General features: G+C 36.9%; 47 protein-coding genes, 2 pseudogenes and 1 riboswitch (1 of these 50 only partly in view). Of the genes and pseudogenes, 43 read left to right on the plus strand and 6 right to left on the minus strand.

From position 1 onward, the window contains the following. Positions 1–355, minus strand: the 5' end (the start) of a protein-coding gene (locus ACMZ42_RS17005) for an MFS transporter (protein ID WP_370079863.1). It extends 815 nt beyond the left edge of the window; 355 of the gene's 1170 nt are visible here — the first part of the coding sequence; its start codon is at positions 353–355; its stop codon lies off the left edge, out of view. 592 nt (positions 356–947) lie between these two features. Here ACMZ42_RS17005 and nusB point away from each other — a divergent pair. From nusB to ACMZ42_RS17020, 3 genes are all read left to right on the plus strand, one after another. After that, positions 948–1328, plus strand: coding sequence for a transcription antitermination factor NusB (gene nusB, locus ACMZ42_RS17010; protein ID WP_415732125.1), 381 nt, complete (start codon positions 948–950; stop codon positions 1326–1328). A 33-nt stretch (positions 1329–1361) separates the two neighbouring features. Next, positions 1362–2228, plus strand: coding sequence for a bifunctional methylenetetrahydrofolate dehydrogenase/methenyltetrahydrofolate cyclohydrolase FolD (folD, locus tag ACMZ42_RS17015; protein ID WP_415732126.1), 867 nt, complete (start codon positions 1362–1364; stop codon positions 2226–2228). 167 nt (positions 2229–2395) lie between these two features. Beyond that, a complete protein-coding gene (locus tag ACMZ42_RS17020; protein ID WP_415732127.1) occupies positions 2396–3211 on the plus strand; it encodes an undecaprenyl-diphosphate phosphatase in 816 nt (271 codons plus the stop codon). A gap of 72 nt (positions 3212–3283) precedes the next feature. Here the strand turns inward: ACMZ42_RS17020 and ACMZ42_RS17025 are convergent, their stop codons facing one another. Both ACMZ42_RS17025 and ACMZ42_RS17030 read right to left on the minus strand, forming a co-directional pair. Beyond that, a complete protein-coding gene (locus ACMZ42_RS17025) occupies positions 3284–3823 on the minus strand; it encodes a GNAT family N-acetyltransferase (RefSeq protein WP_415732128.1) in 540 nt (179 codons plus the stop codon). Positions 3824–3961: 138 nt separating this feature from the next. After that, positions 3962–4079, minus strand: a pseudogene (locus ACMZ42_RS17030) (IS1595 family transposase); the annotation flags it as partial. 565 nt (positions 4080–4644) lie between these two features. Between ACMZ42_RS17030 and xseA the strand changes: the two are divergent. The 21 genes and pseudogenes from xseA to ACMZ42_RS17135 all read left to right on the plus strand — a co-directional run bounded on the left by xseA (position 4645) and on the right by ACMZ42_RS17135 (position 27860). Next, positions 4645–5997, plus strand: a complete 1353-nt coding sequence (gene xseA / locus ACMZ42_RS17035; RefSeq protein ID WP_415732129.1) for an exodeoxyribonuclease VII large subunit — start codon at positions 4645–4647, stop codon at positions 5995–5997. A gap of 2 nt (positions 5998–5999) precedes the next feature. Continuing rightward, positions 6000–6233, plus strand: coding sequence for an exodeoxyribonuclease VII small subunit (gene xseB, locus ACMZ42_RS17040; RefSeq protein WP_370079873.1), 234 nt, complete (start codon positions 6000–6002; stop codon positions 6231–6233). A 3-nt stretch (positions 6234–6236) separates the two neighbouring features. Further along, positions 6237–7118 carry a polyprenyl synthetase family protein gene (locus ACMZ42_RS17045; RefSeq protein ID WP_415732131.1) on the plus strand — a complete coding sequence of 294 codons (882 nt, stop codon included), beginning with the start codon at positions 6237–6239 and terminating at the stop codon, positions 7116–7118. Positions 7119–7283: 165 nt separating this feature from the next. Next, a complete protein-coding gene (gene dxs, locus ACMZ42_RS17050; protein ID WP_402874100.1) occupies positions 7284–9185 on the plus strand; it encodes a 1-deoxy-D-xylulose-5-phosphate synthase in 1902 nt (633 codons plus the stop codon). Beyond that, positions 9185–10003 carry a TlyA family RNA methyltransferase gene (locus ACMZ42_RS17055; RefSeq protein WP_370079879.1) on the plus strand — a complete coding sequence of 273 codons (819 nt, stop codon included), beginning with the start codon at positions 9185–9187 and terminating at the stop codon, positions 10001–10003. Before dxs ends, ACMZ42_RS17055 begins: the two co-directional genes overlap by 1 nt. Positions 10004–10103: 100 nt before the next feature. Then, on the plus strand, positions 10104–10553 hold the full coding sequence (gene ahrC / locus ACMZ42_RS17060; RefSeq protein ID WP_079561797.1) for a transcriptional regulator AhrC/ArgR: 450 nt from the start codon (positions 10104–10106) through the stop codon (positions 10551–10553). A 35-nt stretch (positions 10554–10588) separates the two neighbouring features. Beyond that, positions 10589–12280: a DNA repair protein RecN gene (gene recN / locus ACMZ42_RS17065; RefSeq protein WP_370079881.1), complete on the plus strand. Its 1692-nt coding sequence runs from the start codon at positions 10589–10591 to the stop codon at positions 12278–12280. Between the two features lie 121 nt (positions 12281–12401). Further along, the gene (locus tag ACMZ42_RS17070; RefSeq protein ID WP_370079883.1) at positions 12402–13349 is read left to right on the plus strand and encodes a SpoIVB peptidase S55 domain-containing protein; all 948 of its coding nucleotides are present in this window, start codon (positions 12402–12404) and stop codon (positions 13347–13349) included. A 339-nt stretch (positions 13350–13688) separates the two neighbouring features. Further along, the gene (spo0A, locus tag ACMZ42_RS17075) at positions 13689–14480 is read left to right on the plus strand and encodes a sporulation transcription factor Spo0A (protein ID WP_370079885.1); all 792 of its coding nucleotides are present in this window, start codon (positions 13689–13691) and stop codon (positions 14478–14480) included. A 728-nt stretch (positions 14481–15208) separates the two neighbouring features. Next, entirely contained in the window at positions 15209–15973 is a 765-nt protein-coding gene (locus ACMZ42_RS17080) for a response regulator transcription factor (protein WP_415732132.1), read from the plus strand. A gap of 3 nt (positions 15974–15976) precedes the next feature. Then, positions 15977–17395, plus strand: a complete 1419-nt coding sequence (locus ACMZ42_RS17085; RefSeq protein ID WP_415732134.1) for a sensor histidine kinase — start codon at positions 15977–15979, stop codon at positions 17393–17395. A 210-nt stretch (positions 17396–17605) separates the two neighbouring features. After that, entirely contained in the window at positions 17606–18358 is a 753-nt protein-coding gene (locus ACMZ42_RS17090) for an ABC transporter ATP-binding protein (protein WP_370079891.1), read from the plus strand. Continuing rightward, positions 18355–20874 carry an FtsX-like permease family protein gene (locus tag ACMZ42_RS17095; protein ID WP_415732135.1) on the plus strand — a complete coding sequence of 840 codons (2520 nt, stop codon included), beginning with the start codon at positions 18355–18357 and terminating at the stop codon, positions 20872–20874. Before ACMZ42_RS17090 ends, ACMZ42_RS17095 begins: the two co-directional genes overlap by 4 nt. Positions 20875–21123: 249 nt before the next feature. Further along, positions 21124–21975, plus strand: a complete 852-nt coding sequence (locus ACMZ42_RS17100; RefSeq protein ID WP_415732136.1) for a phosphotransferase enzyme family protein — start codon at positions 21124–21126, stop codon at positions 21973–21975. A gap of 120 nt (positions 21976–22095) precedes the next feature. Continuing rightward, positions 22096–22560 (plus strand): hypothetical protein, encoded by a 465-nt coding sequence (locus ACMZ42_RS17105; RefSeq protein WP_415732137.1) that lies wholly within the window; start codon positions 22096–22098, stop codon positions 22558–22560. Positions 22561–22909: 349 nt separating this feature from the next. Then, positions 22910–23248, plus strand: a pseudogene (locus ACMZ42_RS17110) (DnaA N-terminal domain-containing protein); the annotation flags it as partial. Between the two features lie 471 nt (positions 23249–23719). Then, entirely contained in the window at positions 23720–24103 is a 384-nt protein-coding gene (locus ACMZ42_RS17115; protein WP_415732138.1) for a PH domain-containing protein, read from the plus strand. A gap of 350 nt (positions 24104–24453) precedes the next feature. Continuing rightward, a complete protein-coding gene (locus ACMZ42_RS17120) occupies positions 24454–24648 on the plus strand; it encodes a hypothetical protein (protein ID WP_415732139.1) in 195 nt (64 codons plus the stop codon). Positions 24649–24761: 113 nt separating this feature from the next. Further along, positions 24762–25043: a hypothetical protein gene (locus ACMZ42_RS17125; RefSeq protein WP_415732140.1), complete on the plus strand. Its 282-nt coding sequence runs from the start codon at positions 24762–24764 to the stop codon at positions 25041–25043. A 527-nt stretch (positions 25044–25570) separates the two neighbouring features. Next, the gene (locus ACMZ42_RS17130) at positions 25571–27142 is read left to right on the plus strand and encodes a DUF342 domain-containing protein (protein WP_415732141.1); all 1572 of its coding nucleotides are present in this window, start codon (positions 25571–25573) and stop codon (positions 27140–27142) included. Continuing rightward, positions 27135–27860, plus strand: coding sequence for a glycerophosphodiester phosphodiesterase (locus ACMZ42_RS17135; protein ID WP_415732142.1), 726 nt, complete (start codon positions 27135–27137; stop codon positions 27858–27860). The genes ACMZ42_RS17130 and ACMZ42_RS17135 overlap by 8 nt, the downstream gene beginning before the upstream one ends. Before the next feature lie 68 nt (positions 27861–27928). Here ACMZ42_RS17135 and ACMZ42_RS17140 read toward each other — a convergent pair whose 3' ends face one another. Continuing rightward, the gene (locus ACMZ42_RS17140; protein WP_132356638.1) at positions 27929–28165 is read right to left on the minus strand and encodes a DUF2627 domain-containing protein; all 237 of its coding nucleotides are present in this window, start codon (positions 28163–28165) and stop codon (positions 27929–27931) included. A gap of 301 nt (positions 28166–28466) precedes the next feature. Between ACMZ42_RS17140 and ACMZ42_RS17145 the strand changes: the two genes are divergently transcribed. From ACMZ42_RS17145 to ACMZ42_RS17190, 10 genes are all read left to right on the plus strand, one after another. Continuing rightward, positions 28467–29561, plus strand: coding sequence for a Leu/Phe/Val dehydrogenase (locus tag ACMZ42_RS17145; protein WP_370081748.1), 1095 nt, complete (start codon positions 28467–28469; stop codon positions 29559–29561). A 167-nt stretch (positions 29562–29728) separates the two neighbouring features. Beyond that, positions 29729–31156, plus strand: coding sequence for a dihydrolipoyl dehydrogenase (lpdA, locus tag ACMZ42_RS17150; protein WP_415732143.1), 1428 nt, complete (start codon positions 29729–29731; stop codon positions 31154–31156). A 46-nt stretch (positions 31157–31202) separates the two neighbouring features. Continuing rightward, a complete protein-coding gene (locus ACMZ42_RS17155) occupies positions 31203–32219 on the plus strand; it encodes a thiamine pyrophosphate-dependent dehydrogenase E1 component subunit alpha (protein ID WP_370081636.1) in 1017 nt (338 codons plus the stop codon). Continuing rightward, a complete protein-coding gene (locus ACMZ42_RS17160; protein ID WP_142507157.1) occupies positions 32219–33202 on the plus strand; it encodes an alpha-ketoacid dehydrogenase subunit beta in 984 nt (327 codons plus the stop codon). The genes ACMZ42_RS17155 and ACMZ42_RS17160 overlap by 1 nt, the downstream gene beginning before the upstream one ends. 377 nt (positions 33203–33579) lie before the next feature. Further along, the gene (locus ACMZ42_RS17165) at positions 33580–34923 is read left to right on the plus strand and encodes a dihydrolipoamide acetyltransferase family protein (RefSeq protein ID WP_415732144.1); all 1344 of its coding nucleotides are present in this window, start codon (positions 33580–33582) and stop codon (positions 34921–34923) included. Positions 34924–35055: 132 nt separating this feature from the next. Further along, the gene (locus ACMZ42_RS17170) at positions 35056–36753 is read left to right on the plus strand and encodes a methylmalonyl-CoA mutase family protein (protein ID WP_415732145.1); all 1698 of its coding nucleotides are present in this window, start codon (positions 35056–35058) and stop codon (positions 36751–36753) included. After that, positions 36750–38903 (plus strand): methylmalonyl-CoA mutase, encoded by a 2154-nt coding sequence (scpA, locus tag ACMZ42_RS17175; RefSeq protein WP_415732146.1) that lies wholly within the window; start codon positions 36750–36752, stop codon positions 38901–38903. The genes ACMZ42_RS17170 and scpA overlap by 4 nt, the downstream gene beginning before the upstream one ends. Beyond that, positions 38903–40000, plus strand: a complete 1098-nt coding sequence (gene meaB / locus ACMZ42_RS17180) for a methylmalonyl Co-A mutase-associated GTPase MeaB (RefSeq protein ID WP_415732147.1) — start codon at positions 38903–38905, stop codon at positions 39998–40000. Before scpA ends, meaB begins: the two co-directional genes overlap by 1 nt. Positions 40001–40190: 190 nt before the next feature. Further along, positions 40191–40631: a BrxA/BrxB family bacilliredoxin gene (locus ACMZ42_RS17185; protein WP_370081645.1), complete on the plus strand. Its 441-nt coding sequence runs from the start codon at positions 40191–40193 to the stop codon at positions 40629–40631. 568 nt (positions 40632–41199) lie between these two features. Beyond that, a complete protein-coding gene (locus ACMZ42_RS17190; RefSeq protein ID WP_370081647.1) occupies positions 41200–42177 on the plus strand; it encodes an aromatic acid exporter family protein in 978 nt (325 codons plus the stop codon). A gap of 20 nt (positions 42178–42197) precedes the next feature. On the opposite strand, the gene prli42 is transcribed toward ACMZ42_RS17190, so the two are convergent. Beyond that, complete coding sequence (gene prli42, locus ACMZ42_RS17195) at positions 42198–42293, minus strand: stressosome-associated protein Prli42 (protein ID WP_370081649.1); 96 nt, start codon at positions 42291–42293, stop codon at positions 42198–42200. A gap of 125 nt (positions 42294–42418) precedes the next feature. On the opposite strand from prli42, the gene mce reads away from it, so the two are divergent. The 3 genes from mce to ACMZ42_RS17210 all read left to right on the plus strand — a co-directional run bounded on the left by mce (position 42419) and on the right by ACMZ42_RS17210 (position 45501). Continuing rightward, on the plus strand, positions 42419–42832 hold the full coding sequence (gene mce, locus ACMZ42_RS17200; protein WP_337989624.1) for a methylmalonyl-CoA epimerase: 414 nt from the start codon (positions 42419–42421) through the stop codon (positions 42830–42832). Positions 42833–42837: 5 nt separating this feature from the next. Next, positions 42838–44385 (plus strand): acyl-CoA carboxylase subunit beta, encoded by a 1548-nt coding sequence (locus tag ACMZ42_RS17205; protein WP_415732148.1) that lies wholly within the window; start codon positions 42838–42840, stop codon positions 44383–44385. 150 nt (positions 44386–44535) lie between these two features. Beyond that, entirely contained in the window at positions 44536–45501 is a 966-nt protein-coding gene (locus ACMZ42_RS17210) for a hypothetical protein (protein ID WP_415732149.1), read from the plus strand. 112 nt (positions 45502–45613) lie between these two features. Here ACMZ42_RS17210 and ACMZ42_RS17215 read toward each other — a convergent pair whose 3' ends face one another. Next, the gene (locus tag ACMZ42_RS17215; RefSeq protein WP_370081655.1) at positions 45614–45919 is read right to left on the minus strand and encodes a hypothetical protein; all 306 of its coding nucleotides are present in this window, start codon (positions 45917–45919) and stop codon (positions 45614–45616) included. 257 nt (positions 45920–46176) lie between these two features. Between ACMZ42_RS17215 and ACMZ42_RS17220 the strand changes: the two genes are divergently transcribed. From ACMZ42_RS17220 to ACMZ42_RS17245, 6 genes are all read left to right on the plus strand, one after another. Beyond that, a complete protein-coding gene (locus ACMZ42_RS17220; RefSeq protein ID WP_415732150.1) occupies positions 46177–47292 on the plus strand; it encodes a M20/M25/M40 family metallo-hydrolase in 1116 nt (371 codons plus the stop codon). Positions 47293–47317: 25 nt separating this feature from the next. Continuing rightward, positions 47318–47806 carry a chemotaxis protein CheW gene (locus tag ACMZ42_RS17225; protein ID WP_053483746.1) on the plus strand — a complete coding sequence of 163 codons (489 nt, stop codon included), beginning with the start codon at positions 47318–47320 and terminating at the stop codon, positions 47804–47806. Between the two features lie 266 nt (positions 47807–48072). After that, complete coding sequence (locus ACMZ42_RS17230; protein ID WP_370081667.1) at positions 48073–48279, plus strand: DUF6366 family protein; 207 nt, start codon at positions 48073–48075, stop codon at positions 48277–48279. 195 nt (positions 48280–48474) lie between these two features. Next, positions 48475–48563: riboswitch (cyclic di-GMP riboswitch) on the plus strand. A 43-nt stretch (positions 48564–48606) separates the two neighbouring features. After that, positions 48607–49491 carry an amidase gene (locus tag ACMZ42_RS17235; protein WP_415732152.1) on the plus strand — a complete coding sequence of 295 codons (885 nt, stop codon included), beginning with the start codon at positions 48607–48609 and terminating at the stop codon, positions 49489–49491. A 459-nt stretch (positions 49492–49950) separates the two neighbouring features. Then, a complete protein-coding gene (locus tag ACMZ42_RS17240) occupies positions 49951–50478 on the plus strand; it encodes a sigma-70 family RNA polymerase sigma factor (RefSeq protein ID WP_402874161.1) in 528 nt (175 codons plus the stop codon). Next, on the plus strand, positions 50468–51478 hold the full coding sequence (locus ACMZ42_RS17245; protein ID WP_415732153.1) for an LCP family protein: 1011 nt from the start codon (positions 50468–50470) through the stop codon (positions 51476–51478). The genes ACMZ42_RS17240 and ACMZ42_RS17245 overlap by 11 nt, the downstream gene beginning before the upstream one ends. The last annotated feature ends 289 nt before the right edge of the window (positions 51479–51767 follow it).

The raw sequence follows: 51767 nt of genomic DNA on the forward strand, positions 1-51767 counted from the left end.
ATGCAGTTACCGCAGGCATGATGAAAGCAGCACTGATACCACCTAACATACGTGAGATAAAGAGTATTTCAACTGTGCGTCCAAGCCCGAATAATAGCTCTGAAAAACCGAATATAAAAAGACCCGCAACGATCATAATTTTACGGCCAATGTTATCCACCATTTTACCAGAAATCGGCGAGACGATAAGTTGAGTGATAGCAAATGCGGCCACCATATAACCAACGACAGAGCCTGAAATTTTCAGCTCATTCATAAGTGTTGGTAGCACAGGTATAACTAAACCAATACCTAAAAAGGCAATGAATAAATTCGATAATAAAATACTTAAAGTTAAAAGTTGTTGCTTATTCATATTGTTCTCCTTCAATCTTTCACGATACATGAATCAAAGTCTACTAGAATATTTCCAAGTAATACAATAAACCCTATAGTAACTATAGAGTCAAAAGATTTGTTTTAACTTTTTATAAGTGTGGAAGTATTCGTTCGCGGTTATACAAAGTGTTATATATTTCTTTCATACGATGTCAATGGAGCAGGCATATTTATTTCTCTACGTTCATTCATAAAATGCCCTTACTGGTAAGAGCTAAAGAAGTTTTATATCGCATCAAAATGAATTTTATATTTACAAATATCGCAGTAAAATAGGCGGGATTTGCGTTCGTTCTTTTACGGCTTGTACATATAACTTCATAATGCGTAATGAACACCTGAAAAATGATGTTTAATTTCCTTAATTATAACATTCTTGGTATTTAAACAATAAAGGTTGATTTTTAATTTCAATATATTTCTTAGAAAAGTTAATTGCAGGGTGTTAAAATAAGCAAAAACTTGCTTGAAAAAGGTATCAGATTATTTAAAACTTGCTTGAATTCGTGTTTCTCTCACGAATTTATGCTATTATAAACCTTAATGCCACTTAAGAAGGAGAGCTTTACATGAAACGACATGAAGCACGCGAAAAAGCGTTGCAAGTTTTGTTTCAGCTAGACAATACCGATCTAACAGTTGAAGAAGCAATGGGTCATATCAAAGGCCAACCAACAAATGTCTTCTACGAAAAGATTGTTACTGGAACAGTTGAACATTTAGAGGAAATCGATGCTACTATAGAGCAGCATCTTGAAAAGTGGTCACTTGCCCGTTTACCTAAAATTGAAAGAACGGTTTTACGTCTAGCTGTATACGAGATTTTATACATGCCAGAAACACCAAAAAGAGTAGTACTTAATGAAGCAATCGAGTTATGCAAAACATTTGGCGACGATGGCTCGTCGAAATTTGTTAATGGCGTACTTTCTAAATTTACAGAACAATAAAATGTGTTGAATTGGAAGGAGTAACTAAGGTCTATGTCAAGTGCAATTATTAATGGTAAAGAAATTGGTCAAGAAATTCGTAATTCAGTAGCAGAGCGAGTAATGCGTTTAAAAGAGCAAGGATTAACACCAGGCTTAGCGGTTGTTTTAGTAGGAGACAACCAAGCCTCGGCTACATATGTGAGAAATAAGCAAAAATCTTGTGAAGCGATTGGTATGTTTTCTGAGTTAATCAAACTGCCAGAAGAAACTACACAGGATTCATTATTAGCACAAATCGAATTATTAAATAATCGTGAAGATATTCATGGTATTTTAGTACAATTACCACTCCCAAAACATATTGATGAGGATACTGTTATTGCCACAATTGCTGTGGAAAAAGACGTTGATGGCTTCTCACCAGTAAGCGTTGGGAAAATGATGCTTGGCCAAGAAACATTTTTGCCTTGTACACCGTTTGGCGTAATGAAACTTCTTGAATATTCAGGAATTGAAGTAGCAGGAAAGCACGCGGTCATCGTGGGGCGTAGTCATATCGTGGGTAAACCAATGGGACAACTACTACTACAAAAAGATGCAACCGTTACATATACGCATTCCAAAACACCGAATCTACCTTCATTCACTAAACAAGCAGATATATTAATTGCGGCAGTTGGACGTGCAAACTTTATTACGAAGGAACACGTTAAAGAAGGCGCAGTTGTTATAGATGTTGGCATTAATCGTGATGAAAATAACAAGCTTTGCGGTGACGTAAACTTTAGTGAGGTCGATGGTATTGCTTCTCACATTACACCTGTACCAGGCGGTGTAGGACCAATGACAATTACTATGCTTCTATTCAACACAGTTCAAGCAGCAGAAAATAAGCTTGCACATACAGTTAAGTTATAATTTTGAATGATTGAATGACTCTTTAGTTTGCAAAAAAGCTACCTCAATTTTTTTATTGAGGTGGCTTTTTTGCATTATTTCACTTTTCAGGTATTCTTTATGAACTTTCCATTACCTTCAACGTCTAATGTAATGTTTGGGTCATACATATTAATAGGGAGGTTTTTATGGAAAACATAGATTTAATACTTATAATCAAACATATCATTATCGGTCTTGTACAAGGATTTACTGAGCCAATTCCTGTATCATCGAGCGGACATGTTATGATTGCTAGCGAAGTTCTTGGTCTTGGTGAGCAAGGTTTTACTTTTGCTATTTTAACGAACACAGCTTCTTTACTAGCTATTGTCTATATTTATCGAGAGGATATTGTCCGACTCATTACAAACTTTTTCCTGTATCTCAAAACAGGAAAGAATCGTTATAAAGCTGATTTCCGTTTTGCCGTTTTCATTGTGATTGGTTCTATTCCAGCAGGCGTTTTAGGTGTTTTATTAAGGGATGTTATTGCGGATAATGTTAGTATGACTACGATAGCACTTATGCTATTTGTGACAGGTATTGCCCTATGGCTAATCCGTAATATGCGTGGTACGAAAAAGGATGCGGATTTGACTGCAAAAGACGCCATTATCGTAGGTCTTGGTCAAGCTGTAGCTTTAACACCTGGCATTAGCCGTTCAGGAGCGACCATTATTTCAGCCGTTGCAGTTGGTATGAAGCAGGAAACCGCTTTGCGATTTTCCTTCATGCTTTATATTCCTGTAAGTCTTGGTGGGGTTGTCCTTGGAATTTCAGATTTTTTAAATGAGCCAAATAAAGGTGAATTAGCAATTCCATACGCTTCGACATTTATTGTGACATTATTTATGACTTATTTTGCAATGCGTTGGTTTATGGGAATCATGAAAAGTGGCAAGCTTAGCTACTTTACATATTATTGCTTTCTTGTAGGTACTCTCTTATTAATATTTTATTAATTTAGCTATGTAAAGAATATTGTTAGAAGGGAACTACATCTTTGGAGTTCCCTTTCTCTATTTATGCTCTTGCTAACTGACGAACTCGTGTTTCAGAATACTCATTCTTAAACGGTCAATAAATTCACCATTTCTTAGTCGGTCCTGTCTTAGTATACCTTCTTCCACATATCCAATTCTTTTATAAGACTTAATTGCCTTTGTATTGTCAACTTCTACTCTAAGCCAAATCTTGTTAAGGTCTAATTCATTAAAGCCCCACAAAAGCATTTCTTTCATTGCAGATAATCCATAGCCCTTACCCCAATAGGTTTTATCTCCTATTGCCACCCCTAGTTCTGCGTGTTTGTTGAGTGTGTCGATGTTCTTCATATCTATCCAACCTATATGCTTTCCTTCTTCTGTAACGATCGCTTTTTGTTCATATCCATTTGTTTTGGTAATGCACATTTTAATCCAACCTTCAGTTTCTTCCCTACTAAAAGGTGGATATTTCTCTGGCATATTTAAATGTTTTATCACTTCTTTATCAAGACACCATTGATAACGGTCTTCAACATCATTAAGAGTTAATTCTCTTAAATTGACTTTTGGTAGTTCAGTTGTATTCATCTTCTTTCCCCCTGATTATTTTTCTAAATGGAAAATTTTGATAGCTTGAGTTTATCATAGGTAACAATCGTTGAGAACAAGCAATTTTCAATAATGATCTTGCTACCTGTTGTATCATCATTACGGTTATTTTGTGAAAAATTGAAAGCAACTTAAATAATGGTCAAGGTATTTCGTCGCCACGCCATTAAATCGACATATCCAGCTTTCAAACGACTATGAAAACTTTCTACATTCGAATATGATAAACCCCTTGACTCGTTTCTTCCATCTGAGTTCGTTCTTATCAAATATCAACAAAGCTCTTAAACATAGGTATTAATTTAAAAAGCCTCATAACTATAATTAGTTGTGAGGTTTTCTTGTTGTTGAAAAACGAAATGGTAGAAGTTCTAAATTAGAGTGACGACCTAAAGACACATATAAGAGAAATGGTTGATTGGAGTGGAGGCTGGACGCCCCCAGGAAAGCGCCCAGTCGGAACGGAAATCAACCCCTCGCTTTGCATTGAAAGCCATACTTTATTTAATATATCCCTTAGTTAAAAATAACATGAAAATCTCAAAGCTTTGTGATTCTTTATTTTATTTCAGTGAATTATCGAAATTTTTAAATGCAATTCGTTTGCAGAAGCAATATCATTTTAAAGAAGCTTTATTCAGGTAACAATACTATAGAAATGTTATAGTAAGGTTTTCAATACTATGAAAGACAGTCGTTTTTTCTAACGAAACTGCATTTTGGCACGTCAAGCGCAATAAAAAATGTTATGATAGGTGTAGTTTTGTGAAAAACTTGATTTTAGTAAAGGAGCCGGGAAAATGTCATCTGCTTCTTATTTAACTGTAAAAGCATTAACAAAATATATTAAACGGAAATTTGATGCTGATCCGCATTTACGTGAAGTCTATGTAAAGGGAGAGCTATCCAATGTCAAGATTCATCAATCAGGACATATTTACTTTACATTAAAGGATGATGGAGCACGAATTGCGGCTACCATGTTTAAAACTGCAGCCACAAAATTAGCGTTTGAACCAAAGGAAGGTATGCAAGTATTTATCCGTGGAGATGTAAACGTTTATGAAGGCTACGGTACATATCAATTATATGTACAGGAAATGCAACCAGATGGAATAGGTAGCCTGTTTGTTGCCTTTAACCAGCTGAAAGAGCAGTTACAACAAGAAGGACTTTTTAAAGCTGAGTGGAAACAACCAATTCCGAGGTTTCCAGAAAAAATTGGTGTTTTAACGTCAACAACAGGTGCTGCCATTCGAGATATCTGTACAACATTAAAAAGACGCTATCCACTTGCTGAAGTTTTTATTTATCCAACCCTTGTACAGGGAGCACAAGCAGCGCCAAATATTGTTCAAAATATTGAGCGAGCAAATATCGATGCGAGTTGCGATGTACTGATTGTTGGGCGTGGCGGTGGATCGATTGAGGATTTATGGGCATTTAATGAGGAAGCTGTTGCACGAGCGATTTTTGGAAGTCGTATCCCGATTATTAGTGCAGTAGGTCATGAAACCGATACGACTATCGCGGATTATGTAGCTGATTTGCGCGCTCCGACACCAACGGCAGCGGCTGAAATGGCTGTACCTGATCAACAAGATTTATATCAACGGGTGCTTACACAAAAATCACAACTGCATCAAATCGTGAGAGCGCAACTTATGGCAGAACGTCAGCGTCTAAATAAGCTCCAACAATCTTATCCGTTGTCAATGCCAGAACGCCTATATCGACCATTTACGGAAAGGCTAGCACAACTTGAATCGGGATTACAAAAAGCAATGCAGGTTGATTTAATGAAGAAAAAAGCAAAGTTTCAACAATTACATAGTGCGGTAGAGCAGCACTCGCCAAAAAAGGCATTAGCTTTCCATCAACGAGAGCTAGAAACTCACGTCCAACAATTAACTCGTGCTGCAACTCATTATGTAACGAAACAAAAACAACAATTTGAGGCAACTGTCAGAACTTTAGAAGCATTGAATCCACTTGCCATTTTAACAAGGGGCTTCACGGTAGCTTATAAAGATAATCAAATGTTAAAATCATCAGTTGATGTAAAGCCACAGGATCAATTAATACTTTCCTTCCATGATGGAAAGGTTATTGCTGATGTGGTAAAGATCTTGCCGAAAAATGAGGGGGAATAATTGTGGCAGAGAAACAACAAACTTTCGCAGATGCAATGACGGCACTTGAGGAAATTGTCCGTCAGTTAGAGCAAGGTGATGTGCCTCTAGAAAACGCGATTGATTTATATAAACAAGGTATGGAGCTATCACAATTTTGCCATGGCAAGCTGCAACATGCTGAGGAGCAGTTAATTTCTATTGTCCAAGAGACAGGTGAGACTACGGCATTTGATCCACTAAAGGGAGAGAACTAAGAAATGAACGAGCAATTAAAACATTTTATTGAAAGCAACATACCACAAGTTGAAGCTGAAATGTTTGCACTAGTCGAGAAAATTGATGCACCAGCCAATTTAAAGGAATCAATGCTTTATTCATTAAAAGCTGGAGGTAAACGTATTCGCCCTCTTTTCGTATTGGCTGTTCTTGAACTATACAATAAGAATTTGAAGCATGGTTTAACTGTAGGATCAGTTGTTGAAATCATTCATACGTATTCGTTAATCCATGATGATTTACCAAGTATGGATAATGATGATTTCCGTAGAGGTAAGCCTACAAATCATAAAGTTTATGGTGAGGCATTAGCGACACTTGCAGGCGATGCATTGAATACACTTGCGTTCGGCATATTAGCACGCATGGATGTATCAGCTGAAAAACGCATTGAATTAGTCAATTTGTTAAGTAAAGCAGCTGGTGCAGAAGGTATGGTTGGGGGTCAAGTACTCGATATGGAAGGTGAGAAGCGTCAGCTCAACATTGCTGAGCTTGAGCATGTTCATATTAATAAAACGGGCGCTCTATTACGATTTAGTATTGAAGCGGGAGCAGTATTAGCTGATGTAACGCAAGAAGAACGCGAAACTTTAAAGGAATATGCGCATCATATCGGTCTTGCCTTCCAAATTCAAGATGATATTTTAGATATTGAGGGTACTACAGAAGAACTAGGTAAAACTGCAGGTAAAGATGTAGCAAGTGATAAAAGCACATACCCGGCTCTATTATCTTTAGATGGGGCAAAAGAAAAGCTTGCGGAGCATTATCAGCATGCCATTAACGCACTAGATAAATTGGAAGTAGATGCCAGCTTATTACGTGAGTTTGCAGCCTATATTGTACATCGTAAAAACTAGGGGAAAAACGAGGCGTTAAAGGCATATAATATGCTAAAATAGGTGAGGGCGTTTGCCAATGTGCAAACAAAAAAAGTGTTCGTACTTTTAGCATATTAATAACACTGTTATAATAGTGGAAACACGATTACGGTGAATAATTTATTGAAAAGGTGTGTGAGAAAGGTGGATTTAAATAAGATAACTAGTCCAGCCTTTTTAAAAAGCTTAGATAAGAAGGGTCTTGAGCGACTTGCAGAAGAAATTCGTACCTTCTTAATCGAAAAATGTTCTGTCACGGGTGGTCATATTGGACCGAACCTAGGTGTTGTGGAGCTAACGATTATGCTCCATAAAATGTTTGACAGTCCAAAAGATAAGTTTTTATGGGATGTTGGCCACCAAGCTTACGTGCATAAAATTTTGACAGGTCGTGCAAATCAATTTGATACATTACGTCAGTTCAATGGGCTTTGTGGTTTTCCGAAGCGTGTGGAGAGTGAACATGATGAGTGGGAGACAGGTCATAGCTCGACATCTTTGTCAGGAGCTATGGGTATGGCAGCAGCACGAGATATCAAAAAAGATAAGAATTTCGTGATACCAATTATTGGAGATGGAGCTTTAACTGGTGGTATGGCTCTTGAGGCATTAAACCATATCGGCCATGCTAAAACAAATATGATTGTCATTTTAAACGATAATGAAATGTCAATCGCTCCAAACGTCGGAGCGTTACACAATGTACTAGGACGTCTTCGTACAGCCAAAGAATATTCAAAAGCCAAAGAAGAATTGGAATCGCTCATTAATAAAATTCCAGTGCTAGGTGGTAAGCTTGCTACAACGGCTGAGCGCGTAAAGGATAGCTTAAAATATTTAGTAGTATCAGGTGTGTTCTTTGAGGAGCTTGGCTTTAAATATCTTGGTCCGATTGATGGACATGATTTTGATGCTCTTGAGACAACTTTATCACAAGCTAAAAAAGTAAAAGGCCCAGTGCTCGTTCATGTCATTACGAAAAAAGGCAAAGGTTATAAACCTGCTGAAGATGATACAATTGGTAATTGGCATGGGACAGGACCTTATAAAATTGAAAACGGTGCCTTTGTAAAGTCTGAGACGAAAGGTCCAGCTTGGAGTAGCTTGATTGCTGAGACAGTCCGCAAAATTTCTCATGAGGATAAACGCGTTGTCACTATTACTCCTGCAATGCCAGTGGGTTCAAAATTACAAGGGATCCAAAAAGATTTCCCAGAACGTTTCTTTGATGTAGGGATTGCTGAACAACATGCAGCAACGATGGCGGCAGGTTTAGCGACACAAAACATGAAGCCGTTTTTAGCCATTTACTCAACATTCCTTCAACGTGCCTATGACCAAGTGCTACATGATATTGCACGTCCAAATCTAAATGTCTTTCTAGGGATTGACCGTGCAGGCTTAGTTGGCGCAGACGGTGAAACACATCAAGGCGTATTTGATATTGCATTCCTTCGTCATATACCAAATATGACAATTATGATGCCAAAAGATGAAAATGAAGGTCAGCATATGGTGAAAACAGCCATAGACTATGATGGCGGTCCAATTGCATTACGTTATCCTCGAGGTAATGGTATAGGTGTTCCGTTGGATGATGAGCTTATGACGTTACCAATTGGTAGCTGGGAAGTATTACGTGAAGGTAAGGATGCAACGATTTTAACCTTTGGTACGACCATTCCAATGGCAATGGAAGCAGCCAATATTTTAGCGCAGCAAGGTGTAGAGATAGAGGTAGTCAATGCCCGTTTCATTAAACCGATGGATGAGGATATGCTTCACCGTATATTAACAAGCCGTAAGCCAATATTGACGATTGAAGAGGCAGTCCTAAAAGGTGGTTTTGGTAGTGGTGTATTAGAATTTGCCCATGACCATGGCTATTTAAGTGCAATAATCGATCGTATGGGAATCCCTGATCATTTTATTGAGCATGGTAATGTAGATCAGCTTCTCGCTGAAATTCATATGACGGCTGAGGATACAGTGGCACGTTTGCATGTGTTACTTCAACAAAAACAGCAAGTAGGTTTGAATAAATAATGACAAAACAACCAAAAGAACGTGTAGACATTTTACTTGTAGAGCGTGGACTATGCGAAACGCGAGAAAAAGCAAAGCGCTCTATTATGGCAGGGCTTGTTTTTTCTAATGAAACTCGCATCGATAAGGCGGGGGAAAAAATTGCTATAGATGCACCACTACAAGTAAAAGGCTCTGATTTAAAATATGTTAGTCGTGGCGGCTTGAAACTTGAAAAAGCGCTACAAATTTTTGATATGTCTGTAGAGGGGAAGCTAATGCTTGATATTGGCTCCTCTACAGGAGGTTTTACAGATTGCGCATTACAGAATGGTGCAAGACATTGCTATGCATTAGATGTTGGTTCTAACCAACTAGCATGGAAAATCCGTTCTGATGAACGTGTAACTGTAATGGAAAAAACAAATTTCCGTTATACGACAGCGGCAGATTTAACAGAGGGCTTACCAGAATTTGCAACAATTGACGTTAGCTTTATTTCATTATCGCTTATTTTACCTGTCTTAAAAACAGTGTTAATGCCAGGTGGCGATGTAATGGCACTAGTGAAGCCTCAGTTTGAAGCTGGGAAAGAGAATGTCGGTAAAAAAGGCATTGTTCGTGATAAAAAAGTACATTTAGAAGTTTTAGAAAAAACTGCTGCAATGGCGACAGAGGTTGGCTTTGTCGTTAAGGATGCTTCGTTTTCGCCAATTACAGGAGGCGAAGGAAATATTGAATTTTTATTCCATTTAGTGAATCCTGTAGGTAATGAAGAAATTCCTGCATATACAGCTTTTAATGCACTCGTTGAAGAAGCGCATAGTGCACTAAAATAACACGTGCTCTCTTATAGAGCCGTGTTTTTTCTTGTGCTTTTATGTTTAAAATGGTAGTGTAAATATACAAATATTCAACTATTTATAAGAGGTGACCGACATGAATAAAGGACAGAGGCATATACGAATTCGGGATATTATTGCCAATCATGAAATTGAAACACAAGATGATTTAGTCGATTTTTTAAAGGATGCAGGCTATAATGTGACACAAGCAACAGTATCACGTGATATTAAAGAGCTTCATCTTGTGAAAGTACCTTTACAGGATGGACGCTATAAATATAGCTTGCCCGCAGACCAACGTTTCAATCCTATACAAAAATTACATCGTGCATTAGCTGATGCTTTTGTCAGCATTGATGGTGCATCACACTTTTTAGTAATGAAGGCTCTTCCTGGTAATGCCAATGCTATTGCATCACTACTTGACCATTTAGATTGGCCTGAAATTTTAGGTACTATTTCTGGAGACGATACTATTTTAATTATTTGTCGTAACGAAGATGAGCGTGAAAATACAAAAAATCGCTTATTAGAAATGCTATAAAATAGCAGGGTAATTTGATACAGAGGTGACAATTTGTGTTAAGAGAGCTTAGTATTCGAAACTTTGCCATCATTGAGGATTTAACAGTTAGTTTTTTAGATGGTTTAACAGTTTTAACAGGTGAAACGGGTGCAGGAAAATCAATTATTATCGATGCCGTGCATTTACTTGCTGGCGGCCGAGGGAATTCCGAATTTATTCGTCATGGAGCTAAAAAGGCTGAATTAGGTGGTTTATTTCAAATTTCAAGTTCTGGGCATCCTGTTTATAAGAAACTTGAAGAGGCGGGCATAGAAATAGAAGAAGATACCATTATTCTACGCCGTGATTTAAATGATTCTGGAAAAAGTGTTTGTCGAGTAAACGGTAAACTTGTGCCATTATCTGTACTACGTGATATTGGGGCTAGTCTTATCGATATTCATGGTCAGCATGAAAATCAAGAGCTTATGGATGAGAAACAGCATATCTATTTACTTGATCATTTTGCTGAGGAACAACTAACACCTATTCAAGATTTGTACAGTTCTCAATACGATGAATATCGTTCACTTAAAAAAGAATTAGCTTCGATTTCGATTGACGAACAGTTAATGGCGCAACGTATTGATTTGTACCAATTCCAAATGAAAGAGCTAGAGGATGCCAATTTAAAACTTGGCGAGGAAGATGAGTTGCTGGATGAACGTCGCCGTTTAATGAATTTCAATAAGATTTTCGAACGCTCGAGTGCCGCATATGAAGCTATTCAAGGTGATTCAAAAGGCCTTGACTGGATTGGCAATGCAATGGGTGCATTAGAAGATGCTGCGACAGTTGACGAGCAATTTAAAGAAGCATCAGAATCTGTCACGACTGCATTTTATGCATTACAGGATGCTGCTTACCAGGTCAAAAATGTATTGGATGAATTAGAATTTGATCCAGCTCGATTAAATGAAGTTGAGCAACGTTTAGCCTTAATACAAAATTTGAAGCGCAAATATGGTTCAACAGTTGAAGAAATTTTAGCGTATTACGATAAAATTAAAACAGAGTTAAATGAGCTTTTAAATCGAGACGAAATTTTACAAGTAAAAGAACGAAAAGTATTGGAAATGGAAGCAGTATTAACTGAACTTGCTGCAGAACTTTCTACTGTTCGAAAGGACGCTGCACATAATTTAAGTGAAGCTATTATGGCCGAACTACGTGAATTACATATGGAAAAAGCAAAATTCATTGTTAATTTTGATGAATTGCCTTACTTTGATGCAAATGGTAAAGACCAAGTAATTTTTTATATTTCTACGAATGTCGGTGAGCCGCCAAAATCTTTACCGAAAATTGCTTCTGGTGGAGAATTATCGCGTATGATGCTTGCGTTAAAGACGATTTTCTCCTCCTCTAATGGCATAACATCTATTATTTTTGATGAGGTAGATACAGGTGTAAGTGGTCGTGTAGCACAAGCAATTGCAGAAAAAATTGCTGCAATATCCGTTAATTCTCAAGTTTTATGTATTTCGCATTTACCGCAAGTGGCTGCGATGGCTGATCATCATTATTTTATTAAAAAAGAAGTCGAGCATGATCGAACATTTACGTCATTACTGGAAATAGATACGAATGCTCGTATTGAAGAAATCAGTCGCATGATGTCTGGAGCGGAAATTACAGATTTAACTTTGCAGCATGCAACAGAGCTCTTAAACATGGCTAATGCACGAAAAAAACAAATGAGATAGCAAAAGAATCCAGAAACAGCTCGTTGTTTCTGGGTTTTTTCTTTTTGCGCAAATATTTACCGCTTATAAGAACGCCACAAAAACACATAGTAAAAAGACAAAAATAAAAAGGAGGTGTCGTATGTATCGTCGTTGGCGTCAATTTGTCATTTTGCCTATGCTCATCGTTTTATTATTCATGCCCGTAAAGGCTTTTGCCGCAAAAAAGCTTATTCCGATGGGCGAAGCAATTGGTATTCAACTTCAGCTATCACATGTATTTGTAGCACATGATGTACTGTTAGCTTCCAATCAGTGGATGAAAGGAGGCGCTGTAATTGAAAAAATAAATGATATTACAGTAAAAACGCTTGTAGATGCCAAAAAAGCTGTTGCTCGGCAAGGACAACAGAAATGGACGATAAAAAGTGAAGGAAAAGAAATGACACTTGATTTACAGGAGCAAGAAGCAGAACATGTTATTTCCTTTCTAAAAGATGAAACAGATGGAGTAGGAACATTGACATACATTGATCCAGAGACAAAAAATTACGGTGCATTAGGCCACCAAATCGTTGATTCAACGTTACAAGAAGCCCCTATTTTTCATGCTGGCTCCATTTTTTTAGCTTCGATTCAACAAATTCGTAAAAGCATACCCGGTCAACCTGGCTATAAAATATCCTCCATTGAAAAACATCATAATCGATTAGGGAGTATAGATAAAAATACAGTTTATGGAATTTTTGGCCGTTGGGAAGACGGTTATCAACAAAGTTTGCCTAAAGCAATTGAAATTATGCATGAAAAGGATATAAAAACAGGGAAGGCTGAAATCTATACTGCGATTGAGGGCAGTAAGGTGGAAACTTTTTCAATTGAAATTACCAAGGTTGAAAATGAACGCCTTGAATTCATAGTAACTGACAAAAAGCTCATTGAAAAAACCGGTGGTATTTTGCAGGGGATGAGTGGCAGTCCTATCATTCAAGACGGTCGTTTTGTAGGTGCGGTTACACATATGTTTGTGGAGGAGCCAAAAAAGGGAGCAGCGCTTACAGTAGCAGAAATGTTAAAAAAATCATCTTAAAAGAAGGAGCTGCCAAAAAGGTAGCTCCATTCTTCATGAAAATATCTTGTTCATCAAGTATTTCGTTTATTTATGAAGCGATTTGCGATACTAAAAAAAAACTGTAGTTTTATCTCCGTTTTTTCTCTAAAATAAATGATATAAGCATTCGAAGCTTTGCAGGTATTTATCATAACTTGTCGATATAAAAAGAAAGTATCGGACTACATACTCATTTTTGGAAATTGAAAAGGTTTTTAAAACGAAAATGTCGAAAATTCCAAAGTGTGCAAAAATTGCATTAGGGGATAGGTGACGCTTTGGGGTATTTCAAAGCACAGTTCAAAAGGAGGAATTTAAATGACAAAGGTTAAAGTAGCGATTGCAGATGATAATCGTGAGTTATTAAAAACGATGGAGCAGTATTTTCAAGGGCATCCTGAAATTGAAATAATTGCAACTGCTTCAAACGGGAAAGTTTGTTTACAAATGCTAGAAGAATTCGCACCAGATATTTTGCTTCTAGATATAATCATGCCGCATCTTGATGGGTTAGCTGTTTTAGAGTCGATGTATCAAAATGAACGAATGTCATCAATTCAAGTTATAATGTTAACTGCTTTTGGCCAAGAAGATGTGATGAAACAAGCTGTAGACTTAGGTGCATCCTATTTCATGCTAAAGCCATTTGAATTTGATCAATTGGTTCAAAAGATCTTACATTGTGCTGGGCAGAAGGCTACACTCCCTAAAAAGACAAGTGTTTTACAACCAGCTGCACCTCAAAAATTAAATCAACATCAATTAGATAGCACGATTACAGCCATTATTAAAGAAATCGGCGTTCCAGCTCATATTAAAGGTTACTCTTATTTGCGAGAAGCTATCCAGATGGTGTTCGAAGATATCGAGTTATTGGGCTCTGTGACGAAAATTTTATATCCAGAAATTGCTAAAAAATTCAATACAACGCCATCACGAGTTGAACGTGCGATTCGTCATGCCATTGAAGTCGCGTGGAACCGTGGCAATTATGAATCAATTTCGTCGATGTTTGGTTATACGGTGCATCATTTAAAATCGAAACCGACAAATAGCGAATTCATCGCCATGATCGCAGACAAGATTCGCATCGATATGATGGCGAGTTAAGGTTAGAGCCACAAAAGATTACAGGACTTATTTAGAGAGAATTCATTGAATTTATACCGACTAATTACTGAGATCATAATAATTGAATTAAACTATGAAACACATTCATTTATGGGAATTCCCATTCATGGAGGTGTTTTTTTTTATGAATAATTTCGATAATGAAATAGACCGTTTTATGTTGGATTGTGTGGCAAAGGGACTAGACGAATGCAAAGGTCTAGTTTCTTATTTGTCTTTTTTAGTCAGCATGAGCTAGCTATTGGTGGATACCTAGTAATACCAATTGCAACTAAACTTGACAGGTTATGACGTTTCTACCACATACAAACGTCTAGGATATCGCTAGAAGCCTCCTTGTTGGCTTTGGTAACTGAATGGTGCTGCCGAACATAAAGGGCAGGAAAGGAAGGTCTGAGTGGCTATGGCTACGCAGGATATACAATACATTTTCGTTGTTGCCGTGTTCTACATAATTTGTGAACATGTTACGAGAGCGTGTAGCAGACGATAAGACGTTTCGAGGGCAGAAGTATCATTTAAAAAATCAAGACTTTTAACATTTTATAAATAAACTTTTCTTGAAATAGAACAATCTAGTACTATAAAAGTAATAGATCTTTTTGGAACAGCTTGTACTTTCTATGACATAATTTCTTTCAAATAAATAGAAGTGGTTTGTTTGAATTGTAAAGCATGCTCTTTAATGGATTATATAGTAGAATAGTATGAAGATAGTTAAAAATGGTAAAATAAGCTATAGAAATTTAATTAAAGAGGTGGTTAAATTGCCTTTTAGAAATATTTTAATTGTTGATGACCATATAGAAATTATTCAATTAATGACTGATTTTCTAGAAATGGAAAATTACGAAGTTTATGGTGCTAAAAATGCTGAAGAGGCAGAAACACTGTTACGTCAAATGACAATAGATTGTATTATTTTAGACATTATGCTGCCTGGAACTGATGGCTTTACCCTTTGCAAGAGAATTCGAAAAGATTCAGAGGTTCCTATTTTATTTTTAAGTGCCAATCATCAAACCGATGCAGATAAAATTAGAGGTCTCATGCTTGGAGCTGATGATTATATTGTCAAAACGGCAAGTCCAAGTGAAATCGTGGCAAGGGTCAAGGCAGTTGAAAGAAGAATAGCTATACATTCTCGGAAAGCTATAGATGTGCAGAGGGTTTTATCTATCGATCAACTTGAATTAAACCTAGACACGAGGTCAGTGAGGGTAGGACAACAAGCAGTAGAGCTAACGACAATTGAGTTTGATTTATTATATTATTTTATGGAAAATGAGGGGATTGTGCTAACGTATGAGCAAATTATAGATAGAATATGGAATGACGATGTAACTGGGTTTCACAGTGTGCGAGTCCATGTTGCAAAATTAAGAGAAAAGCTAGCTCCTTTCGATACAGTTCCCGAGATAAAAACAATTAGATCCGTTGGTTACCAGTTGCATAAAGGAATGAGAGGATAAAAAATGCCAAAGATTAGTTTTAAGGCGTTTATTGCGTTGAGCCTTATCGCTATTGTTTTCACGCCAATCCTTTTAGCGAAAACTGCTTCACAACTAACGAATGTTTTTTCATCCAAAGAGAGTCAAAGATTCGATTTGGACTCATGGGTGCAGAATAATATAGTGAATACTGATAAGACACAGTTTGATAAGGAAGAATGGAAAAGTCAATTAAGAAAGAAAGCCGAAGAAGATAATCTTGATCTGCTCATTATTTTTGCAGATGATGAGTTGCTCTACACTGAAAGAATGAAGGAACCTGAAAATACTCTACTTCCTGAAGGTGATCAAGCCCTTTCAGAAAATCTCGATGAAAAATCTAATTTATATCTAGTTCAATCTTATTTATATACAGCTCATTATAATGTTTATTCAGCTGATAATTCGTTCATTGCAACGGTATATATTAGCCCTCCTCCGATACCTGCAGAAGAACAACTTAAAAGTACGAACTACGATTTTGTCTTTTACATTGGTGCATTTTCTTTAGTCTCGATACTCTATATATTATTTTTGCAAGTAAATTTAATGAAGCCATTGCGTGCTATTAATAAATCTTCACAGCTTATATCGAATGGAACATATAGCATAGATTTACCAAGTTCCAACATTAAAGAAATGAACTATACCACTCATGCCTTTATTGAAATGGCTAAAAATCTCAAATTGTCGAAAGAGAATAACGAAAGATTAGAAGATGAAAGAAAACTCTTTGTGTCTTCCATTGTTCATGATTTAAGGACGCCTATTTTTTCATTGCGAGGTTATTTGGAAGGATTAATAAAGGGACTTTTTAAAAACGAACAAAAGAAAACGCAATATTTAGAAATGAGCATGAAACAAGCAAATCATCTGAATGAATTGGTCACGTCTTTGGCTAATTATTCAAATATTGAAGGACAAATTAAACTCGAAGAAATAACAGTATTTCAAGTTAATGATCTACTACACGATTTAAAGCAGATGTTGTTTTTTAAACTTTCAGAGAAAAAACTTACGCTAGAAGTAATTAATCGAACGAGTCTCCCCATTACTGGTGATTATCTATTGCTAAAAAGAGGATTTGAAAATGTGCTTATCAATTGTATTCGCCATAGTCCACCGACAGAGAAAATAGAAATATTCATTAGAGAAAAGGATAGTTTTATAGAAACGATTATTTTAGATAATGGAAAGGGATTTGCAGAAAAGGATCTTGAGCACATATTTAAACCTTTATATAAAGGAGATGAAGAAAAGTTTAGCGATGGACAAAGAATGGGATTAGGTTTAACTATTGCACAAGTTATTATTCAGAAGCATAGTGGAACAATCCAAGCCGCAAATGATGTGGAAAAAGGGGCAAAGATTGTTATAAAGATTCCTAAAAATATCATTGAATAAAATAATCAGAAAACATAAAAAATGAAGGAAATCGCTTCCTTCGTTTTTTTTGATTGTTATTTTTTCAAAACAGTGAAAGTGAGTATAAAGTATACCTAGTTGTTGTATAGAAGGATGATATTTCTTGATAAAATCTTGATACTAATTATATAGAAAATTGATTTACCTTGGCTATAATTCTTACAAGAATAAGAAGGGGGAGATTAAAAAATGTCAGTTCTTAGCGTGAGAGGACTCTCTAAAATATATGGTCAAGGTCAAAGTCAAGTAAAGGCATTAAATCATATTGAATTAGAAATTGAAAAAGGCGAATTTGTCGCAATAATGGGGACAAGTGGTTCTGGAAAATCAACCCTTTTAAATATGATATCTGGGCTAGATACATATGATCAGGGAGAAGTTCTGATAAGTGGTGAAAATATAAAGGGGTATTCTGATCACGAATTGACTCGTTTACGCAGAGAAAAGATAGGGTTTATTTTTCAATTATTTAATTTAATTCCTGTATTGTCCGTTATAGAGAATGTTACCCTCCCAGCAATGCTAACTGTAAAGAATAAGAAAGAATTAGAAGAAAAAGCGATTGACTTGTTGCATTTGGTTGGTTTAGGTTCTTTTATACAATCTAAACCTAATCTATTATCTGGCGGTCAACAACAAAGAGTAGCGATAGTGAGAGCACTTATAAATGACCCGGAATTAATTCTAGCAGATGAACCTACTGGTAGCCTTGATTCAAAAACCTCTAAAGCTATGATGAGTATTCTACGTAACTTCTGTGAGGAACTGGGACATACGTTAATTGTAGTAACACATGATGCAAATGTAGCTGCTTATGCTGATAGAGTTATTTTCATGCATGACGGTAAAATCTGCGATACGCTAAATTTAAAAAACTCAAGCTTGAAGGATCATGAAGTAGTTAGGATTATTGCATCTAAGATTGAGGAACTAAGCTTATGAGATTATTTATTAAAGCAGCTATTAATTCAATATTCAACCATAAGGCCAGAAACGCATTCTTAGTTTTAGGTATTTCTCTAGGTGTTGCTCTAATTGTAATTGTGCAAATATTATTAGCTAGTTTACAAGAATCAAATGAACAGACAATCAAAGATTTGCATGGCGATTTTGACATAGTAGTTGGTTATCAAGATAGTCATAAGTCACTTACTAAATTAGAGATTGATACGATAGAGACGATAGAAGGAGTGGAGAAAATAAGTCCCTTCCTATACCCATACTTAAACAAAGAAGTAGAGTATGATATGTGGGGCGAACCAACTTACATTGGTTTTAACAATGATGAGTTGGCTTATGAATATCCGTTTGTATCAATAAAATCTGGTAATTTCCCTAAAGCACAAGAAGCTTTAATTTCTCCCACATACGCTAAATTGAATAATTTGCAAATTGGCTCGATGATAGAAATGAATTTTCCACCACAAGGGAAAAGAGATGTTACGGTATCGGGAATTACTGAAGAGCATGAAGCCTTATCGAATATGGTCATTCTCGACTTTCATTGGCTTCAAGAAGTTACTTTAAACGATGGAATAACAACCGCATTGATTATTAAGTTAGATGATATTGAAAAGAAATCGGATGTTGTTCAAGAATTGAGAGAGCTTAACCAGGGTTTTTTTATTGATAATCGATTAGAGATTGATAATGAACGTAATAATATTGGCGGGCTTGGACCATTTGTAAAGGGGCTTAATATTGCCATTTACCTTATAAGTGCATTGATACTTATTAGCACAATGAGAATGTCCATTCAGGAAAAACAAAAGGAACTTGCAACGCTACGCCTATTAGGTTTTGGGAAAAAACACATTATGTTTTTAGTTTTAATTGAAACGATGATGGTAGGATTAGTTTCTGTAGCAGTGGGAATCCTTGTTGGTATTCTAGTCCCTTTTCTTACACTTGATGTGTTTTTAAGACTAATGAATATTCCAAATGCCGGTATTGTATTACCATACCACGATATATTATTTAGTTTGGGGATTTTTACAGTAATCATTTTTTTATCTTCAATCATTCCTGGCTATATAGCAAGTCTTTCTCCACCAATTGTTGTTTATAGAGGTGTGAAAAACATCCAAGGTATTACTAAAAGGTATTTCAGGATTAGTTTGTTGTATGCAGTATTCATAACTATATTATTTGCCCTTAATCAATGGCAGTGGCAATCGAGGTTTATATATGTTATTAACGCAGTTTCGTTTATAGCATTAATATTTATGACGATCCCTCTAATGTTTGTGATATTTGAGAAAGGAATAAGTCTGTTAGATCGAAAATTAAGGGTTAGAGCAGAAGGCTTATTAGCTACAAAAAATTTACTAAGACAATTAGGCAGAAATGTGCAAATCTCTACTATTTTCACTTTAGGGGTTATCATTTCTATTATAGGAATGGTGGTATTAACAAGTGTTAAAGTGAACACAACTGAAACAATCAAGGATACTTACCCAAATGACTTGAAATTAGTGTCTGTGGGATCAGAAATAGAAGAGGGGTTTCCATTTTCATTCTATGACCTTGTCAGTGAAAGCCCTAATATAGAGGCGCATTTTTACACAAATGTAAAGCTGTTTGATACGATGAATCTCCCTTCAAAACAAGGTGAAGTGATACTTGCTCTTAGTGGGACTGATTTACAATACAGCTTAGATAAAAATGAGGTTCAGATAAAGGACGGTATTCATCTAGAGGAAGATTTGAGTCCTAACGGCGTTATGATAACAGAGTCTACTTCAAAGAAATTAGGATATCATTTAGGCGATGTAATAGAAGCTGATATGTCTGAAAATGTGGATGAAGTGGATAAGAAAGAATTTATCGTCGAAGGTATTATAACCAATTCAGAGCACATGAGTGACGACTACAAAGTATTCACTACTAAAAAAAATATGGAAGATATGTTTCAGATTCATACTCTTCATAGTGTAGAGATGAATATTACATCAGATATAGACCAACAAGAAACAATGGAAGAAGTTCAATCACTGATCCAACAACCGCAGTATGCTAATACAATTTTATATAATAGAGCAGAAGAATTGAATGACTTAGAAGAACAATTGTTACAACGCTTTTTCATATTATTTCTAGCTGTAGGATTAATCATTTTGTTTACTATCATCGGGTTAATGAATAGTACAGCCAGTAGTATTAAGGAAAGAATCCAAGAATTAAGTATGCTACGTGTACTTGGTTATACAAAGAAACGGTTATTTTCGTTGCTATTGCTTGAAGGAGCTCTTTTAACGGGAACAGTTGGAATATTTGCAGTAGGGTTTTCGATGATTTCCACATCCTGTTTGCTTCAAAGTTTAAATGCTACTACATTTCCATCAATGCCTTTACTTCTGGGAGGTATAATTGTTCTTTCTCCATTAATAGGTATGGCGGCAGTTTTATTTCCTGCTCTGTGGGCAACGAGGCAAGACGTAATGAAGGGATTACGCTAGATAGGTTGTCTCATTAACAAGTAAGCAAATCTTGCTCACGTATTCTTAGAGAAAATAAATTGATCGATCGTAAAGAAGAGAAAACCTCTTTATATACGTTACAGAGAACTGTATCATAAGTAAGTAGTTAGTACGGTTTATAAAAAACGTATAGATAATGTGCATTTAAATGACCACGAACTACTGTTAAATCAGCTTTCGTGGCTTTTTGTATTCTAAACTTTTGTTTGCGAAGAAGAGTGATAAGTTATGGATTATTTTTTAGAAATAGTAAAGGAATTCGGTATACCTACAATTACAAATAAAACTCTATTGACTAATGGAAAAACAGCTTCAACCTATTTATTGCATACAAATACTTCGAAAAAATATATTTTGAAATCCGTTGATACGAAAGAGCAGGCTTACTTTGAATATAAACTTATACAACATATTAGAACAAAAAATAATAACATTGTGAGTGAGATTTTAACTTCAAAGTCGGATGAGCCATTTACTCAAATAGATAAGAATTTATTTCAAATACAGGTTTACGTACCTTCAGTAAATGAAAAAGCTCCTTTGCAAAAGATTTTAAATACTTATCAGATCTTACAAGAATATTTAAAGGATTTTCACTATGAACCAGCGCGTCATAATCGTTTCGCATTAGATAGGTTATGGATAGATACAAAAGAACTTTTACATGAAAACTTCCCAAAAATTTATGAGGAACTTTGCCCATCAATTGAAAAATTAAAGGTGTTGGATCATAATCAGACGAATTGGATTCACGGAGATTTAGGTGCATGGAATATTTTATTGACTGCTGAACGAAATGTTTGCTTCATCGATTTTAGTGAGGCACGGAAAGGACCTAGATATTTTGATTTAGTAGCAATTTTTGCGTCATATTTACCTCCGAGTTTAGAGGCATTTGATACATACACTCAAGTATTTTTAACAGAATATGAAGTTTCGGTTAATTTGAATGAATTCTATCAAACGTTAGAACTATGGTATATTAAAGGGATTTTAAGTTTATTGAAAGTCGATATTCAATCCACTAAAGAGCACATCCTTTATTTTTATAAAATTATTAAATATATTCGAACCTTATAGTAGTTTTTTGCCTGAGTTAAGAAAAAACCGCTTTTAAACATGTGGCGGGAACTATAGCAAACAGTTGTGATAATATCGAATAAAATTATCCAAAAGACTTATGATTAAGGATGATCCGATTTGAAGGAAATTGTAATTTGTAACAGTATTGGTTCTTATAGTGGAGCATTAACTCGCGGAAAAGAATATGTGGTCATAGAGGAGAATAAAGAAAAAGAACAGATAAGGATAGTTGACGATAACAACCGAACAAGATGGTATAAAAAATATTATTTTGTTCCACACGGGACTAGTGTTCCTGTTTTGGCTAAATGGAAATTTGATGATGAAATAATTGATTCAAGTGAAAAATCTTTAGAACATATTGAAGTGACTTTTACCTTTAGTGATGGTCAAAGGCGATGGTGTTCGATTTGCACTAAACAAGGCCTAAAGGATTATGTGGAACGGAATATGGATGGGAATGTTCTTCTTATAGAAAATCAAATTATTGTTAAGGATTTTTCGTACGAAATAGTAAATAGAGCTTTTTTCGATTTAGACCAGCAAAATGAATTATTAAATGCAAGTCTGTTATACAATTAAAGGGGAGCTTTAGTTAAATAAAGAGCCTAGACAAAGCTGATTCGGACGCAATTATGCCGAGGCATAATTGATGAGAAATAATATGGTATCATACATAAATTAAGGAGTAGTCAAAATGACAAACGAAACTGAAAAAACAATAATCGAAATGTTACAAGAATTGAAAGCCGAAATGGCTGAAATGAAGCAAGACATGAATCAACGCTTTGACAAAGTGGACAAACGTTTTGATAAGGTTGAAAAGAATTTTAATTTCTTAGCCGAAGAACTAGGAAAGCAAAAGACGGTTATTAACAGCCCAAAAATGTTTGAAGAACCTGCAAAGCAAAAAGCTGAAGTAGAAGGACAAATGCCAGATGAGATTCTTAATTTAAAGAGCGCAGTAAAGATTAGTAGCTTTGAAAATTTAGAAGAATTATGGAATATTATCCTGGCTCAAGTTGAACAAAAAATTTCTAAACCAAGCTTCGAAACGTGGTTTAAGTCTACAAAATTACTGTCTTACAATGGAAGTAGTTCAACTGTGGCGATTGCTGCACCAAATTCGTTTGCTCGAGATTGGCTTGAGAATCATTATAGTCATTTGATTACAGGTATAGTAGGGGCGCTTACAGGCGAAGATTTGCTTATTGAGTTTGTTGTTCAAAAAAACCGCGATTCAGACGATTTCGATCTGCCAGCGCGGATTAACTAAGCAAAAAGGCAGTGGGCACTGAAAAACTTAAGGATTACTAAAATTATAGTAACTAATTATGGTTTTCTCAATTCTATTAAGTGTCGAAAGTGTAGCATGGAATCGTGACAATTATGAATCAACATGAAGCGAGCTAATCGGTATATCGAAGCTGAGCTTTGTTCTAGCGGAGATTGACCTGTAAATCTAATTTAAATAACGTAGCGAAAATTATAACGCCTTTTTAGACAGTTTGCGCTGACTGTTTGAGAGGGCGTATTTTTATTGTCTTAAAATCGAAATTGAACGTATATGTTGGATTGTTCTGTAAAAATCTGAAAGTGCTTACTTTTTTAATTCACCTAACCTGAGTTTTATGCTAATGCACTCAGTTTTAAAGGTTAACTGCAGCAGATTTACATTGAATTTATGGAAAAATAATCACATATTTTAAATGGAGAACGGACATTTGAAGGGGGAGTTAAGATGGGCTTATTTGATGGGATAATAGGTAATGCAAGTGAAGTTAATCTAGAAAAATTACGGGAAGAAGTTAAAGATTTATTAACACCTCATGAAATAATTAAGCATGCCTATAAAATTATAAGAGACACTTTTATTTTTACGGATAAAAGACTTATCTTAATCGATAAACAAGGAGTAACTGGGAAGAAAACGCAATATCATTCAATTCCATATAAGAGTATTCTTCATTTTTCAGTTGAAACTGCGGGAACGTTTGATTTAGATGCAGAGTTGAAAATTTGGGTTTCAGGTAGTGAATTACCGATTCAGAAAAACTTTAATAAATCAACTAACATTTATAAAATTCAAAGTGTGTTAGCGGAATATGTATTAGGAAAGGCATAAAATTAATTTCTTTCAGCAAATGTTTTGTGTAACGTAAGTGAAACGGCAGTTACAATTGTTTTGTGTAACGAAAGCGAAGCGGCAGTTACAAATGTTTTGTGTAACGTAAGTGAAACGGCAGTTACAATTGTTTTGTGTAGCGAAAGCGAAGCGTCAGCAACAACACACGACTGAGTGATCAACATTTTGTTGCTGCCGCTACGTTAGCACTACGCTTTCGCGCAAAAAACATTTGCAGAGCACAAAGCCGATTCCATACCCAATTATGCCGAGGCATAATTGATCGGTCAAAAATACTGTTGATCGTTTATCTTTGCTTAAACGTATATAATTATATTGGGTGATAACATATGAAAAGCGTAAACTTACAGCTTGACGAAAATAATTCGTTAGAAATAACGCAGATAGAAGAAAATTTATTTGAGGTGCGACTTGGAATTAATGGAAGCATTAGTGTGTACTATATGACACGTGAACAACTCTTTAATTTTGATCAATTAGGCGCTCATATTCGCATTGAGGCTATTCTAGAGGATGATCTGTAAACATATTTCAACTCTATTCGAAACCTATATTAGTAGTTGATAAATGTTTTACAAGACATATTCACAGAAGTGAGCTTCAGGAAGCCCACTTCTTCAGAGGTGGGGGGAATGAAGTGCATTTTTCTTTAGCCAGTCAGTATAACCATGTGACGGATCGTTATGAAAAGAAAAAACTGCATCAACGTTGGAGTCAAATTGGAAGTCATCTCGTACAACGAGATTTATATAGTGCGTTTTTACTGATGAATAGTGATACAAATTTACAACAAACTAATCAAGATTTATGCAATAAAACATTTCCTACCTTTTTAGAGTTACACCATCAACATATAGAAGACTTGAAACAAGTAAAGAAAACATTCCCTTTTAGCATGGGTATCAAACAAATCAAGTGAGGGGTATTCCTCCGTAGGTAGAGCTACCCGCCTTCGTTAAAACTTATTGCCAACACAACATCGGTTGTGTAAATAAGAAAGTCTTATGGAACAGAAGATAAATCAAAGATGTTGTACACAGGACATGGCAACACCATCTGTGGAGAGCTTTGTAACGCTTCTCTCAAGTACATAAGAACCCCACTGCTTTAGCTGTGGGAGTAGTCAGTTAGTAATGAAGGCCTAATGTATGTTTGTGAAAATTATGACAGATACATTATGTATTATTTTAATTTATTAAAGATTTTGTGAATTTCCTGATTAATAACAGTGGGATTTGTCCGATTAATGAAGGTAGATTTTCGAATCTGAGTAAAAACATACCTTTCTATAGTATAAATCGACTAATTTTGATGTGAAAATTAAAAGAAAATATGAATGTATTGCTTACAAAGTATGGGTAAAATCTTTCTTGGTAGTGACAATTGTCTCTAAACAAATGTAAATAGATTGTATATACTTACAGTTAGAGGGAAGGAGGAGGTAACTTGATTCTAGTTCGTAATGATAAATTCGAAATAACCGAAGAAAATGGCAAGGTCTATATGCTTACTTACAGTGCTGGTTATCCATTAAAAGAATTTGATAGTATTTTACGTAGTCATCCCCGACTTAAATTATCAAATTTTTCAATATTAAAAAATGTCTTAGCAACAGAAAATACTAGCCCTGTTGAAATTGGACGCTGGCTTCCAAATGTTGAAGCAGAAATTGCACGAGATAAAATGTCTGCCTCAATATTTGTATACGAAACACACGATTATATACTAGAGAATAAAGAGAAATTAACTCAACAAATTCTGGAAACAATCGAGAACGAAGGAATTGATCATGGAATATTAGATTTTGATATTTCTAAAATTGATCCAGGAAAAGCATTTTTAATTGCACAAGGAACATCACCTGTAGCAGGAACAGATGCACAAATTACATACTTACCTAAACCGGAGAGAAAGCCAGTAATTCGCGAAGATGGGAAAGCTGATTATTATGACATGAACTTTATTTCTGAAATTTCAGAAGGTTCTTGGCTAGGTGAAAAAGTCCCTGCGACATTAGGTAAACCAGGAAAAAATGTACTAGGCGAAATTATGGCTGCTGTACCAGGTCGTGATTCTCCTATACGATACGATAAAAAATCAGCTTATGAAGTGGAAGAGGATGGGAAAACTGTCATCCGTTCTAAAATAGCTGGTGTATTAGATGATGTCAAAGGCATGATCGGTGTTAATAGACATTTGCCAATTAATGGGGACGTTGGCGTTGAAACAGGGAATCTCGAATTTAATGGCTCATTAAGCATTAAAGGAACAGTTACATCAGGCTATACAGTCATTGCTACTGGAGATATTTCCATCGAGGGTGCTGAAGGTGTAAGCGGTGCCAAACTTATTAAATCCATTGAAGGCGACGTTTATATTCGTGGAGGGATTTTTGGTTTAGGCTCAACTATTGTAGAAGCAGGCGGCAATATTTTCGTTAAGCATGTCAATGAAGCAAATCTAGTTGCAGCTGACAGCATTCATATAGGATTTTATTCATTAGGATCACAGCTCTCTGCGCATTCGATTTTTGTGGACGAACGAAAAGGGAAAATTATTGGGGGCCGTGCAGTAGCTAAGAATACAATAGTCACTGCCATCTCAGGAAATCGTTTAGAGCGTCGAACGGACTTAATCATTGAAAGCGTTAATAAACAGGAAAGATACTCTATTATGCAAGAGAGGGCTGCACAGCTTAAGTCGCTACAATCAGAAATCTCTGAGCACGAGGGAAAAATTAAAAGCATATTGCCTTTCCTTGATAAAATGTCTAAGGAACAGATAGCTACATTTGAGGAAACAAAACAAAGCTTAACAAAATTGAAAGCGGATGCAGTAGCAATCGATCGTGAGGTTAAGCTAATAATGGATGAAATGCGTCATGCTGGAAAAGAAGAAATTATTGTGACGAAGGAAGCTCATCCTGGTACCTATATTCAAATTGGCAAAAAATCATCCTTATTAAGTAAGATGACAAACGGTAAATTTCTTATTGAATTTGGTGAGTTAAATGTCTAGGGAATCGTTCATTCCTGTATTTGCACATCGTGGGGCTTCAGCGTATACACTTGAAAATACTTTGAAGGCTTTTGAAAAGGCTTTAGAGCTAGGAGCAGATGGGATCGAATTAGATATCCAGCTTTCAAAAGAAGGTATTCCGGTTGTGTATCATGATCCACAGCTGTCAAGATTGGTTGGCATCAATAAGCATGTGAACGAATGTACGATAGAGGAGCTAGTAAGCTTTAAACTTGGGAAGCCTTGGAGGCGATTATTTTCAACGAATAAAATCCCGACGTTTGACGTAGTTTTAGCTTGGGCAAATTCACAACAGCTACCCCTTAATATCGAATTAAAATCAACAATTCTAGATAATAAAAGCGCACTTATTCAAATGCTTCAAGGGCTTACTTTGCCAGTTGGCAGTCATTTTTCATCGTTTCACTATGAGCTTCTGGAGATTGTGAAACAATATAAGCCAGACTATGAAACAGCACTTATAGCAACAAAAAAATTAAAATGGGATTTGTTTAGTGATTACAAAGCTATTGACAGTGTTCATATGCATAAAAGGTATTATAAACCAAGATATTTAGAGGCCTGTGTAGCGAGTAATAAAGCATGTCGTTTTTATGCAATAGATGGGGATGAAACATTTTTATTGAATCCGCATCCTTCTGTAATTGGTTGGATTACTGATTTTCCTGATAAAGTAATTGCGAAACAGCAACGTTAATCATTCTGATGAATGAAGATAAAAATAGCTATCCAATAAGTCTTTTGGACTTAAAAGGATAGCTATTTTTATTTTTTTTGGAAGCGCGGAGCCACTTTTCCATTTTTTCGATCGCGGTGGAGTAAGAATCCTGCGAAAAAGCCAAAGCCTATAACAAAGAGAATAATGCCAACGACGAATTGTAGCCATAAAAATGGGAAAGGTGAGATGAGCTTACCAAATAATGTATCACGCATAAATTTAATGCCACCTGCAGCCATAAGACCTGGAATAAGCATTACAATAAATGCAGCTAAACGAGCCATGCATGTCCCCCCTTATTCCTAATTTTAATTGTACCTGTGGATATTGGAATGTCAAGGAAGCTATGTAACTGGAGTACCCAACAACTAGTAAAGACATACTAGATCAGTTGTAACTGAATGTTTAGAAAATTCTTAATTAAACAAGAAAGTGTAATAATAGTTGATAAATTGTGAAATTGTGAGTATTGTAAAAATAAATGGAGCATTATTATCCATTGTTAAACAATTTTTGAACATTTATTATACTGAATTGGAATGGGCATTTGGGGATGCACTTTCTAAAGCAAAGGGGCGAGTTTTCATGGAAATCTTCAAGTATATGGAAAAGTATGATTATGAACAATTGGTATTTTGCCAAGATGAAGCATCAGGGTTAAAAGCGATTATCGCTATCCATGACACAACACTTGGGCCAGCACTAGGCGGGGCACGTATGTGGACATATGCATCAGAAGAAAATGCGATCGAGGATGCATTACGTTTAGCACGAGGGATGACCTATAAAAATGCTGCAGCTGGTTTAAACCTAGGCGGAGGAAAAACGGTCATTATCGGTGACCCATTTAAAGATAAAAATGAAGAAATGTTCCGTGCACTAGGACGTTTCATCCAAGGGCTTAATGGTCGCTATATTACGGCAGAAGACGTTGGTACAACAGTGACAGATATGGATTTAATGCATGAGGAAACAAATTATGTAACGGGAATATCTCCGGCTTTTGGTTCATCAGGAAACCCATCTCCAGTAACTGCTTACGGGGTATACCGTGGTATAAAAGCATCGGCAAAAGAAGCATTTGGATCTGATTCACTAGAGGGGCGTACTATTTCTGTACAAGGTCTGGGCAATGTAGCCTACAAGCTTTGCGAATATTTACATAATGAAGGTGCAAAACTTGTTGTTACAGATATTAATCAAGCGGCAATTGATCGAGTTGTGAATGATTTTGGTGCGACTGCTGTGGCACCAGAGGAAATCTATTCACAGGAAGTTGATATTTTCTCACCTTGTGCATTAGGAGCGATTTTAAATGATGAAACGATTCCGCAACTAAAAGCAAAGGTTGTCGCAGGTTCTGCTAATAACCAGCTACAAGATTCTCGCCATGGTGATTATTTACATGAATTAGGGATAGTGTACGCACCTGATTATGTGATTAATGCAGGTGGAGTAATAAATGTAGCTGATGAATTATACGGATATAACCGTGAGCGTGCGATGAAGCGTGTTGAAGGCATTTATGATAGTATCGAAAAAATCTTCGAGATTTCTAAACGTGATGGTATACCGACATATGTTGCAGCTAATCGTTTAGCAGAAGAACGTATCGCTCGAGTATCGAAGTCTCGTAGCCAATTCTTAAAAAATGAAAAAAATATTTTACACGGTCGTTAAGAACCGATTATTTGTTGAGAGAAGTCGCATTGTCGACTTCTTCTAACTTTATAGTAAATTAGTAGATTTAATAGTTTAAATGAATTTAAACGGCAAGGACAGATCACTTATCTTAGGTACCAAAGGGACAAGATGCTTTAGCATTTTTCTCATAAGGGGGAATCCATATGGCTCAAAATTATGATGTTGTCATTTTAGGCGGAGGTACAGGTGGCTATGTTGCAGCAATTCGAGCTGCACAGCTGGGCTTAAAAACAGCTATTGTTGAACGTGAGCGCCTAGGTGGAACATGCTTGCATAAAGGCTGTATACCGAGTAAGGCCTTACTTCGAAGTGCAGAAGTGTATCGTATGGCAAATAAAACAGCTGCTGAATATGGTGTTGATATTGAAGGCGTTACATTGCAATTCGACAAAGTGCAGGCGAGAAAGCAAACGATTGTTGAGCAATTGAGCCAAGGTGTGAATACACTGATGAAAAAGGGCAAAATAGACGTTTATCAGGGAACAGGGCGAATTTTAGGACCTTCTATTTTCTCACCAATGCCTGGCACTATTTCAGTTGAAATGAATAATGGCGATGAAAATGAAATGCTAGTTCCAACAAATGTGGTCATTGCCACTGGGTCAAAGCCAAGAGGAATGGCCGGACTAACGGTTGATGGTAAATATGTGATGAACTCTGATCATGCGTTGGAAATGGAAAATTTGCCAAAGTCATTGTTAATTGTCGGCGGAGGAGTTATTGGAATTGAATGGGCCTCAATGCTTTGTGATTTTGGGGTTTACGTAACGGTCATTGAATATGGGCCATCCATTTTACCAGCAGAGGATGCAGACATTGTAAAAGAAGTAACCAAGCAGCTTGAAAAAAGAGGTGTCCGCATTGTGACTAACGCCCGCTTAGATACGGGGACCTTTAAAATTGAAAATGATAACGTTTTCATTTCTGCAAAAGTCGATGATAAGGATGAATTATTTGAGGCTGATAAAGTATTGCTTTGTGTTGGACGTGAAGCAAATACACAAGGTATCGGATTAGAAAATACTGAAATAGAAGTTGAAAATGGGTTTATCAAAGTCAAGGATTCGTATCAAACGAAGGAATCACATATGTATGCCATAGGGGATGTTATCGGTGGCTTACAATTAGCTCATGTTGCTTCGCATGAAGGGGTATCTGCGATTGAGCATATTGCAACGGGTAAAACAGTGGCACTTGATGTTCTAAATGTACCAAAATGCGTTTATTCTTACCCTGAGGTTGCAAGTATTGGCTTAACAGAGAGTGCTGCTCGAGAGCAAGGTTATTCATTGAAGGTTGGTAAGTTTCCATTCAAGGCGATTGGAAAAGCGCTAGTTAATGGAGAGACAGATGGCTTTGTGAAAATGATTGCCGATGAAGAAACGAATGATATATTGGGTATTCATATGGTAGGACCACATGTGACAGATTTGATTGGAGAAGCATCGCTTGCTAAATTATTGGATGCAACGCCGTGGGAAATTAGTCAGGCCATTCATCCACATCCGTCACTAAATGAGGTACTAGCGGAATCAGCGTTAGCAGTGGATAATCGCGCCATTCATTTTTAATTTCTCTTTTGGTAGCGAAAGTGAAACGTCGGGAAGGGGTGTTCGTATGCAAGGTGTTCAAATTAAGCATGAGGATTTAGGTTTATCAAAAGAAGATGTACTTGCAATGTTCGAAACGATGTTAATGGCGAGAAGACTAGATGAACGTATGTGGTTATTAAACCGTTCTGGTAAAATTCCGTTTGTTATTTCTTGTCAGGGACAGGAGGCAGCACAAGTAGGGGCAGCCTTTGCTCTTGATCATAATAGAGATTATATTGCACCTTACTATCGAGATATGGGAGTTGTTTTACATTTTGGCATGACACCAAGAGAATTGATGTTATCCGCATTTGCTAAAGCAGAGGATCCAAACTCGGGTGGGCGTCAAATGCCAGGTCACTTCGGACATAAGAAAAATCGTATTCTAACAGGCTCTTCGCCAGTTACTACACAAGTTCCACATGCGGTGGGAGTTGCTCTAGCAGGTCGTCTACAAAAAGAAGATTTTATTACTTTTGTTACGCTTGGTGAAGGTTCTTCTAACCAAGGTGATTTCCATGAAGGTGCGAATTTCGCAGGCGTGCATAAGCTGCCAGTAATAATAATGGTAGAAAATAATCAATATGCAATTTCTGTGCCTGTAGAACGTCAATTAGGCTGTGCAAAAGTATCAGATCGCGGTATTGGCTATGGTATGCCAGGTGTTACGGTTGATGGAAAATGCCCGTTACAAGTTTATAAGGTTGTGAAAGAAGCAGCTGATCGCGCACGTAGTGGTGAAGGTCCAAGTTTAATAGAAACAGTGACTTATCGCTTAACGGCTCATTCTTCGGATGATGATGATCGTCAATATCGAACTGCCGAGGATATAGCAGAAGGAAAGGCAAAGGATCCAATTTTGTTGTTTGAAAAGTACCTTATGGATGCAGGAGTTATGACAGAAAAACTACGTGCTGAAATAGAAGAACGTGTCATGGCAGAGGTGAATGAAGCAACAGATTATGCAGAAGCTGCTCCGTATGCAACAGCAGAGCATGCTTTGAAATACGTGTATGCACCAGTGGACGGAGGTGATGTGTAATGGCAGTGATGTCTTATATTGATGCGATTACATTAGCGATGAAGGAAGAGATGGAACGTGATGAGCGTGTTTTCATTTTAGGAGAGGACGTTGGTCGCAAAGGCGGGGTTTTCAAAGCAACAGCAGGTCTTTACGAGCAATTTGGTGAACATCGTGTACTTGACACGCCACTTGCTGAGAGTGCAATTGCAGGTGTTGGTATTGGTGCTGCAATGTATGGGATGCGCCCGATTGCCGAGATGCAATTCGCTGATTTCATCATGCCTGCCGTTAATCAAATTGTTTCTGAAGCAGCAAAAATCCGCTATCGTTCAAATAATGACTGGTCTTGCCCAATGGTTATACGAGCACCATTTGGCGGCGGTATTCACGGAGCGCTCTATCATTCGCAGTCTGTAGAGGCACTTTTTGCAGGAACACCAGGATTAAAAATTGTTATACCATCAACACCGTATGATGCAAAAGGCTTGTTAAAAGCAGCGATCCGAGATGAGGATCCAGTACTGTTTTTTGAGCATAAGCGTGCATATCGACTCATTAAAGGTGAAGTCCCTGTCGACGATTATACATTGCCCATTGGTAAGGCAGATGTTAAGCGGGAAGGGGAAGACGTTACTGTCATTACGTATGGTTTAGCTGTCCATTTTGCATTACAAGCGGCAGAGCGCCTAGCAGCAGATGGTATTTCAGCGCATATTCTTGACCTACGCACGGTATATCCACTTGATAAAGAAGCGATCATTGAAGCGGCTAGTAAAACAGGTAAAGTTTTACTAGTTACCGAGGATAATAAAGAAGGTAGCATTATGAGTGAGGTTGCAGCAATTATTGCAGAGCATTGTTTATTTGAGCTCGATGCACCAATTCAGCGCCTTGCAGGACCAGATGTTCCAGCTATGCCGTATGCACCAACGATGGAAAAATATTTTATGATCAACCCTGATAAAGTAGAGCGTGCGATGCGAGAACTTGCAGCATTCTAATATAGAAGAGCTTAAAAGTTTATATCTCGGGCGGATCTACAAAATTTGACTGGAAGTAAAACGTTATCTACTCATTGTAGTAAATAGAAGCTTATGAAAAGTTAAAATCCGTGTGATTGTTTATCTACGCGTCATAGCCTAAAGCTTATAAATATCACAGGTATTTTAAGACTCTTCATAGAAAGTTTGGGATGACATTTCTTAAAACGTTATGTCATGTATATAAGTTGATTGGAGTGGAGACTGGACGCCCCCAGGAAAGCGTCCGGTCGGAACGGAAATCAACCCCCACTTTATTGTGATGAGTTTATTATAAATATGATAGTAATTTGATAGATACAAATACACCTAGGCATAATTGATGGGGGGAATAGATGATGGCTATTCAAAATATTACAATGCCACAGCTCGGCGAAAGTGTAACAGAAGGTACGATTGAAAAATGGCTTGTCAAGCCAGGTGATACGGTAAAAAAATATGATCCATTAGCAGAAGTTGTAACAGATAAAGTTAATGCAGAAATCCCGTCTTCTTTTGAAGGAGTCATTACAGAGCTACTTGCAGAGGAAGGGCAAACGTTACCAGTTGGTGCAGTCGTTTGTTCCGTTGAAATAGCAGGCGACAGTGAGTTACCACCTCCGCCTCCGCCGAAAAAATCAGCGGTAAGTACAGCAATTTTAAATGCAGGTGTACAAAAGAAACAGGAGGCTCAGCAGCCAACTACAGCAACAGTAGCCCCACAAAAAACAGTTCGACAGGATAAAGTGCGTTATTCACCAGCTGTTCTTCGACTTGCACAAGAGTATGAAATTGCACTTGATCAAATCACAGGTACTGGTGAAGGGGGACGTATAACAAGAAAAGACTTAATGAAACTGATTGAAGCAGGAAATGTGCCAACTTCTCTAGTGGAAACACCGCCTGCAATCGATTCAGCCGTTCCGCAGTCAGTACCTGTTGAGGCACCAGCATCACAGGAGAATACTAAACCAGCCACACCGACACAACCAATTCAAGCAGGCGATATTGAAATTCCGGTAACAAAGGTGCGCCGTGCTATTGCCAATAATATGGTACGAAGCGTTCATGAAGTGCCACATGCATGGATGATGATGGAAGTAGATGTAACAGATTTAGTAACATATCGTGATAGCATTAAGACAGAGTTTAAGCAAAAAGAAGGCTTTAATATAACGTATTTTGCTTTCTTCGTAAAAGCAGTTGCTCAAGCTCTAAAGGAATTCCCGATGATGAATTCCATGTGGGCAGAAGATAAAATCATCCAAAAACATGACATAAATATTTCCATTGCAGTCGCAACAGATGATGCACTATTTGTTCCTGTAATAAAACACGCTGATGAAAAGTCAATTAAAGGTATTGCCAAGGAAATTCATGAGCTTGCAGTGAAAGTTCGTGCCGGAAAACTAACGATGGATGATATACAAGGTGGTACATTTACGGTCAATAATACGGGTGCATTCGGCTCTGTACAGTCGATGGGCATCATTAATTACCCACAAGCAGCTATCCTCCAAGTGGAAAGTATTGTAAAAAAACCAGTTGTTTTACCTGGCGGAATGTTTGCTGCACGAGATATTGTGAATTTATGTTTATCTTTAGATCATCGCGTTCTCGATGGACTTGTATGTGGTAAATTCCTTAATAGAGTAAAAGAAATACTCGAAAATGCAAATAAATCTTCGACGTCAGTCTACTGATGACTTCTCGGAAACCTGTTATATAACGGTTTCCGATTTTTTTTTGCTTTTCGAGTCGCAATTTGTCATGTAGAATAACAAATAGAAACTACTAAGGGGGGAAGCTGATTAAGCGTCCGCATGTCAAACAACATGAAAAATATTGAATTTGAAAAGCCGTCCTATTCAGAATGGCAAGATGCAGCAATCAAGGCTTTAAAAGGGAAACCATTCGAGTCTCTTTTAACGAAAACAAGTGAAGGTATTACATTAGAACCTCTTTACACCCAAGAAAGTTTAGTAGCAAAACTTGGTGAAGAACTTGATAAACAAGTTGCTACAATCCGTTCCCTACAAAATAACGAAGCATTTCGAGTGGCACAGCAAGTATATGCTGAAACAAGCGAGGCATTTTTTGTACAGCTGGATGATAGCTTAGCTCGAGGCAATGAAGTAGTAACAGTTGATAGCCGTGTGAATTTTGAATGGACTGAAGAAGTATTGGCACAATTAGCGACTTATTTCTCTGAATATTCGTTTAAAATTACGGTTGAAAATTCAAATGACCCATTATTAGCAGTGTTCGACAAAATAGCAATTGATCAGCGAGAAGCTGTAAAAGGTTTCATCGTATCGAAATACCCTATCTCTATCACTTTAAATAATTTCCCGAGCGTGCGCTCAATCGGTGCGGACACGACGGTTTATCATAATGAAGGAGCAAACGCAGTACAAGAGTTAGCATATGCCCTTGCATTAGCCGCAAAATACGCAAATCAAGAAGAAAGCTTTGAAGCGTTCGCGAAGAAATTTTATGTATCCTTTGCAGTGGATACACAGTTCTTTACAGAGATTGCAAAACTCCGTGCTTTTAAAGTACTTTGGAAAGCGTTTTCATCCGCATATGGAGTATCTAATGGCGTAAAAGTTCCAACTATTGCTGAAACATCATTAAGAAGCTTCTCGAAGCTGGATGTATATGTAAACTTATTACGTTCAGCGAATGAAGCTCTTTCAGGCTTAATTGGCGGTGCGGATGTCTTTACAGTTCACCCTCATGATGCATTAACGAAGCCAACCGATCAATCAGTTCGTATTGCACGTAATGTATCGTTAATCTTAAAAGAAGAAACAAATGTTTTAAAAGTTATAGATCCAGCTGGTGGCTCTTACTTTATTGAGTCATTAACAGCAGATTTTGTGAAAGAAGCTTGGGCATTATTCTTAGAAATTGAAGCAGCTGGAGGCATCGACGCTTACACTGTATCTGGAAAGCTTATGGAGGAACTAGAAAAATCCTATCAAGCTCGTATCAAAGCGGTACAAACTCGTAAGCAATCATTAATCGGTACAAATATTTATGCTAATCCAGCAGATGTGCTTGAAAGCGAAACAAACCCAGCGTTCGCAGAAATTAAGCGAATTGCTAAACCTTTTGAGGAATTACGCGCGGTAATGACTGCGGCAAATGTGCAAACTGGAATCTTATCATTAGGTACACTTAAAAGCTCAAAACCACGTGCTGATTTCGTGTCAGGTTTCTTAAACACTGTAGGTCTAGTTCCAGAAAAAAGCGAACCAGTTGCTACGGCTGAAGAAGCATTAGCTTGGTTAAACGCTACAGAAGCAACATATGTGGTAATTGCAGGTAATGATGACGATACAAAAGAATTAGTACAAGCAATTTTAGCAGGCAAACCAGCTAACGTCATTGTTGACGTTGCAGGTAAATTTAAAGACGAAGAAGAAGCTTGGTTAGCAAATGGCTTAAACGGCTTTATTTTCGCAGGACAGAACATCATCGAAAAATTAAACTCAGTGTTCGCTAGCATGAAGGAGGTCCAACGATGAGCAAGCCAAATTTTAGTGCAGTTGAAATCGAAAAAGTTTTAGCAGCAGAAGCTCCTCAAGCGTCAGAAGAAAAATTCATGACCAATGAAGGAATCGAAATTAAAGATATATACACAAAAGAAGATATTAAAGAGGCAAAACATTTAAATGATGTAGCAGGTATTGCGCCAAATACGCGCGGTCCATACCCTACTATGTATGTAGCTCGTCCTTGGACTGTTCGCCAATATGCAGGTTTCTCAACAGCTGAAGAATCAAATGCATTCTACAAGCGTAATCTAGCGATGGGTCAAAAAGGTCTTTCTGTTGCCTTTGACTTAGCAACTCACCGTGGCTATGACTCAGATCATCCTCGTGTAACAGGGGATGTTGGTAAAGCTGGCGTAGCGATTGACTCTGTAGAAGATATGAAGATTTTATTCGACCAAATTCCTTTGGATCAAATGTCAGTTTCTATGACAATGAATGGCGCTGTATTACCAGTTCTTGCATTCTATATCGTTGCTGCTGAAGAGCAAGGCGTTACACCAGAGCAATTAGCGGGTACGATTCAAAACGATATTTTAAAAGAATACATGGTTCGTAACACATATATTTATCCACCAGCAATGTCGATGAAAATTATTGCAGACATTTTTGAATATACAGCGAAATATATGCCGAAATTTAACTCAATTTCGATCTCTGGTTACCATATTCAAGAAGCGGGAGCAACAAATGACATCGAGCTTGCTTATACATTAGCAGATGGTCTTGAATATGTTCGTACAGGGCTAAAAGCTGGAATCGATATTGATGCCTTTGCACCGCGTTTATCATTCTTCTGGGCAATCGGTATGAACTATTATATGGAAGTTGCAAAAATGCGTGCTGCACGCCGAATTTGGGCACAAATGATGTCAACGTTTAATCCGAAAAATCCTAAGACATTAGCACTTCGTACACACTCACAAACATCTGGTTGGTCTTTAACAGAGCAGGATCCATTTAATAATGTGGCACGTACACTATTCGAAGCGAATGCGTCTTCAATGGGGCATACACAATCCCTGCATACTAATGCACTTGATGAAGCGATTGCGCTACCAACTGATTTCTCTGCACGTATTGCACGTAATACACAGCTGTTCCTACAAGAAGAAACAGCAATGACAAAGGTTATTGATCCATGGGGCGGTTCATACTATGTGGAAAAATTAACAGACGAAATTACAAAATCTGCGTGGGCATTAATTGAAGAAATCGAAGAACTTGGCGGCATGGCGAAAGCGATTGAAACAGGTCTTCCGAAAATGAAAGTCGAGGAAGCTGCGGCAAAACGTCAAGCGAAAATCGACTCTAAAACAGAAACAATCGTTGGTGTAAATAAATATCGTTTAGAAAAAGAAGAACCTATCGACATTCTTGACATTGATAATACATTAGTTCGTCAAAAGCAAATTGAACGTTTAGAAGCAATGAAGGCAGCTCGTGATGAGGCAGAAGTACAAAAACATCTAGCTCGATTAACGAAAGCGGCGCAAGATGGTGAAGAAAACTTATTAGCAATAGCGGTTGATGCAGCGCGTGCTCGTGCTTCTTTAGGTGAAATCTCTGATGCAATCGAAGTTGTTTCAGGTCGCCATAAGGCAGTAATTCGTTCAATCTCTGGCGTTTACTCTGCAAACTTCTCAGATGAGGAGCAAATTGCTGAAATGAAACAAATGACAGAGGAATTCCTTGAAAATGAAGGTCGTCGCCCACGTATTTTAGTAGCGAAAATGGGACAAGATGGACATGACCGTGGTGCGAAGGTTGTGGCAACTGGATATGCTGACTTAGGTTTTGACGTAGATATTTCACCATTATTTATGACACCTGCTGAAGCAGCTCAAATGGCTGTGGAAAACGATGTTCATGTCATTGGTGTATCTTCATTAGCAGCTGGTCATAAAACGCTAGTTCCTGAATTAGTAGCAGAGTTAGAAAAACTGGGCCGCGAAGATATCATTATTATTGTTGGAGGCGTGATTCCAGCACAAGATTATGACTTCCTTTATGAAGCTGGCGCAGTAGCGATATTTGGACCTGGTACAGTTATTCCTGTATCGGCACAAAAGATTATTGAGGAGATTTACAAACGTTTAGGCTATGAGGAAGTGTCTGAATAATGGACAAAAACAAAGGAATGCCTGAAAGTGCGCTATTTGTTATGGACGGAGTAGAGGCAACTCACGACGGAATGCAATATGGTACACCTAAAAAATTCCGAAAGAAAAAAGCCGACAATGTAAACATACAGGAGCTTGCACGAGAAGTACGTGCAAGCTCTCGTACACACTTGTCAAAAGCCATTACACTCATTGAAAGTTCAAATGCAACACATAAAGTGCAAGCACAAGAACTGCTACAAGAGCTTCTACCACATACAGGAAACAGTGTCCGTATTGGGATCACAGGCGTTCCTGGTGCGGGAAAGAGTTCGTTTATTGAGGCTTTCGGAACGATGCTTTGTGAGATGGGGAAAAAAGTGGCAGTCCTTGCGATTGATCCAAGCTCTTCTTTATCGGGAGGAAGTATTTTAGGCGATAAAACTCGAATGGAGGAGCTCGTGAGAAAGCCTAATGCATTTGTTCGTCCCTCTCCAACAGCAGGTACCCTAGGGGGTGTTCATAAAAAGACACGTGAAACGATGCTTGTTTGTGAAGCGGCTGGCTATGATGTCATTTTAATAGAAACAGTTGGTGTTGGACAAAGTGAAACGTATGTCCGTGGTATGGTTGATTTCTTCTTGCTGTTAGTTTTAACAGGTGCCGGGGACGAGTTACAAGGCATGAAAAAGGGCATTATGGAGTTAGCGGATGCCATTGTTGTTCATAAGGCTGATGGTGATAATGTTCGCCTTGCTAAAAAAACGGTATCTGAGTATAAGCAAATTTTACATTTCTTACAGCCTGCTACTCTAGGTTGGATGTCTACAGCAATGCCGGTAAGCTCATGGGAAAAACGTGGTCTCGACAAAGTATGGAGTACAATAGGGGAGTTCAGACAAATCGTTGAGGCAAATAATTACTGGTCAATTAGACGCCAAAATCAGACGAGAGATTGGTTCCAATCGATGATTACCGACCAATTAATCGATATGTTTTATGGTAATCCAGAACGTAAAGCACAGGTGCAACTTTTAGAACGTCAAATTTTAAATGGACAGCTGACAGTCACGCAAGGTGTAGATCGTTTGTTTAGCGATGAACAATCACAGAAATAATATGATCCTTAATATGAGCAACTAGGTGCACAAATTCGTCACTAACTGCTATGATAGGAGATGTATGTGCGTCGACTATCTAAAGCTAGTAAGTTTAACTTCTTTCAGCTGAAAGAAGTTAAGGCTTCCGGAAGTAATTATGCCGGGGCATGATTGATGATGACGCGAACTTGAAAGGAGCTATCGCTATATGAATATGGATTACGATTTATTTATGCAAGAAATTTTAAAAACAGCACGTGCAGAAATTGAGGGTGCTGGTTATGAACAGCTTCGCACGCCAGAAGCTGTTGAAGAGGCGTTTGCTCGTCCAGGTACAACATTAGTCATGGTAAACTCAGTATGTGGCTGTGCAGGCGGTATTGCACGTCCAGCAGCAGCACAATCCGTACATTACGATAAACGTCCAGACCATCTTGTAACGGTATTTGCTGGTCAAGATAAAGAAGCAACTGCAGCTGCTCGTTATCACTTCGGTGAAGATCATTTACCATCTTCCCCATCATTTGTGTTATTAAAGGATGGACAAGTAGTAGCAGAAGTTGGACGCTATGAAATTGAGGGACATGACCCAATGTCAGTAGTAACAAACTTACAAGCAAACTTTGAGGAATATTGCGACGAACTTTAATTTTATTCATAGAAATAAAAGAGAAGCTATTCTATAAGTAGGAAGCCCCGCAGTTAGAAAACATCTGCGGAGGCTTACTACTTAGCCATGATAGATGATCCCCGATTTGCATGACTTCATAGATAATCTTCTTTTATATTCAAGATACTAGTCAATTGGCATTCGGAATATTTGAAATATTGGCTAAATAATTCACCTGAAGTTCGAAATGAATAAAATTAACAGGTGTGTTGATTAGAAATATTGGGCATTATTGTGGTGAAACCCATTGTTTTTCTAAAACTATATATTGCGGCTCATCGCTAAAAGTTGTGGGTGACATTTGTAAAAACCTATTCAATGAATATTAGTTGATTGGAGTGGAGGCTGGGCGACTCCTTGGGGAAAAGCGGCTCATCGGACGCCCCCAGGAAGCTTTGCTCTGTGCAAAAGCGAAGCGACAGCAACAAAGCGCCCAGCCGGAACGGAAATCAACCCCACGTTATGGTGATGTGCCTATGTTTGTAGTGATATATAGCCTTCAACACATTTGTAAAATTAGAGTACTGAAAGATAGGAGGCAGTCGACTTGAAGAAGTTTTCAATCGGCTATCGTACATTAAAAACGGCATTTGGTGCAGCAATCGCTATTGCCATTGCCCAATACTTTGAATTAGCTTCTTATGCATCTGCTGGTATTCTAACAATATTATGTGTACAGCCAACGAAGAAAAAATCTCTTCATGCAGCTTATACAAGATTCGTCGCAAGTATTATCGGTATGCTTTATGCATTTTTGAGCTTTGAGCTATTTTCCTATCATCCGCTTACATTAGCATGTATGTTAATTGTTTTTATACCAACAATTGTGTCATTAAAAGTAGCAGACGGCTTTGTCTCAAGTGCAGTAATTATCATGCATATTTATGCAGCAAAAAGCTTTTCATGGGCACTTGTTTCTAATGAATTCGCATTAATGGCAATCGGTTATGGTACAGGAATAGCTATAAATATGTATATGCCAGACATTCAAAAGGAATTAAATTACTATCGAGTTAAAATTGAGGAACTTTACAGTAAGATTTTTTTAGAAATTGCCAACTATTTAAGAGAAGGCGATACATTGTGGGATGGGCAGGAAATTATAGACGCGATAAAAGCATTAAATAGTGCGAAATCCCTAGCGTTTAAAGATGTTGAAAATCATTTTACGAGACGTGAAAATGACTACTACGTGTATTTTGATATGCGTGAACAGCAGCTAGAAATTATCGATAGGGTTCTTCCAAAAATAACGGCACTTCCTGTTATAGTACAAGAGGCAGTGATCGTCGCTGACTTTTTACAAGACCTCGGTGAGCATGTTCATTCAGGAAATACGGCTAGTCATTTTAGAGAGAAGTTAGAGCAGGTAAAGCTAGATTTCGCCCAGTTACCTTTACCGAAAAATCATGAGCAATTTCTAGCACAAGCAGCACTCTATCAATTTCTAGAGGAAATGGATCGATATTTAGAAATTAAGCAGTCTTTCAAGGGGATAAAGGTAAAGAAAGAGCGCCCGCAGTAATGCGGACGCCTAGCTTTTCATTACACAAACATTGATAAGCCGAATGCTAGAGATGAAATTACCATGATTGCAACCATCGTATAAACGACGATTTTTTGAAATTTTTTATTACTCATATGCTCGTTCGCTCCTTCTTTTCTTATAAATAGTTTATCAAATCTGAAAAATTTCTCAAGTAGTAGAGTTTTGACGAAAAAGTCTGTAAAATAGATTATGTACCATAACAGAAGGAGATGTCACCATGGAGAGAGTAGATCATATTGGGATTGCAGTGCGTGATCTTGATGAACGCATTACATATTATACAGAAACTTTAGGCTTAAAGCTGCTGAAAGTGGAAGAGGTAGAATCTCAACAGGTTCGTGTTGCATTCATTGACGCGGGTAATGTAAAAATTGAGTTATTAGAACCGATGAGTGAAAAAAGTACTATTCACGGATACATCGAAAAACGTGGAGAAGGTATTCACCATGTAGCTTTCGGTGTAACAGGTATTCGTGAGCGTATGGCTGAGCTTCGTGAAAAAGGTGTCCGTCTTCTATCCGAAGAGCCAGGACCAGGTGCTGGTGGTGCAGAGGTTGCTTTCATGCATCCGAAATCATCTTTCGGTGTGTTATATGAATTATGCGATAAAAGTGGAAAAGGGGATAAGTGATCAGTATGGATATGTTCGACAAAATTAATGACTTGTATGACCGTAAGACAGTAATTGAACTTGGTGGTGGCTATGAGCGCATCGAGAAGCAACATGATAAAGGCAAATTAACTGCTCGTGAGCGTATTGAATTATTACTAGACGAAGGTACATTTTTCGAGATCAACCCATTCATTACACACCGTACAGTAGACTTTGGCATGGACAAGATGGAAGGTCCTGGTGATGGTGTAGTAACTGGTTTCGGTAAAATTAATGGACGTCCAGTATACTTATTCTCTCAAGATTTCACAGTATTTGGTGGAGCACTTGGTGAAATGCACGCCAAAAAAATGGCAACAGTAATGGATTTAGCCGCAAAAAATGGTACACCATTTATCGGTGTTAATGATTCAGGTGGCGCTCGTATTCAAGAGGGTGTACTTTCACTTGATGGTTATGGTCATATTTTCTATCGTAATGCAATCTACTCTGGGGTAATTCCTCAAATCTCAGTTATCATGGGACCATGTGCTGGTGGGGCGGTATATTCTCCAGCAATTACAGACTTCATTCTAATGGTTGATAAAACATCTCAAATGTTTATTACAGGACCGAAAGTTATTGAAACAGTAACAGGAGAAAAAATCTCTGCTGAAGATTTAGGTGGTTCAAAAGTAAACAACGCTGTAAGTGGTAATGCACACTTCCGCGCACCATCTGAAGAAGAAGCTATTGATCAAATTAAAAAACTATTAAGCTACTTACCACAAAATAATAAAGAAAAAGCTCCTCGTCAAGCACGTCCAGAGGGTGATGACTATCGTCCGGAAATCGTGGATACTGTACCGATCGAAACAACTCGTCCTTATGATGTACGTAAAGTAGTCGAGCAAATAGTGGACGAAGGCTCATTTATGGAAGTTCATGCAGAATTTGCAAAAAACGTAGTAGTTGGTTTTGCGCGAATTGCTGGTGAATCAGTTGGTCTTGTATGTAACCAACCTAAAGTATTAGCTGGTGGGTTAGACATTGACTCTTCAGACAAGGCTGCTCGTTTCATTCGTACTTGTGATGCTTACAATATACCAATTATCACATTTGAAGACGTTTCTGGTTTCTTCCCAGGCGTTAAACAAGAGCATGGCGGTATCATTCGTCACGGAGCAAAAATCCTTTATGCATATTCAGAAGCAACTGTACCAAAAATTACAGTGATTCTGCGTAAAGCATATGGTGGTGCGTACGTTGCCCTTAACTCTAAATCAATTGGGGCAGACTTAGTATTTGCTTGGCCTAACGCAGAAATTGCTGTTATGGGTGCAGCAGGTGCAGCTAACATTATCTTCGCGCGTGAAATTGCAAAATCAGAAGATCCAGAAGCAACACGTGCAGCGAAAATTGAAGAATATAAAGAAAAGTTCGCAAACCCATACGTAGCAGCTTCTCGTGGTATGGTAGACGATGTTATCGACCCACGTGATACACGTATTAAGCTAATTCAAGGGTTGGATATGTTATCGAACAAACATGAAACACGTCCAGAGAAAAAGCACGGAAACATTCCTCTATAAAAAATGTACAAGCCTAGTATCCACGAGGATTACTAGGCTTTCTTTTTGACTTGAACTAATTTTCGATTATAAAAGATCTATTAAAAATGACAGATAATTGAAACATATCCACGTTTCATCCGTACATATATGTAAGAGGAGTTGAGATAAATGGAATGGAAACAATTACAAAAAGAGCAAGAAATGATTCATGCACAATTAAGAACTGCTAGTAGGTTAAGTGAACAAAAGGATTTAATTGAAAGGCAAATCGAGCGTGCACAACAGGAAATTTACAAACATTCTAAAGCACTCAATCAAATTCGTTTGAAACTCGATAAGTTAGAAGGTTTTTCTTTTATGAATATGATTCGTACGTGGACAGGGCAACAAGATGAGCTACGTACTGAAAAAATTGATGAAGCAGCTATTCTTGAATTAAAAATAAATGAAGCAAAGAAGATGGAACTTGATTTGACAGATGATTTACGGCAAATAAACACTAAACTTACTCAAATAAATGAACAAGAGTTGCAAGAAGCTTTAAGCCAATTAAATGCTAAAAAGAAAGGCTACTTCCAAATGCATGAACCTGAACAGGCAAAAAGGCTTGAACAATTAGCGCATGAAGAAATGTTAACGAAACAACTTATTATAGAGATAAAAGAAGCAGAAGAAGCTGGTGAAGCAGCACTTACTAAGCTTGGACAAGCTGCAGAGTCCTTGCATTCTGCAAGTGGTTATTCAGCGTGGGATACGTTTTTTGGTGGAGGTCTCATTGCTACACATTTAAAGCATGATGCACTTGATGAGTCCGAAAATTATCTTCATAATGCTCAAATTGCATTACAGCGCTTCCAAAACGAACTACTGGATGTGCAAGATATGTCAACGAAATCGTTAGCAGTTGAAACAGATGGATTTGTAAAATTTGCGGACTATTTCTTTGATGATATTTTTTCAGCTTGGTCTGTCCATTCTAAAATATCTACCGCAAGAGAGCAGGTTTCTCGTGTACAAGATGATGTACATAATACGATCTTGCGTCTACAGGATAAACATAATAAGGCGGATGACTATTTGCAGTCACTACATAAAGAAAAAGAAGCGATCTTTCAAAACGTAGATATAAAGTGATCTGTGAAAAGACTTTCCCTTTAAACTAGTAATAACATAAACGGCAGACAAAAACGCTCAGTAATCTGAGCGTTTTTTGTGTGTAAAGTCCCCATTTGATTGACGAAGCTTATTAAGTATCACCGTAGTATTCTGCAAAATGTAAAAATCCAAATTTCCTTACAAGAAAGTTTCTTAATTCACCCTGAGTAGCTTTTTCTATTGGAGGATTTGTTAGACTGTATGCTTTGGCATTTAATTCTGCAAATTTATCTTTATCTACTTCATTATGCTCTTTATCTTCAATAATTCCTGAAGAAATCGCGGCTTTTGGATAACCCATTAAAAATATATGCGTCCTTAATGCCATACTTGGTGTTGAATGCAACAATATAATGACAACCAACAAAGAAACAATAATTATAACTTTTTTCTTCAAGTCACCGCTCCCTCAAATTGACGTTAATAATCTATCAAATATTTTAACATAAATTTTCCAATTGTCTTCAAAAAGGTAGTTCGCTTATAAAAGCATTTTTACACGTCTATAATTTTCGAATTGAATTGAAGAGGATAATTGCAGAAATCAATTGAAAAACAATGTAATCGTTTTATTTTCCCAAACGCAGCAGTATGCTAAAATATAGAAGATAACTATGACGTGGAAAAACACGTAAACTAAGGGAGTCCTACAACATGACAAGTCGTTTAGTAGAAGAGTTTTTTGAGCTCGTACAAATCGATTCAGAAACAAAACATGAAGAAGTGATTGCGCCGATTTTAATCGACAAATTAACAGCGCTTGGTTTTACAGTAGAACAAGATGATGCACATACTCGTAACGGGCATGGAGCAGGTAATATACTTGCTACGCTAAAGGGTTCATTAGATATTGACCCAATTTATTTTACTTCTCATATGGATACAGTTGTCCCGGGGAAAGGTATTAAACCTTCTCTTCGTGAAGACGGCTATATCGTTTCAGATGGTACAACAATTTTAGGTGCTGATGACAAAGCTGGTATCGCCACATTATTTGAAATGGCTAAACGCTTAAAAGAGCAAAATATTGAACATGGTGATATTGAATTTATTATTACAGCTGGCGAGGAAAGTGGGCTTGTTGGCGCTAAAGAGTTAGATCCTTCTAAAATTAAAGCGAAATACGGCTTTGCTGTAGACAGTGATGGCAAAGTAGGAGGAATTGTAACAGCAGCTCCATTCCAAGCGAAAATTTCCGTTAAAATAATTGGGAAAACAGCACACGCTGGAGTTGCTCCAGAAAAAGGAATTTCAGCGATAACAGTTGCTTCCAAATGTATTGCACAAATGAAGCTAGGTCGATTAGATGAAGAAACAACAGCAAATATTGGTCGCTTTGAGGGTGGTCAGGCAACAAATATTGTGTGTGACGAAGTAACGATTCTTGCAGAGGCTCGTTCGATCGACAAAGCGAAGCTAGATGCCCAAACGAAGCATATGCAGGAGACGTTTGAGCAAGTCGCTGCTTCATTAGGTGCAAAAGCTGAAGTTGAAGTGAAGCTAATGTATCCTGGATTCCGTGTAACAGAATCAGATAAAGTTGTTCAAGTGGCAATGGCGGCTGTACACAACATCGATCGTACGCCAAAGCTTGGTATTTCTGGCGGAGGTTCCGATGCTAATGTTATTGCGGGCTTTGGCATCCCTACAGTAAATCTTTCTGTTGGGTATGAGGACATTCATACAACAAATGAAAAAATCCCAGTCGAAGAATTAGAAAAATTAGCGGATTTACTTGTTGAAATCGTCAAAGAGTCTGCGAAAAAATAACCACAAAAATCGAGGATGTGAACGAATGGAAAGTGTAAAGGCAGTAGTTTTTGCTTGTGGTACAGAGGAATATGCAGTGCCTGTGGAACAAGCGATTTCGATTGAAAAGTTAGAGCAAGTAACACCGATTCCTCACTTACCTAATTATCTTCTAGGCTTCACAAGAATTCGTGGCGAGCTAGTCCCTGTGCTTGATTTTGAGCGTATTCTATATAATCGTTCTTCTAATGCTGCAACAGCACGGATTATAGTGTTGAACACGGATGTTGTGAATTATGGATTACTTGTAACAGAAGCTCGTGAAATTCTTGATTTTGATGAGTCAGTATTAAAGCAGATGGGACTTGTCAATTATTCAAAAACACGCTACTTTACAGCTGTGGCTAATCTTGAAAATCGTATGATCACATACGTTGACCCGAAGATACTTGTGAATTCATTAGAAGGTATACGTGAAATAATAAATTATTTACACAAAATGCTTGAAAATGAAAAAGAAAACGTAGAGGCATAAGTTTTTGTAGGATTAAATAATTCAATACAACACTTCATGTTGATGTTTTAGACAGAATTACAAATATGTGATTCTGTCTTTCTTTTTAAGTGGCTTCCAAAAGGGAAACTGAATACTCTATGTCGAATATTAAGCTTATCACCAAAACGTGTCGTTGATTTCCGTTCCGACAGGTCACTTTCCTTGGGACGTCCGATGAGCTGCATGACAAAGCATAATTATGCATATATCTTTTAATAATTCGTTTTTGAGGAGGTATTTATCATATGGATTCAAAGAAAACGGAAACACCTGAAGAAAAAAGAGAGCATTTAAAACAAAGTGAATTAAAAAACAATCCTACTGGTTCTTTAAACGATGGGATAAATAGGGGAACTAGCGGAAATTTAAATGGTATGGGTTGGAAAGAGACGGTCGTATTAGTTTTAGTGTTATTGATAGGCTACATTATATACAAATTGTTTTTCAGTTAAAGATATCGAAAGGAATCGATATCTAATTTTGCATTTCATCATTCTCAATTGCTACTTCATCATCTTGTGTTTTTATACTAATATAGTACAAATAACCTGTGTTCTTATTATCTTATTAGAAAGTTATCAATAAAGTTATGCGTTTTACCTACAGACATATTCGTACTAACATCGTATTATGTTAGGTAAGAAAAATACTGTAAAAGGCAAACTTCACCGAAAGGGAAGGACGCAAAGCCATGAGTCTAAACACTATTGTAGTGCATGATTGTCAGGTTGCCAGGTTCTGTTCTATGAGCCTCGGTAAATAGAATGGAGATGTAATATATGGTAAGTCGTTCACTAAAAGCAATCATTGCTTTTATAGTAACAATTGTAAGTACGCTAGGATTAACAATGGGGAAGGTAGACGCAATGGCCATGCAAGATAAGGCTACTTGGTTATGGGATACGACAAAGATTGTCGAAGATGAATCAGGGGTACTCTCATTTTTAGAAAGCAAAGATATTAATAAATTATATTTACAAATTAATAGTGATATAGCAAGTAACTATTACAAAAGTTTTATTGATAAAGCAACGGCAAAAGGTATAAAAGTATATGCGTTGGATGGTTCGGCAAGTTGGGTTTCAACAGAGGGCTATAAAATGCAGGATCAGTTGTTTGATTGGATACATACATATAATGAAAATGTAGCAGTAACGGAGCAATTTTCTGGAGTCCATCTCGATGTAGAGCCCTATTTAAATAGTGGGTGGAGCTCGAATCAAGTAAAAACGATTGAATCCTATCAAGCGCTTCTTACTAGAGCGAAAGGGGATACTGATCGATTACATTTGCCATTGGAAGTGGATATGCCATTTTGGTTTGACGAAATTACATACAAAAACCAATTTGGACAAGGGTTACTAGCTGATTGGGTGATTGACCAAGTGGAAAGTGTTTCGATAATGGCTTATCGAGATGCTGCTAAAGACATTATAAATATTGTTGAACATGAAATAAACTATGCAAAAAAAGTAAAAAAATCAATTATTATTAGTGTGGAAACAGGTGCCTCTGATGAAGGGAAAAATATTACCTTCTATGATGATGGAGAAGCCTATATGAATAAACAGTTAGCACAAGTCCATCGACATTATGCTAATAAAAAAGGTTATAATGGTTTTGCCATTCATCATGTTGATAGTTGGATGAATATGCAACCTTAAAAAAATCCTCTCAATTAGTATTAATTTCCTAGGAGAATACCGGCTTAGGATGAAAGAAATTACACCATTCACTACTACAGACAATTTAACTTCTTTCAGCACATTGAGAGCGTCAATCAAAAAGTATTATGTAATTCCCATGAAAGAACGAAATAATCTTTCATTCTCTGTGGTGTATCGCTGGTTTTTGCGCTACATGGATGGCTAACGCAGTAGTTTAATGGAATAAGAAATAATTATAAACAATAAGCCTGTATCTATGATTAAATCTAAGATACAGGTTTTTTATTTCAGCTATAATTGTATGGATCCTTTTTTATGGAATATTTATAAATATTGAACACGCCGATTAGAAGAGAATTTTTGTTAAAATAAATATTTTTTAAAAATTGAACCTATTATGATTTGATAGTCGTCTAATAGCAGAATTTGAAGTAGGTTGAAAGGGAGGGGAGTAGATTGGACAAAGAAGAAAAAGATTTCATTTTAGAAAAAGCGATGATTGAATATGGTAATGAGTTGGTACGATTGGCTTTTTCTTATGTGAAGGATACAGAGATTGCTAAGGATGTGGTTCAAAATACGTTTATCAAATGCTACAAAAACCTTGATTCGTTTCGATTTGACGCACAAATAAAAACTTGGCTATATCGTATAACAATTAACGAATGTAAAGATTATTTAAAAAGTTGGAATTACAAAATGGTACAGGTAAAAAGTTTTATAAATGAAACAGCAAAGTCAATATTACCATCAACAGAAAAAACAGTTATCAATAAATACAATAATGAAGAAATAAAAGATGCTATCTTTTCTCTTCCAAAAGTGTATCGGGAAGTGGTTTATCTATACTACTATGATTCATTAAAGACAGAGGAAATTGCTGAAGTTTTGGATATTCCAGTTAATACAGTGAAAACTAGATTGAGAAGAGCAAAACAAAGATTAGAGTCGATGATAAAGGAGGCAGAACTTAATGGAAGATAAACGATTAAGAGATAAATTTTATAATACGTCTGAACAAGAACTAAGATTTACAAAAGAAGACCGTAATGAAGTATTTGAACAAATTTATAAAATGGAGAAGAATAATAATACACAAAACAAGTCTCTTGTTTCTTTTTCAAAAAAATTCGCTCCACTTACAGTTTCTTTATTAGTAATAGGCTTGTGTATATTTTTGTTTATTCCATCGATTTTCCCTGGAAACGTTAATAAAGAATATAATAGAGGTGATGTAAGCGGAACAGTATTACAAGAAGACGAGATTTTCACCACTCTATTTACGGTGAAAGATGAGAATAATAGAATACCTATTAACCTTTTAATTACTTATAGTAAAGATAAAAAGATGGTTAAGGTTCTGTCTATCCCTCGTGATACTTATGCTCCGATATTGGATAAGAATAATGGAACTACTTCATATGATAAATTGACATTTGCTTATGTTCACGGTTCAGGAGGAGTTGAAAATGTAAGAACAACAGTTTCTAAGCTATTTGATCTAACAATAAATTATTATGCTGTTATGGATATTTCAACCCTTTCAACGTTAATTGATTCAGTGAATGGTATAGATTACGACTTGCCAGAAGATATTCGAGTAAGAGCTATATCTAGAGAGGTATTTGAATTCAAAAAGGGGAAGAATCGTTTGAATGGAGAAGAGGTTGTGGCATTAATGGTGGCTGCTACAGAGGGAAAAATATTAGGTGAAGAAAACCTATTAAACCTCATTAGTGCTGTTATTAATAAAACAAAAAACGAAATCCCACAAACACAATTAAAAGAACTTACTACTAAAATAGAAGCAAATACATCAATTGATCATTTGTTAGAAAAGGGAATGGGATTGGAAATTAATTCTATGAAATCGTTATCTTTAAGTGATGGAATGAAATCGGAAATGATAGATGGTAAATACTATATTATGTTTGAGAAAGATTTTTTAAATTCTATTTCAGAAGAGTTAACCACATTTAACTAAATAAAAAAGAGAAGATAAAAGTGTGTTAACGAAATGTAGATTAACGCACTTTTATCACCCCTAATGAATGAGCAATTCCTTGAGTTTTAAAGATAATAGTCCTTCTTTTTCAAGTTGTTGCAGATATTTTAGAAATTCTGTATAAATAGCTTCGATATACTCCTTCAACTTAAATTGATATTTAAATATAGCCGGATCCAGATGTGGTACAAAAAGAGGATAGATAGAGCTAATTTCTTAAGCTCTTCTATCCTTTTAATTTCTATATATTGTGTGACCTTATAAACTG

It is taken from the genome of Lysinibacillus sp. NPDC056185, assembly GCF_047737915.1.
GTDB lineage: Bacteria > Bacillota > Bacilli > Bacillales_A > Planococcaceae > Lysinibacillus.

What these genes read in the sequence shown, in the direction of transcription:
- ACMZ42_RS17225 (WP_053483746.1), top strand. Translation starts at nt 47,318, where the DNA reads ATGGAAAGTGTAAAGGCAGTAGTTTTTGCTTGTGGTACAGAGGAATAT.
- ACMZ42_RS17160 (WP_142507157.1), top strand. Translation starts at nt 32,219, where the DNA reads ATGGCAGTGATGTCTTATATTGATGCGATTACATTAGCGATGAAGGAA.
- ACMZ42_RS17070 (WP_370079883.1), top strand. Translation starts at nt 12,402, where the DNA reads ATGTATCGTCGTTGGCGTCAATTTGTCATTTTGCCTATGCTCATCGTT.
- ACMZ42_RS17140 (WP_132356638.1), bottom strand. Translation starts at nt 28,165, where the DNA reads ATGGCTCGTTTAGCTGCATTTATTGTAATGCTTATTCCAGGTCTTATG.
- ACMZ42_RS17220 (WP_415732150.1), top strand. Translation starts at nt 46,177, where the DNA reads ATGACAAGTCGTTTAGTAGAAGAGTTTTTTGAGCTCGTACAAATCGAT.
- ACMZ42_RS17230 (WP_370081667.1), top strand. Translation starts at nt 48,073, where the DNA reads ATGGATTCAAAGAAAACGGAAACACCTGAAGAAAAAAGAGAGCATTTA.
- ACMZ42_RS17095 (WP_415732135.1), top strand. Translation starts at nt 18,355, where the DNA reads ATGAGATTATTTATTAAAGCAGCTATTAATTCAATATTCAACCATAAG.
- ACMZ42_RS17120 (WP_415732139.1), top strand. Translation starts at nt 24,454, where the DNA reads ATGAAAAGCGTAAACTTACAGCTTGACGAAAATAATTCGTTAGAAATA.
- ACMZ42_RS17145 (WP_370081748.1), top strand. Translation starts at nt 28,467, where the DNA reads ATGGAAATCTTCAAGTATATGGAAAAGTATGATTATGAACAATTGGTA.
- ACMZ42_RS17165 (WP_415732144.1), top strand. Translation starts at nt 33,580, where the DNA reads ATGGCTATTCAAAATATTACAATGCCACAGCTCGGCGAAAGTGTAACA.
- xseA (WP_415732129.1), top strand. Translation starts at nt 4,645, where the DNA reads ATGTCATCTGCTTCTTATTTAACTGTAAAAGCATTAACAAAATATATT.
- lpdA (WP_415732143.1), top strand. Translation starts at nt 29,729, where the DNA reads ATGGCTCAAAATTATGATGTTGTCATTTTAGGCGGAGGTACAGGTGGC.
- ACMZ42_RS17205 (WP_415732148.1), top strand. Translation starts at nt 42,838, where the DNA reads ATGGATATGTTCGACAAAATTAATGACTTGTATGACCGTAAGACAGTA.
- ACMZ42_RS17080 (WP_415732132.1), top strand. Translation starts at nt 15,209, where the DNA reads ATGAAGATAGTTAAAAATGGTAAAATAAGCTATAGAAATTTAATTAAA.
- ACMZ42_RS17185 (WP_370081645.1), top strand. Translation starts at nt 40,191, where the DNA reads ATGAATATGGATTACGATTTATTTATGCAAGAAATTTTAAAAACAGCA.
- meaB (WP_415732147.1), top strand. Translation starts at nt 38,903, where the DNA reads ATGGACAAAAACAAAGGAATGCCTGAAAGTGCGCTATTTGTTATGGAC.
- folD (WP_415732126.1), top strand. Translation starts at nt 1,362, where the DNA reads ATGTCAAGTGCAATTATTAATGGTAAAGAAATTGGTCAAGAAATTCGT.
- ACMZ42_RS17210 (WP_415732149.1), top strand. Translation starts at nt 44,536, where the DNA reads ATGGAATGGAAACAATTACAAAAAGAGCAAGAAATGATTCATGCACAA.
- spo0A (WP_370079885.1), top strand. Translation starts at nt 13,689, where the DNA reads ATGACAAAGGTTAAAGTAGCGATTGCAGATGATAATCGTGAGTTATTA.
- ACMZ42_RS17045 (WP_415732131.1), top strand. Translation starts at nt 6,237, where the DNA reads ATGAACGAGCAATTAAAACATTTTATTGAAAGCAACATACCACAAGTT.
- scpA (WP_415732146.1), top strand. Translation starts at nt 36,750, where the DNA reads ATGAGCAAGCCAAATTTTAGTGCAGTTGAAATCGAAAAAGTTTTAGCA.
- prli42 (WP_370081649.1), bottom strand. Translation starts at nt 42,293, where the DNA reads ATGAGTAATAAAAAATTTCAAAAAATCGTCGTTTATACGATGGTTGCA.
- ACMZ42_RS17090 (WP_370079891.1), top strand. Translation starts at nt 17,606, where the DNA reads ATGTCAGTTCTTAGCGTGAGAGGACTCTCTAAAATATATGGTCAAGGT.
- ACMZ42_RS17020 (WP_415732127.1), top strand. Translation starts at nt 2,396, where the DNA reads ATGGAAAACATAGATTTAATACTTATAATCAAACATATCATTATCGGT.
- mce (WP_337989624.1), top strand. Translation starts at nt 42,419, where the DNA reads ATGGAGAGAGTAGATCATATTGGGATTGCAGTGCGTGATCTTGATGAA.
- ACMZ42_RS17055 (WP_370079879.1), top strand. Translation starts at nt 9,185, where the DNA reads ATGACAAAACAACCAAAAGAACGTGTAGACATTTTACTTGTAGAGCGT.
- ACMZ42_RS17235 (WP_415732152.1), top strand. Translation starts at nt 48,607, where the DNA reads ATGGTAAGTCGTTCACTAAAAGCAATCATTGCTTTTATAGTAACAATT.
- ACMZ42_RS17135 (WP_415732142.1), top strand. Translation starts at nt 27,135, where the DNA reads ATGTCTAGGGAATCGTTCATTCCTGTATTTGCACATCGTGGGGCTTCA.
- ACMZ42_RS17025 (WP_415732128.1), bottom strand. Translation starts at nt 3,823, where the DNA reads ATGAATACAACTGAACTACCAAAAGTCAATTTAAGAGAATTAACTCTT.
- ACMZ42_RS17170 (WP_415732145.1), top strand. Translation starts at nt 35,056, where the DNA reads ATGAAAAATATTGAATTTGAAAAGCCGTCCTATTCAGAATGGCAAGAT.
- ACMZ42_RS17155 (WP_370081636.1), top strand. Translation starts at nt 31,203, where the DNA reads ATGCAAGGTGTTCAAATTAAGCATGAGGATTTAGGTTTATCAAAAGAA.
- ACMZ42_RS17115 (WP_415732138.1), top strand. Translation starts at nt 23,720, where the DNA reads ATGGGCTTATTTGATGGGATAATAGGTAATGCAAGTGAAGTTAATCTA.
- ACMZ42_RS17245 (WP_415732153.1), top strand. Translation starts at nt 50,468, where the DNA reads ATGGAAGATAAACGATTAAGAGATAAATTTTATAATACGTCTGAACAA.
- ahrC (WP_079561797.1), top strand. Translation starts at nt 10,104, where the DNA reads ATGAATAAAGGACAGAGGCATATACGAATTCGGGATATTATTGCCAAT.
- nusB (WP_415732125.1), top strand. Translation starts at nt 948, where the DNA reads ATGAAACGACATGAAGCACGCGAAAAAGCGTTGCAAGTTTTGTTTCAG.
- ACMZ42_RS17085 (WP_415732134.1), top strand. Translation starts at nt 15,977, where the DNA reads ATGCCAAAGATTAGTTTTAAGGCGTTTATTGCGTTGAGCCTTATCGCT.
- ACMZ42_RS17100 (WP_415732136.1), top strand. Translation starts at nt 21,124, where the DNA reads ATGGATTATTTTTTAGAAATAGTAAAGGAATTCGGTATACCTACAATT.